Raw genomic sequence first — 47,382 nt, 5'->3', positions numbered from 1 at the left:
GGGTGATCCTGATGTTCCTGCTGCGCTCCGTCGTCGAACCCGAGAACGGGCGGCCCGAGGACGTCGACCCGTCCTGCGTCACCACCACCTCCAGACCCTCACCGGACACCACCGGCGACACCACCGCCGGAGGTGGGCGGGTTCCGGAAGTGTTGCTGTGCCCGATCGGGGGCTGAGTCGCCGTGGAAGACGACACCGTGGCGCCCCCGACGACGGCACCTGCCGCGAGCAGAGCGAGGCCGAATCGACTCAGCACGTTGGGGTGACGGTGCTGGTCAGGACGATCCAGGTCTGATCAGCGACCCGAGCAAGCGACAGTTCCTCGCGGGTCGTCTCGCCGTATCCGACCTCCGCCGCGGTGTACGAGCCGTTCGGGTCGGTGGCGGTCACATCCCGGTAGTCCACGCACACGACCGCCCGAGCGGTCTCGCCGTCCACGGCGACCTCCCGCACGTCCACGTGGAGCGCCCCTCCAGTCTTCAGCTGGATGGCCGCGTTGCCGTCCGCGATCTGCTGCATCAGGGACTGGATCTCGGGGGAGGCGATGGTGCTGAACTTCGGGCTGAGCGTGTTCGTGGTCATGGTCCGCCAGTACTCCGTCTCGTACACGGCGGCCCAGTGGTAGACCTCGGCCTCGTCGCCGGTCAGGTCCGTGTCGTCCTCGAACACGATTCCCAGCTCGGCGTCGGAGTAGTCGATGGTCGGAGACGGCGTCGGCGTCGGTGCCGCGGTCACCGTCGCTGAGGCGGTCAGCCCAGGCAGCGGCTCCTTCGGCGACGAGCACCCCACCAGCCCGACGACAGCCACCACCGACACCACGACACCCGCGACCGACCGCATCAACTGCCCCTTTGATCCGCACCCCAGCAGCCGCCAGGAGCGCCAAACCGTACCGAACCCGACATCGGCTCGGTGGGGCTTATCCACAATCGGCACCCTCAACCGACCGACCGGCCGAAGGAGGAGCGCGACCTTGCGATCCCTCGGGCGATGGGCAGCTCCGGATCAGCGAAGGGTGGCCGGTCTCACCGGACCACCTGGGGAAAGACAGGCCACCCGCCAGGGGCCTTCAAGGACGCAACCACGTCTCCCAGCGAATGTGGAAGCGCTCGTGCGAGCGCGGTGACGTGTCCCGTGTCGAGGTCCTCGGCGCGGCACCCCCGGCCGTCCTGCGACCAGAGCAGTGTGAAGCGGCGCGGGGAGCTCTGTCGCACCTCGTACCCGTCCGGGACCTGCGCCGGGTCACGCATTGTGTAGAGGAACGGAAGACCCGCTCGGTTCCGCCATGCGGGTCCGGACCAGAGGACGACGTACCGCGACACCGCCGCTCGCTCCTCGGTTCGTAGCAGGACCCTGCCGACGTGTCCGCGGCTGAAGTCCTCGACGACGAACGTCTCGGCGTCGCGTCGAATGATCAGCCCGTTCTCCGAGTCGTACACGAGCACACCGTCCCCGCTGGGCGCCGGCCCCACGTCCAGTCCGGCTTCCAGGAGGAAACTTGTTGCCGTAGCCGGGAGCTCGACCAGCGGGGTCACGCGTCCGCAGCCCGCTTGTCTGCCTCGGCCTGGGCCTCGGCGCGGTCGTGGGCCCGCAGGGCGTGGCTGAGCTCGTCCTGGATCGCCTGCTCGGCGCGCTGCAGGGAAGGGCTCAGGCCGGTCGACAGGGGCGCGAGCTCGTCACGGTGCAACCGGTCCGCGGCGGATCCTGTCCAGGTCCCGTGTGCGCCGACGGATCCCGTCGGCCGGGAGAGCGAGGGGACGTCGGCTCGTGCGGCTCGCACGTCGCGCAGCAGGGCGCGCAGCTCGTCGACCCGTTGCTGGGAACGCTCGACCGGGTCCACGCGATGCCTCCAGCTCGTGCCCCCACAGGGCTGTCGTCGTTGCTCCGGTGCACGCTACCGGTCGGAGCCCGGCGTGCGGGCGGCTTCTCCACAGACGACGACGGTCGCCCGCACGTGGGTGCGAGCGACCGTCGAGGTCATGGCGAGGAGGTCAGCCTCGGGTGACGATCGACTGGATCTCCGCGACGGGGAGCTGGGCGGTCGCGGTCACGGTCGGGGCATCCCCGTCGAAGGGTTGCGGGGTCGGGTCCTCGGTCGTGTTCCACGTCGCGGCCCAAGTCTGCGTTGCGGTCAGCGTCGCCGGAGGCAGCTTCGTGTCGGTTCCGTCCGCCGTCGAGCGGGTGAACGTCAGGCTGCAGGTGTCGGTCGCCCCCGCCGTCCACGGCGTTCCCGGGTTGGTGCAGGTCTCCGGTGCGGCGAACTTCCCCGCTTTCAGCGTCATGCTGGCAAAGTTCGCCGTCACCGTTGCTCCCAGGCCGCCTGGGATCTGTGCCGTCACGGTGATCGTGGGTGCTCCGCCCTCGAGCCAGACCCACGTGTCCGTGCCCACCACGGTCGCACCCGATCCGGCCAGCGACGGGTTCCACCGGAGCGTGCCCTCGGGGAGGTCCATCGCGTCCCGCGCGGCCTGGGCCAGCACCACGGGGTCGATCTCGACCTGCGCCACGGGCGCGGGCGTCCCGGCCGGCACGTAGATCGAGTCGCGCACCACGTACGGCCCGCGCGTCGCGGCGGGTGCGTCGTACTGGCACGTCGGGTCGTACCAGTACCCAGTCGTGTCGGTCGCGTACTTCTCGTACTCGGGGTTCAGCAGGCCCTGCGCGGCGTAGTCGTCCAGTGTGTCCGCCTCGCGCGCCGGGCCGCCCGGCTTCCAGTACTCGTAGTACTCGTAGCCCGTCATCCCGGCCTCGAACCAGCACATGGGCGCCACCGTCGTGGTGGTGGTTCCTGTCGTCGTTGCCGTGCTGCCGCCCCACGACGAGCTCTGCGTGATGACGACCGAGATCCCGCCGTTGCCGGCTCCGGGCGTGACCTCCGGCGTCGTCGTGCCTGGCGTGTCGCCGTCGATGGCGAACGCGGGCGCGCCCATGGTGAGCACGAGCGCGGCGGCGGTCGCCACCACGATGKGTAGGCGCTTCAGCATGTTCCCTCCACCTCGCTCTTCCCGACGATCCACCGGTCCTCCGCCTCACGGGTCAGTGTCAGAGTCTTGTGCGGAGTCCCGCCGAAGCCGGCCTCCTCAGGGGTGTACGTCCCGTTGACGTCAGCGAACGTGGCGTCACGGTAGTCGTCGCAGATCGTGCCTGTCGCGGTGTCGCCGTCGACGACGATGTTGCTGATCCGCGAGTGCAGGACCCCGCCGACGACGGCCTGGTCGGCGGCGTTGTTCTCCGCGATCTGCTGCAGGCGAGCCCGCACCTCCGCGGACGCGAGGATGGAGGCCGCCGGGCTGAGGCTGTTCGTCGTCAGGGTTCGCCAGTACTCCTTGTTGTACGTGGCGATCCAGTTGTAGACGTCGGCGGCGTCGCCCTCGAGGACGGGGACGTCCTCGAACACGATGCCGAGCTCGGGGTCGGACAGGTCTTTCACCCCGCCTGCAGTCGCGGTCGCGGTCGCGGTCGGCGTCGGGGCGGCCGTCTTGGCGGGCTTCGTCGGCGATGCGGTCAGCCCTGTGGGCTCGTTGCCTCCGGACGTGCACCCGGCCAGCAGCAGCGCGCAGAGCGCCGACACGGCGATCACGTGGACCCGACCCATCGACCCTCCTCGTCACTCTGCTCGTCACCTGCGCAGCAGGCCGGACGGCCCGGCCGACGCCCAGGGTATCTACTCCGTCCACATTGTCTCGACTTCAGAGGGGATGAACGGGACGGGGGCCGCTAGGGTCCCAGGCGTGACGAGCACCGCATCCGCCGCCGGGTCGTACCGACGTCAGCCGGGCGTACCGGCCCGGCCGCCGTTCGCGTTCACCATGACGGCACCGCCGGGCTGGGAGGCGTTCCGGGGCGACGCGCCGGGGTTGCGCGACGACCTGGTGGCGCTCGTCGCGCGGTCCGCGCTGTGGCCGACGCTGACCGAGCGGCAGCGGCTCGGCCTGGCGAACGTGCTCCGGTCCGTGGCCGGCGTGAGTGCGGCGACGGGTGCCGTCGCGACGATGCTGCGGATCGGTGGCGACGCGCCGGAGCCCGTCCGTGCGGACGCGTTGCCCGACGTCGCGTCGCTGTCGCTGACGTGGCTCCGGACGGCACCTGTCCTGGCCGACCTCGACCTCGCGGGCCTCGTCGTCCAGCAGGGTGAGCCGGTCGAGACAGGGCTCGGTCCGGGGGTCCTGGCGCGCCGCATCGAGACGACACCGACGGGTGCGGACCAGATCACGTCGCAGATCGCGGCGCCGCTGCCGKACAGCATCTGGCTCGCGGTGCTCACGGGCACGACGAGCTCGCTCGAGTACGCGCCGGGCATGGACGACGCCCTGCGCGCCGTCGCCTTGAGCCTCCAGGTGGACCGCCCCGAGCGCTGACGACCGGAGCTACGCTCGCTGAGTTCGTGGCTCTCGACGGTGAGGACGGTTCATGGCTCCCATCCGGTTCGGCGTGGTCGGCAGCGGGTGGCGGGCGGAGTTCTTCGTCCGCATGGCGCGCCTGATGCCCGAGCGGTTCCAGGTGACCGGCGTGGTGACGCGTTCCGCGGAGCGCGGCGCGCAGGTCGAGACGGCGTGGGGCGTGCCGACGGTGCGCACCATCGAGGAGCTCGTGACCGCCGTCGGGCCGACGACCGACCGGCCGGAGTTCGTGGTCGTCTCGGTGCCGTGGCCCGTGACCCCCGACGCGATCCGTGAGCTGGTCGAGCTCGGCATCCCGGTGTTGGCCGAGACGCCGCCGGCGCCCGACGCGGACGGGCTGCGGGAGCTGTGGGCGGACGTGGGCTCGTCGGGACTGGTCCAGGTGGCCGAGCACAGCCCGTCGATGCCRTCGCACGCGGCCCGGATCGCCGTCGTCGACTCCGGGCTCATCGGCGTTGCGACGAGCGTACAGATCAGCTCGACGCATCTGTACCACGCGGTCGGTCTCATCCGGCGGCTGCTCGGAGCGGGCCGCGGAGAGGTCGTCGTGCGGGCCACCACCGTCACCGCACCGCTGGTCAGCCCGCTCGCACGCGACGGCTGGACTGGCGCGACCGAGCCCGTGGACGCGTGGAACATCCTCGCCACGCTCGACTTCGGTGACGGCCGCAGCGCCCTGTACGACTTCACGGACAACCAGTGGCACAACCCGCTGCGCACCAACCGGATCGTCGTCCGCGGCTCGCACGGGGAGATCGTCGACGACACCGTCACGCGCTGGGTCGACGAGCGGACGGTGCTCAGCTCGTCGATCGTCCGGCGTGTGACCGGGCTCGAGCAGAACCTCGACGGGTTCGACCTGGAGCACCTGAGCCTGGACGGACGTGTCCTGTACCGGAACGGGTTCCAGGGTGCCCGGCTGGCCGATGACGACATCGCCGTCGCCGCGCTGCTCGGTGCGACGGGCGCGTGGGTGCGCGGTGACGGCCCGCCGCCATACCCCCTGGCCGACGGCTGCCAGGACCACCTGCTGGGGCTGGCGATCGAGGAGGCGGGTCGCACGGGTGAGCCGGTTCGCACGGCCCGGGAGGCGTGGGCCGACGCGTAGCGGATGCGGGCCGGCGGGCGCGGTGCGACCGTCGACCGGTGACACGCTTTGGCTACACGCTGATGACCGAGCAGTCCGGACCGAAGGACCTGGTCCGCTACTCCATCGCCGCTGAGCGCCTCGGATTCGACTTCGAGGTGTGCAGCGACCACTACTTCCCCTGGCTCGACGCGCAGGGTCACGCACCGCACGCCTGGACGCTGCTGGGCGCTGTCGCCCAGGCGACCGAGCGCGTGGAGCTCATGACCTACGTGACCTGCCCGACCCTCCGGTACCACCCAGCCGTCGTCGCGCAGAAGGCCGCGACGCTCGGGGTGCTCTCCGACGGTCGGTTCCAGCTCAACGTCGGCGCGGGGGAGAACCTCAACGAGCACGTGGTCGGTGAGCGCTGGCCCGCGGTGGGCGAGCGCCACGACATGCTCGAGGAGGCCGTCGAGATCATCCGGGAGCTGCTCACCGGCGACCGCGTGAACTACGCCGGTGACTTCTTCCAGGTGGACTCCGCCAAGGTCTGGGACCTTCCCGACGAGCCGATCCAGATCGGTGCGGCCGTCTCGGGGCCGGACTCGATCGCGCGGTTCGCGAACCTCGTCGACCACCTCGTCGCCGTCGAGCCGGACGCCGACGTGATCCATGCGTGGGACGACGCGCGCGGGCACTCCCTGCCGGAGTCGCGCAAGATCGGGCAGGTCCCGATCAGCTGGGACCCGGACCGGGAGAAGGCCGTCGCCCGCGCRCACGAGCAGTTCCGCTGGTTCGCCGGCGGCTGGAAGGTGAACGCCGACCTTCCGACGACGGAGGCGTTCGACGCGGCCAGCCAGTTCGTCCGACCGTCCGACGTCGCCGAGCAGATCCCGTGCGGCCCGGACCTGGATGCCGTCGTCGAGGCGGTCTCCGCGTACTGGGAGGCAGGCTTCACCGACGTCGCGATCGTGCAGGTTGGCGACGAGGCACAGGACGAGTTCCTGGCGACGGCCGCCGGGCCCCTGCTCGAGAAGCTCCGCACCGCAGCACCCACCGTGTGAGGACTGAGCCGGAGCGCAGGCTCGGGCCGACAGAGAGGACGAGGACTGAGCCGGGCGCGACGAAGGGTGGGTGCGCCGCGGCGCACCCACCCTCCTCGGTGTGCGGACGGGACCGTCAGACCACCGCGGCCGCCGTCGCGAGCCCGATCGCGAAGAGCGTCCAGTCGTTGAGGACGTGGGCACCGGTCGATGCCCAGATGTTCTTGGTCGTGAGGAACGGGATGAGCAGGACGACGCGCGCGACGCCGATCACCGCGAGGCACTGCAGGAAGTTCCCGCCGTAGGTGGGCAGGTGGATCGCGGCGAACACGAGGGTCGCGACGAGCACGGCGCCGACCACGGCGACCCGGCGCGGCAGCCGGACGACGCGCGAGAGCAGGGTCAGGGTCGCGAGGAGAACCAGGATGGTGAAGAGCTCCTCGCCGAACAGCTGCGGGACCATCGACAGGAACGTGGCCACCCGCTCCCCGCCGCTCAGGTCGGCGAGCGCCCCGACCATCGGGTTGGCCTGCATGTCCATCACCTGGGAGAGCGCGACGCCGACGACCGAGGTGATCACGACGTTGAGCGCGGCGAAGCCGAACCAGAGCTTCACGTCCCGACGGCCGACGCCGCGGAAGATCACGCGCCAGTCGGGGCGGGCGACCAGGACGAACGCCGCGAGGGGGATCGCGACGAAGAGCAGTCCGCGCACCAGCGTCGAGAACCAGGCGGGACCGCCGACGGGCAGGAACATGTCCACCGCGCCGCCGGCTGCCACGGCCGCGACGATCGTCGCCCAGCCCGCGCCGCTGATGCGTGACGGGAGGCCGTTGTAGAAGGGGAAGTCCGGGGTCCGGTTCGGTTCAGCCGACGTGCTCGGTGAGCTCGTCGCGGTGAGCACGGCGGTCATGGTGATGCTCCTGAAGAGGAAGGGCGGGCGCCGGGGGGCCTGCTGCTCGTCGTCACCCTGCTGGTTCCGACACCTCCAGGGTGCTCGTGGAGGCTGGTGGTCCACATCGTGCGGACGCAGTCATCTGCGCGTACTGCGTCYGTGGTACTCCGGTCAGTGCCGCACGACGCCGGCCTCGACCGCGACGAGCGCCGCCTGGAGGCGTGAGGTGCAGTCGAGCTTCGCCAGGACGCGCGTGACGTGGGTCTTCGTCGTGGCCTCGGTGATGTCGAGCGCCCGGCCGATCTCCGCGTTCGACATCCCCGCGCCGAGGCACGCGAGGACGTCGCGCTCGCGGGCGGTGAGGTCGTCGACTCCTCGCGCGGGTGCCGGGGGCGGCGTCTGGGCGGCGACGAGGTCGGCGAGCAGCCGCCGGGTCACCTCGGGGGCGAGCACACCGTCGCCGGCGGCGACCCGGCGGACGGCGTCGACGAGCTCGGCGGCACCGACGGTCTTGAGCAGGAAGCCGACGGCGCCGGCGGCGAGCACACCGCGGACGTAGTCGTCGAGGTCGAACGTGGTCAGGGCGAGGACGTCGGCGAGCCCCTCGGCGACGATCGCCCGGGTGGCCTCGATGCCGTCCATGCCGGGCATCCGGATGTCCATGAGGACCACGTCGGGCCGCAGGGCGCGGGCGTTCGTGACGGCGGCGGCCCCGTCGGCGGCCTCCCCGACGACGGTGATCCCGTCGGCACCGTCGAGCATGAGGCGCAGGCCGGCGCGGATGGCGCCGTGGTCGTCGGCCACGAGCACGCGGATGTCGTCGGTCATGACGCGACCCGTGGCAGCGAGGCGTGCACGACCCAGCGGCCGTCGGAGGGGCCGGCGACGAGCGTCCCGCCGAGCGCCTCGGCCCGCTCGCGCATGGTCAGCAGACCGGTGGCGGTGCTCAGCGGCGGTGCGGCGGCGTCCCCGAGCGGGTTCGACACGACGACCTCGACGTCGTCCCGGCCGCTCACGGCGACCTCGACGGCTGCTCCGGGGGCGTGCCGGGCGGCGTTGGTCAGCGACTCCTGCACGATCCGGAACGCGGCCTGGTCGGTCGCCGCGGGCAGGGGCGACGGAGCGGCGCCGACGAGGACGACGTCCTGCCCGGCGGACCGCGCGGCGGCGACGAGCGAGTCCAGCCGGGCGAKGCCCGCGGGGGCGGCGACGGGGTCGGGGCGTCCGCGCAGGACCAGGATCATCGACCGCATCTCCGCCAGGGCCTCCAGGGCCCCGGCGCGGACGGTGCGCAGGGTGTCCCGGTCCCGGGAGGTGTCCGTCGACGCCAGCGTGGCCTCGGTGTGGATGGCGACGGCGGACAGGTGGCCGGCGACGACGTCGTGGAGGTCCCGGGCCATGCGCGCACGTTCCTCGCGCACGGCCGACTCGCGGTCCAGCTCGGCGATCCGGACGGCGTCCGCGGCGACGGCATGGGCCAGGTCGGCACGTTCACGCTCCAGCTCCGCCAGCTCGGTGCGCTGCCGCACGTCGGACGCCCACCACAGGGGTGTCCCGTACAGGGCGACCGCCTGCAGGAACAGGACGACCGCGTCCCGCAGCTCGGCCCCGGCGACCAGGCTCGCGACGGGCCCGCCGACGGCGACGACGGCAACCGTCCAGGTGATCCGGCGGCGCACGACCGGGCGCGTGACCAGGGCCGCGGTATACAGGGCGTCGAACAGCACGACGAAGACCGCGATGCCGCCACCGAGGTAGCCGTCGACCACGGACAGCGCAGCGACGACGACGAGGGTCAGGACGGGGTGCCGGCGCTTGGCCAGCAGCATGGTCGCCGCGCACAGCAGGATCAGCAGGTGCCACCACACGGCGTACTGACCGACCACGGTGTCGGCGAGCGCGCGCGGGGGCCGACCGGCCAGGCCGAGCAGCGCCAGCACGACGCCGAACAGGACGAGCGACACCGCGACGACGCGGTCGTCCTGCACACCAGCGCGCAGGAGACGTCCCATCCGGTCATCCCAGCACACGGTTGCGAGAAGACCGTCGTCCGAAGGATGTACGAGGGCGTGCGCCCGATGCCTGACGCGGTGCCGTGGCCGCCGCGGAGAGAGTCGTCGCATGATCGACGCCCTCCGCGAGAACCCGGTCGCTGCCCTCGTCGTCGCGTGCGAGATCGCGTTCTGGGTCTTCCTGGCCGCGGCCGTCGTCGCCCGCTACGTCCTGCACCGGCGCCGGACGTCGACGGTCCTGCTGCTGTGCGAGCCGCTGCTGGAGGTGGTCCTGCTCGCCGCGACGGTCGGCGACCTGCTGCGCGGCGCGGAGCCCACGTGGACGCACGGGCTGGCGGCGCTGTACCTGGGCTTCACGGTCGGGTTCGGGAAGCTGACCGTGCACAAGGTGGACGCGTGGGTGGCCTTCCGGTTCGCCGGCGGACCCGCGCCCCAGCCGCGACCGCGCGAGGGCGCGCCGGCCCGCAGCTACGAGTGGCGGCTGTGGGGGCGGGTGGTCGTCGCGTGGCTGGTGTCGTGCGGCGTTCTGGGGGTGCTGATGCTCATCGCGACCGAGCCGCCGCAGCGGGAGGTGCTGGCGGGCTGGGCGGGCCGGGCGACGCTGGTGCTCGTCGGGTGGCTGGTGTTCGGACCGGTGTGGTCGGAGCTGTCGACGCGCGTCCGGCCGCAGAGGGTCAGTGCTCGGTAGAGAAGTGGCCGAGCTCGCTGACGTCGTCGTGCCGGAGCTCGAACCAGACGGCCTTGGCCGCCTCGCCTTCCTCCTCGGACGTGCCCCAGCTGCTGGCCAGCCGGTCCACGAACATCACGCCCCGACCACCCAGCGCGGTCGGCGGGGGGTCGCGCACCACCGGCACCTCGCGGACGCCGTCGGTCACCTCGACGCGGGTGCGCTCCTCGTCGACGTGCACCCGCAGGACGACCGGCGGGTCGGCGTGCGCGACGGCGTTGGTGACCAGCTCGCTGACGAGGAGGACGAGCAGGTCGAGGCGTCCGTCGTCGATCCCGCTCTCGGCGAGGCGTTCCCGTGCCCAGTGCCGGGCGGGCGCGATCGCGGAGAGCGCGGGCGTCACGGCCGTCTCGGCATACATCGGGAGCCTCCCGGAGAGTGGGACAGGAACGAAGACGGGCTTCCGTCGACCCCAGCCACGGTCATGCACATCTGATGATTCGGCAACCTGAACACCGGTCTGAAGTCAGTTTTCCCCCCAGCCTGCTGGGAACATGAGGCGTGCAGACCACACCGACCGCACGTCCGACCCCGTCCCGGAGCCAGGTCCGCCGGTGGCGGCAGTACCTCGCCGACGAGCGCGCGGAGGGGGCCGTCTACCGCGACATCGCGTCCCGGCGCACCGGTGAGGAGCGCGAGATCCTGCTGGCGCTGGCCGACGCGGAGCGCCGGCACGAGCAGCACTGGCTGGACCTGCTGGGCGACGACGTCGGCAGGCCGCGCCGCGGTGACCTGCGCACGCGCACGCTCGGGGTGCTGGCCCGTCGGTTCGGGTCGGTGTTCGTCCTCGCGCTCGCGCAGCGCGCCGAGGCGCGGTCGGGGTACGACGACGACGCCGACGCGACGCCGACGATGGCCGCAGACGAGGCGATCCACGAGGAGGTCGTGCGCGGTCTGGCCACCCGGGGCCGCAACCGGATCTCGGGAACGTTCCGCGCGGCGGTGTTCGGCGCGAACGACGGCCTGGTCAGCAACCTGGCGCTGGTGCTCGGCATCGGTGCCAGCGGCGCGGCGACGTCGACCGTCCTGCTCACGGGCCTGGCGGGCCTCCTCGCGGGGGCGCTGTCGATGGGCGCGGGGGAGTACGTGTCGGTGCGGTCCCAGCGTGAGCTGCTCGAGGCGTCCCGGCCGGGTCAGGCGGCCCGGGCGGCCCTGCCGCACCTCGACGTCGACGCGAACGAGCTGGCGCTGGTCTACCGGGCGCGCGGGATGGATCCGGGCGAGGCGCAGGCGCGGGCCGACGAGGTCCTGGGGTCGCTGGACACCATCGACGCCCTCCCGCAGGAGTCCGAGGCCGTCGACGAGCACGAGTCGGTCGGCACCGCCGTCGGCGCCGCGGCGGCGAGCTTCTGCTTCTTCGCGTCGGGTGCGGCGATCCCCGTGCTGCCGTACCTGCTGGGCGCCGAGGGTCTCACGGCGGTGGTGTGGGCGTCCGTGCTGGTGGGGCTCGCGCTGCTGGCCACGGGTGCGACCGTCGGGGTCTTGTCCGGGGCGTCGCCGGCCAAGCGCGCGCTGCGGCAGCTGGCGATCGGGTACGGCGCCGCCGGTGCGACGTACCTGCTCGGGCTGGCGTTCGGCGCGTCGGTGTGACGTTCACCATCTGAGCAAGGGTTGGCAAGCCTTACTTAGTTGAGGCTAACCTCAGCCCGTGACCTCCTCCGAGCGCGACGCCCTCCGCGGTGACGACCTCACGCTGGCCTACCACGGCACAGTCGTCGTGACGTCGGCCGACCTGCGCCTCCAGCCCGGCCAGGTCACCGCGCTCATCGGCCCCAACGGGTCCGGCAAGTCCACGCTCCTGCGTGCGCTCGCCCGCCTGCACAGCCCCGAGTCCGGCACGGTCAGCCTCCCCGACGTCCCCGACGCGCACGCCCTGTCCGCGAAGGACTTCGCCCGGCGCGTGACGTTGCTGTCCCAGTCGCGGCCGACGCCGTCGGGGGTCAGCGTCCGGGACGTCGTCGGCTACGGCCGCCACCCGTACCGCGGCCGCTGGCGCCAGAACGACGCCGACGGACCGCGCGCCATCGCCTGGGCCATGGAGGTCACGGGCGTCGGGTCGATGGCCGAGCGCGGCGTCGACGAGCTCTCGGGCGGCGAGCTGCAGCGCGTCTGGCTGGCCACCTGCCTCGCGCAGGACACCCACGTCCTGCTGCTCGACGAGCCCACCACGTACCTCGACCTGCGCTACCAGGTGGAGATCCTCGACCTGGTGCGCGACCTGGCCGACGACCACGGCGTCGCCGTCGGCGTCGTCCTGCACGACCTCGACCAGGCCGCCGCCGTCGCCGACCACGTGGTGCTGCTGCGCCGCGGCGAGGTCGTCGGCTCCGGCCGCCCGCACGAGGTGCTCACCGCCGACGCGCTCACCGAGACGTACGGCATCCGCATCGACGTCCACCGCGACGAGCACACCGGCCGCGTGCACACCCGCCCCGTCGGCAAGCACACGCACCGCTCCCACCTGACCGCCGTCTAGAGCCTGCCCGTCCAAGCCCCGCTCACCAACCTCCGAGGACACCCCTGTGCGCAAGACAGCCCTCCCCGCCCTGCTCGCCGGAGCCGCGCTCCTGCTGACCGCCTGCGGCACGACCGAGGACGCCGCCGACGCGCCGTCGTCGAGCGCCGCCGCCGGTGGCGAGACCATCACCATCGAGGACGACCGCGGCACCGTCGAGCTCGACGGCCCGGCCACCAACGTCGTCTCGCTCGAGTGGGGCCTCACCGAGAACCTGCTCACACTCGGTGTCACGCCGGTCGGTGCCGCCGACGTCAAGGGCTACAACACGTGGGACACGATCGTCCCGCTCGACGAGTCGACCCCCGACGTCGGCTTCCGCGGCGAGCCGTCGCTCGACGCGATCGCGGCCCTCGAGCCCGACCTGGTGGTCACCACGACCGACCTGCCCGCCGAGGTCATCGAGCAGATCGAGGCCGAGTACCCCGTCATCGCGCTGCGCGGCTCGGACGCGACCGACCCGATCGGCAAGATGCGTCGCACGCTCGAGATCCTCGGTGAGGCGACCGGCACGTCCGACGCCGCCGAGGCCGCGCTCGCGGACTTCGACGCCAAGGTCGCGGACGCCAAGGCCGAGCTCGACGAGGCCGGTCTGGCCGGTGCGGGCTTCACGATGGCCGACGGCTGGCTCGCCGACGGCGCCGTCTCCATCCGCATGTACACCCCCGGCTCCTACCTCGGCGCGCTCGCCGCGGAGATCGGCCTGGAGAACGCGTGGACCGGCGAGGGCGACCCGGACTACGGCCTCGCGCAGACCGACGTCGAGGGCCTCACCGAGCTGGGCGACATCCACTTCCTCTACGTCGGCAACGACACCGACGGCGGCGACGCGTTCCAGGACGGCCTGGCCGGCAACGCCATCTGGGAGCAGCTGCCCTTCGTCGTCGCGGGCGACACCACCCGCCTGCCCGACGGCATCTGGCTGTTCGGCGGCCCGGAGTCGGGCGCTGCGTTCATCGACGCGACGGTCGCAGCCCTGACCGCAGCCTGACACCGTGACCATGAGTGTCGACGCACCGACGGCGGGACCCGCAGCGCTGAGCGCGGCGGGTCCTGCCGCCGTCCGCCGCGCCCGGCCGGCGCTGATCGTCGGGGTGTTCGTCGCCGCGATCGTCACCGTGGCCGTCCTCGCGGCCGTCGACCTCACGCTCGGCACCTCGCACGTCCGGGTCGCTGACCTGCTCGGCCTGGTCACCGGGTCGGGCGACGACGAGGCGCTCGCGGTGCTCGTCGCGTCGCGGGCCCCGCGCGTGCTCGCGGCGCTGCTCGTCGGGACCGCCCTGGGCCTGTCCGGCAGCGCGCTGCAGTCCGTCGCCCGCAACCCGCTGGCCTCGCCCGACACCCTCGCGGTCAACGCCGGCGCCTACTTCACGGTGGTCCTCGCAGCGGTCACCGGGCTGACGCTCCCGTTCGCCGTCAACGGGGCGCTCGCGTTCGTCGGTGGTCTGGCGGCCGCTGCGCTGGTGCTGGCCATCGCGCGCGGTGGCGCCGAAGGGCCCACCCGGCTCGTGCTCGCGGGATCGGCGACGATGCTCGCGCTCTCGTCGCTGACCATCCTCCTCATGCTCCTGTTCGAGCAGGAGACGATGGGGATGTTCGCGTGGGGCGAGGGCTCCATCGTGCAGTCCGGCACCTCCAAGGTGGCCCAGGCGGCGCCCGTGGTGCTGCTCGCCGGGCTCGTCCTCGTGCTCTGGGCGCGCCGCCTCGACGTGCTGGCGCTCGGCGACGACACGGCGTCCGTCCTCGGCCTCGACGTCCGACGCACCCGCGTCGTCACCGTGCTGCTCGCCGTGCTCCTGGCGGCGCTCGCGGTCACCGTCGCCGGTCCCATCGGCTTCGTCGGGCTGACGGCGCCGGTCATCGCGCGCCTGGTGGCCGGACGCGTGCCCGGCATGGCGCGGCACCGGCTGCTCCTGCCGCTGGCCGCCCTGGCCGGGTGCGTCGTCGTGCTCGGTGCCGACGTGCTGCTCCGGCTGGTCGTGCCCGGGGTCGCCTCCGTCGCGATCCCGACGGGCATCGTCACCACGTTGTTCGGCGCATCGGTCATGGTCTGGCTGGCCCGCCGCCTGCGCGACTCCGGTCCGACCCGCAGCACCGCGTCGGTCGGCGCCCACCCCGCGTCCCGCGTCCGGGTGGCCGTCGTCATCACGGTCCTGGTCTCCGCCGTCGTCGCGGCGATCGTCGCCGGCTTCCTGCTCGGCGACCGCCTGCTCCTGATGGGCGACGTGGCCAACTGGTTCGCGGGCGTCAGCGGCCGGCAGGTCTCGTTCGTGCTCGACCAGCGCACCCCGCGCGTGCTCGCCGCGCTGCTGGCCGGCGCCGCGCTGGGCCTCGCCGGGACCACCGTGCAGGCGGTCGCGCGCAACCCGCTCGCCGAGCCGAGCCTGCTGGGCATCACCGGCGGTGCCGGCGTCGGCGCGGTGCTCGCGATCGTGCTCTTCCCCGGCGCCAGCTTCTGGGTGGTGTCCGCCGCCGCGGCCGTCGGGGCCCTGAGCACGTTCGCGCTGGTCTACGCGCTGGCCAACCGGCGCGGGCTCAGCTCCGACCGGCTCGTGCTCGTCGGCATCGGTGTCTCGGCGGCCGCGACGTCGCTGATCACCTTGATCGTCGTGCTGACCAGCCCGTGGAACACGACCATGGCGCTCACCTGGCTGTCGGGCTCGACCTACGGGCGGACCGCCACGCAGGTGTGGCCCGTGGCCGTCGCGCTGCTGGTGATGGTCCCGCTGATCGTCCGGTGGCGTCGGGACCTGGACGTGCTGGCGGTCGACGACGACGTGGCCCGGGTGCTCGGCGTCCAGCTGGAGCGGACCCGGCTCGGCGTGCTCGTCGTGACCGCGCTGCTCACCGCGGCGGCGGTCACCGCGATCGGCGTGGTCGGGTTCGTCGGCCTCATCGCCCCGCACCTGGCCCGCTCGCTCGTCGGGTCCTCGCACGCCCGCGTCATCCCGGTCGCCGCCCTGTTGGGCGCTCTGCTGGTCAGCGTCGCCGACACGCTCGGCCGGACCGTCATCGCCCCCGCGCAGATCCCCGCCGGTCTGCTCACGGCCATGATCGGCACCCCGTACTTCATCTACCTGCTGTGGCGGACCCGGAGGAGCGCACTGTGACCAACTCGGTAGTGAGGGAAGCCTCACCTTCCTCTACCCTGGGCGACGTGACTGTTTCGGTGGAGGCCCCGGCGCTGCCCTTCCGCATGTTCGCCGTGCAGGTGGCAGCGGTGCAGCCCATGTGCCCGAGTGTGGTCCGGGTGACGTTCACGGGCGAGGACCTGGACCGCTTCGCGGACAACGGGTTCGACCAGCGCATCAAGTTCTTCCTGCCGCTGGACACCGCGTCCTACGACGAGCTGCTCAGCCTGCAGGACAGCGCCGACTGGTACGGCCGCTGGCGCGCGATGCCCGACGAGAAGCGCCACCCGATCCGCACCTACACCGCACGTGGGGTCCGCCAGGAGCGCCGCGAGGTCGACGTCGACATCGTCCTGCACGGCGACCTCGGCCCCGCCTCCCGCTGGGCCCTCGGCGCCGCACCCGGCGACGACCTCGTGATCCTCGGCCCCAACGCCGACGCGACCGGCCCGCACGGCGGCGTCGACTTCGTGCCCCCGGCCCACACCGACCGACTGCTCATCGCCGGCGACGAGACCGCCCTGCCGGCCATCGCGGGGATCCTCGAGCGCCTGCCTCGTGATGCTCGCGGCGAAGCGCTCATCGAGATGCCGCTGTCCGGCGACCGTCTCCCGCTGGCCGCACCGTCCGGGGTCACCGTCCGCTGGTACGGCCGCGACGGGCGCGCGCACGGCGAGCTGCTCGTCCCCGCCGTGCAGGCCGCGTGCGCGCGGCTGCTGCCCGGTCAGGCGCCCGCACCCGACGTCGAGCTGGAGGACGTGGACGTCGACGAGGGCATGCTGTGGGAGGTGCCCGTCGATTCAGCTGGTGCGCCGCTGCGCGCCGACGCTGCGCTCTACGCCTGGCTCGCCGGCGAGGCCGCCGTCATCAAGACACTCCGTCGCCACCTCGTCGCCGAGTGCGGCGTGGACCGCAAGGCTGTGGCATTCATGGGGTACTGGCGCGCGGGGCGCTCCGAGGCCAACTGAGTCGTACCAAAAGTTGTACAACTTCTTGACCCAGTGGCTGCTGGAGAAGAGACTGGGTGCATGAGCGCTCTGCCTGTTCTCGACGTCAAACCCACCAGCGAGGCACGGATCGAGCTGTCCGCGACACTCGAGCGCTTCCGTCGCGAGGGAATCGCCGCTGAGCCGCTCGTCTTCGGCAGCCACCGCCGTGCCGAAGGCGTCGTCATCCCTTATGAGCTCTTCCGGGACGTGTACGACGCGATCGAGGACGCCCGTCTGGCCGCCGTCCTGCGTGACCGGATCGCCGACGGCACGCCTCGCATCAGCCTGGAGGACGTCGTCAATGAGCTCGGGGTGGACCGCGCCACCGTCGACCTCGACTGACCGGGCGTGGAACTCACCCTCCACCGGGACGTCGTCGGCGACATCCGAAGCCTGCCGGGCACCGAGGCGCAGCGGGCTGCGATCAACGCCGTCGCCGACGTGCGGACGGGTCGACGCGTGGGTGTCCCGCTCGACTTCCACGCAGCGACGGGGGACCTGCGCGACTGCCGCAAGCTGTACTTCGACGTTCCTGGCACTGGGGACAGACCGCGGTTCCGTCTCGTCTACCGAGTCATCGACGAGGGCTCCGTGGAGGTTCTCGCTGCGGAGGTCGTGGCCATCGGCGTGCGTGCCAACCTGGACGCCTATGTGGTCTCCGCGACTCGGCTCGGTCGCACGCTCCCCTAGCATCGGCGGGTGCCTCCCAGATCGCCGCTGCCGGCGCGGCACGGTCTCGACGCCGCCCGGCTGCGCACCCCGGACCGTGACCGTTCCCGTCCGGACGAGTGGGCGACGATGGGCGACTGGCTGCGGCACCGGCTGCCGGAGCACGTGGACGTGGCGGCGATGCTGGCGGGGGAGCGGTTCGTCGACGAGGACGGCCGTGCGGTGCGCGAGGACGACCCGTACGTCCCGCACCGGTTCGTGTGGTTCCACCGGGACCTGCGCGACGAGCCGGAGGTCACGGCGCCGATCCACGTGGTGCATCGCGACGAGCGCCTGGTGGTCGTCGACAAGCCGCCGTTCCTGTCCTCGATCCCGCGGGGCCGGCACGTGATGCAGAGCGTCGTCGTCCGGCTGCGCGCCGAGCTGGGGCTGCCGGACCTGTCGCCGTTGCACCGCCTGGACCGGGTCACGTCCGGTCTGCTGATGCTGGCGACGGAGCCTCGGTGGCGCGGGCCGTACCAGAGCCTGTTCGAGCACCGCGCGGTCGGGAAGACGTACTGGGCGCTGGCTCCGCTGCGCGACGACCTGACGCTGCCTGTCGTCGTCCGGAACCATCTCCGCAAGGAGCGGGGCTCGTGGCAGGCCGAGGTGGTGCCCGGCGCACCGGTCAACGCCGAGACGCTGGTGGAGCTCGAGTCCACGGTGGACGGTCGTGGCATCTACCGGCTGACGCCGCGGACGGGTCGCACGCACCAGCTGCGTGTGCACCTCGACGGGCTCGGCATCCCGATCGTCGACGACCCGCTCTACCCCGTGGTGCATGACGTGGACGTCGACGACTTCAGCCGGCCGCTGCAGCTGCTCGCCGGAGAGCTCGCGTTCACCGACCCCGTCGACGGCACGGCCCGACGGTTCCGCAGCGTCCGCCGCCTCCCGCTCACCGACTAGCGCCCCACCGCGCCGCCACGGCGGCGCAGAGGTCATGGTCGGCCGGGTGGGCCACGAGCACGAGCTGGTGGTCGTGGTCGCTGTACTGGACCCGCAGGTTGACCCCGGCGTCGGCCATGCGGCGGGCCACCTGGCCCAGCTGGCCGGGGGTGCCCTGGTCCAGCCGGAGCAGGACCACCTCGGCCACGGTGACCGGGCCGATGCCGGCGTCCTGCAGCGCGGCCTGCGCCCGGTCGGCGTCGGCCACCAGGAAGTGCGCCACGGCGACGCCGTCGCGACCGAACACCCCGCCGCCCTCGAGGCTCACACCCGCCGCACCGAGCACCTCGCCCAGGTCGGCCAGGGCGCCGGGCCGGTCGTCGAGCAGGACCTCGATGTCCCGCAGGGCGCTCATGCGTCGACGACCGTCGGGGAGACGACGACGTCGGCGGTGAGCGAGTGGGCGACGTAGCAGCGCTCGTGGGCCTGCTCGACGAGCGCCCGGACCAGGTCGTGGTCGGTGCCGGGGGAGACGCGGATGACGGGGGTCAGGGCGATCCGGGTGAGGCGGGTGGGCACCGACTCCGACGGCATGGTCCCCTCGGCGTTGTCCGCGTAGCCGACGACGTCGACCCCCGCGCGGGCCGCCTCGCCGAGGAACGACAGCAGCTGGCACGAGCTGGCCGCCATCACGAGCAGCTGCTCGGGGTTGAGCCGGTTCGGGTCGCCACGGAACTCAGGAGCGGCGCTGAGGGGGACGCTTTCGGCACGGTGGTCGCGGGAGTAGGCCCGATACCCGTCGCCCGTGGAGCCGGACCAGTCGAGGAGGGTCGTGTACGTGTGCGTGGTCATGCGCCGCACCGTAGGACCAGAACACTTCGGGAGGGGCCGAAGTGTCCCGGAGGTACCGTCGGGGCCATGGGCAGGGACTTCTCCGTGATCGGGCGTGCGCTCGCGGCGCCGGCCAGGTCGACGTTCGTCGACCTGCTGATGGACGGGTCGCGGCGGCCGGCCGGCGAGCTCGCGGCCGCAGCCGGGGTGTCGGCCGCCACCGCGAGCGAGCACCTGTCGGTCCTGGTCGACGCGGGGCTGGTCCGGTGCGACCCGCGCGGCCGGCAGAGGTTCTACTCGCTGGCCGACGACTCCGTCGCCGCTGCCCTCGAGAGGCTGGGGCACCTGTGCCCGCCGACGCCGGTGGCGTCCTACCGCCGGTCGCGCGACGCGCGTGACCTGGCCCGGGCCCGCCTCTGCTACGACCACCTGGCCGGTCGCCTCGGCGTCGAGCTGCTGGAGTCGATGCAGCGTTCCGCGTGGCTCACGCCCCAGCTCACACCGACGGGACGCGCCGCCCTGGCCGACCTGGGCATCCCCGTCGACGACCTCGAGGCGCGCACCCGACCGACCGTGCGGACGTGTCCCGACTGGACCGAGCGGCGGCCGCACCTGGCCGGGGGCCTCGGCGCCGCGGTCGCCACGCTCGTCACCGAGCGCGGCTGGGTTCGGCGCCGGCACCGGGGGCGTGGTCTGGACGTCACGCGGGAAGGGGCCGACGCTCTCCTGCGCGTCTGGGGTCTGTCGACGCCGTCCTGGACCTAGGGCGCTGCGACGCCAGGACGTCTGACGTGTCAGTGGTCGTGGCGGTGGTGAGCATCGGGGTAGTGCTCGTGGGTGTGGGTGACGGGCTCGTGGGCGTGCACGTGCCGGTGGCGGACGCCGGGCGCCACCAGCTCGGCGTGCTCGTGGTCGTGGTGGCCGTCGTCGTGGGTGTGCCAGTGGTCGTGCGTCACGGCGGTGTGCGTGTGCTCGTGGCCATGCTCCTCGCTCAGGTGCAGCCACGTCCCGACGGCCATGAGCCCACCGGCGACGAGCAGCTGCCAGGTCACCGCGTCCCCGAGGGCGACGGCCAGGACGGCGCCGAAGAACGGCGCCACCGAGAAGTACGCACCGGCGCGCGCGGTACCGACGTGCCGCAGCCCGACGATGAACAGGACGAGGCTCAGCCCGTAGGCGAGGAAGCCGAGCACCAGGGCGGCACCGGTGGCGCGCAGCGAGGGGAGCTGCGCGCCGAGCACCAGGGCGAGGACCAGGTTGGTCGGTCCGGCGACCGAGCCCTTGACCGCGACGAGCCAGGTCGCGTCCGTCAGCGAGACCTTGCGGGTCAGGTTGTTGTCGAGCGCCCAGCACGCGCACGCGCCGACGACGGCGAGCGCGGGCCACACGCTGGTGACCTGCGCCTGGGCGGTCGGGACGGCGATGACGACCGCACCGGCGACGATCGCGGCCATCCCCAGGACCACGCGCCGGCCCGCCGGCTCACGGAACACGACCCAGGCGATCACCGCCGTCAGGACGCCTTCGGCGTTGAGCAGCAGCGACGCCCCCGACGCCGGCATCGAGGCCAGCCCGAACATGAGCAGCACAGGGCCCGCGATCCCTCCGGCGGCGACCGCTCCGACGAGCCACGGGACCTCGTGGCGGGCGAGGCGGACGCGTGGCGCCCGTCGCGCCAGCCGCCAGACCCACATCCCCAGGCCCGCGCCGACGTACAGCAGCCCGGCCAGGAGCCACGGGCTGACCTCGCCGAGCAGGAGCTTCGCCAGGGGGGCGCTCGCACCGAACAGCACGGCGGCGAGCAGGGCTGCGCGGACACCGGCGTTCCGGAGGCCGCGCGAGGAGTCGCTCACGACCCCATGATCCCCCGCGCAAGGGCGAGGTCCGTGACCGAGAACACATGTAAACGCTCGTTGACATGGCCGTGCACCCCGACGTACCGTTGCGTGTAATCAATCGTTTACTTGTCGGGAGTCTGCTGTGAGTTCCACGATCGTGCAGGAGCCGGAGGCGCCCGCGCGCCCCGTCCGCTCCGGGCGGCACGCGAACACGACGGTCGTCGTGCTGTTCCTGTCCCTGGGCGGTCTCTCGTTCGCCCTGCTGCAGTCACTGGTGGCCCCGGCGCTGCCCGCGATCGCCGCGGACCTGCAGGCGTCGATGACCGACATCAGCTGGGTCATGACGGCCTACCTGCTCTCGGCGTCGGTCCTCACCCCGATCCTCGCGCGGCTCGGCGACATGGCCGGCAAGCGGAAGATCCTCCTCGTCGTGCTCGCGCTCCTCGCCGCCGGCACGGTGCTCGCAGGGCTGGCCACCACGCTGCCGATGCTCGTCGCCGGCCGGGTGCTCCAGGGCGCCGCGGGCGCGATCCTGCCCTTGTCGATCGGTATCGTCCGCGACGAGCTGCCCAAGGAGCGCGTCAGCGTCACGGTCGGCATGCTCTCGGCCATCTCCGGCATCGGGGCGGGCCTCGGGATCGTGCTCGCCGGACCGATCGTCGACAACCTGTCCTGGGAGTGGCTCTTCTGGCTCCCGCTCGTGCTGGTCGGTGCGGCGCTGCTGGGCGTCGCGTTCGGCGTGCCCGAGTCGCCCGTCCGGACGCCTGGGCGGCTGGACATCGTCGGCACGCTCATCCTGTCGGTGTCGCTGGTGTCGCTGCTGCTCGCCATCAGCAAGGGCCGCGAGTGGGGCTGGGACTCCGCCCAGACCCTGGGCATGTTCGCCCTCGGAGCCGTGGGCCTCGTCGCGTTCGTCCTCGTCGAGCTGCGTCTGAAGGAGCCGCTGATCGACATGCGGCTGCTGGCCAACCGCCGCGTCTGGCCCGCGAACGCCGTCGGTCTGACCTTCGGCTTCCTCATGTTCGGCACGTTCCTCGTGGTGCCCACCCTGCTCGAGATGCCGGAGGCGGCCGGAGGCTTCGGGCTGTCGATCACGCAGGCCGGGCTGTTCCTGCTCCCGACGACGCTCATGCTCATCGTGTTCGGCCCGGTCGCGGGCATCCTGGTCCGCCGGTACGGGGCGAAGCTGCCGCTCGTCGTCGGTGCGGTGCTCGGCACGGCGGCGTACGCGCTGCCCGCCGTGGGCCACGACCACCTGTGGCAGATCGTGGCGTCCGGGCTGCTCAGCGGCGCCGCGATCGGCATGGTCTTCGCGGCGATGTCCAACGCGATCATCGACGCCGTCCCGGCCACGCACACCGGTCAGGCGACGAGCGTCAACGCGATCGTGCGCACCATCGGCGGGAGTATCGGGACCGCCGTGGTCGCCGCCGTCATCGCCTCGGACACCTCGGCGCAGGGCATCCCGACGGACCACGCGTTCACGATGGGCTTCGCGGTCTGCGCCGCCGTCGGCGTCCTCGCGATCCTGGCCGCCCTGGCCATGCCCGGTCGACGTCGCAGAAACCCGGTGGACGCTGTCGACGCCGAGCTCGAGACCCTTGTCGCGGGGCACTGACCCGACGGGCGCGGGTGGCCGGGGAGCTCCGGTCGCCCGCGCTACGGTGACGACGGTCGAACGCGGGAGGACGACGTGACGGAGCCGGGCAGCACCGACGATGCCGAGGGCGTGCAGCCCGAGGTCACCCGTCGTCGCGACGCCACCGCGACCCGCCGCGCGCTGCTCCAGGCGGCCCGCCGCCGGTTTGCCGGCCAGGGCTACGCCAGCACGACGGTGCGCCAGGTGGCCGACGACGCCGGCGTGAACGTGTCGCTGATCAGCCGGTACTTCTCGTCGAAGGAGGGCCTCTTCGAGGCCTGCCTGCGCAGCGCCGCCGAGTCGTTCGCCGACGCGGGGTCGGACTCGGCAGGCCTCGACGACGTGGTCGCCATCATGAGCGGCCAGATCACCCGCTCCGCGTGGGGTCAGGAGCCCGGCGACGTGCTGCGGCTGCTGCTGCAGTCCTCCGGCGACCCGACGGCCGAGCGCACCAGGGTGGAGGCGCTGACCGAGATGGGCAGGCGCCTCGCCGACGTCGCCGCCCGGCGCGGCGGCGACCAGCACGCCGACCTGCTGCTGCGCTCGCAGCTCGTGCTCGCGACGGGCCTGGGCATCTCGATCCTGCGCTCGACGCCCGGCCTGCAGCCCCTGGCCGACGCGACTGCGGCCGAGCTGGAGGCACCCCTGCAGGACCTCGTCGCGGGACTCCTGGCACCGCCCGGGTCCGCCTAGCCCGTCAGCCGCGCCGGGTCCGCGTCGACCTTGCCGACGACCAGCCGGTTGATCACGTACAGCACCACGCCGATGGCGAGCAGCAGCCCGGCGCGCAGGTAGACGTCGGCGTCGCGGCCGGTGACCGGGGACGCGAGCACCAGCGACACCAGGGCGCCGACCACGGGCACCCATGTGGGGGCGCGGAACGAGGGGCCGTCGTCGCCCTCCGCCGGCTCGTCGTCGGGCACCTTGCGCAGCACCAGCACGGAGATGTTCACGACGACGAACACCAGCAGCAGAAGCAGCACCGTCGTGTCGGCGAGCCCGGCCAGGTCCCCGGTGCTCACCAGGGTCAGCGCGATCAGCAGGGTGAACGCGATGGCGACGTAGGGCGTCTGCCGGGTCTTGTGCACGCGGCCCAGCACCTTCGGCACGATGCCCTCGCTCGACATCCCGTAGACCAGCCGCGACGCCATGATCATGTTGATCAGCGCGGTGTTGGTGACCGCGAGCAGCGCGATCACGGCGAACAGCCCGGGCGGGAACGTCAGGCCGGCCACCTTGACCACCTCGAGCAGCGGACCGGTGGACTCGGCGAGCGTCTCGGTGTCCACCAGCATCGACGTCGTGAACGCGACCCCCAGGTAGATGACGCCCGCGACCGCGAGGCCGCCGAAGAGTGCCCGGGGGAAGTCGCGCCGGGGCTTCTGCGTCTCCTCCGCCAGGTTGACCGAGTCCTCGAACCCGAGCAGCGCGTAGAACGCGAGCGCGGTCGCGCCGAGGACGGCGATGAGCGGAGCCCCCTCGGTCTCCAGCTCGAGCGTGCGGGCCGGGTCGCCGTCGCCGCTGACCAGGGCCCACACCCCGATCGCGAGGATGACCAGCAGACCCGTCGCCTCCACGATGGTGAGGACCACGTTGACGCGCACGGACTCCGAGATGCCGAGGAGGTTCACCGCGGAGATGGCCAGCAGGAAGAACCAGGCAGCGGCCAGCGTCGGGACCGTGAAGAACTCCGCCAGGTAGTCGCCGCCGAACGCGCGGGCCGCCGCGGACGCGCTGGTGACGCCGGACATCATCACGGCGAACGCCACCATGAACGTGAGGAACGGCCGCTTGAACGCGCGGTTGGCGTACAGCGCGGCTCCGGCCGCCTGCGGGAACCGGCCGACGAGCTCCGCGTAGGACGCGGCCGTCAGCCCGGCCAGCACGAACGCGCAGAGGAACGGCAGCCAGATCGCACCGCCCACCTCCGCGGCGACCTTGCCGGTCAGCGCGTAGATCCCGGCGCCGAGGATGTCGCCGACGACGAACAGGATCAGCACCTTGCGGCCGATCGTGCGCTTCAACGGCGTGGTCATGATCGTCTGGTCGCTCATCGTCGCCCCCCGGCCTCGTCGATGCCAGTCTCTGGCCGGACGCCCTCCGCCGCGCGTCGAGGCGGAACCCTGCCTACGCTCGGACACTCAGCCGAGATCGGGAGGAATGCGCATGATCAAGCGAGTCGTGTTCGTGGCGGGCGTCACCGCGGGGTACCTGTTCGGCACTCCCTCCGGGCGTCGGCAGCTGGACAAGATGAAGGCCTGGGCGGTGGACGTCTGGCACGACCCGCGCGTGCAGGAGCACGTGCAGGAGTACGAGGCGCAGGCCGCCGCGTTCGCCAAGAAGCAGGGCGCTGCGGTGTGGGAGAAGGCCGTCGACTCGGCCAAGAGCGCCGTGTCGTCGTCGACGACGAAGTACCCGACGGACGACGCGTCGCCGACCGTCGTCGAGCCCCTCGTCGACGCGGACGACGCCAACCCCGGTCACCGGTGATCACCCCGCTGCCTGCAGCGCCGGGTCAGGAGTCCGTCTGGGACTACCCGCGGCCACCTCGGGTCGAGAACACGCCCGAGCTGGTCGTCGTGACGCTGGCGGACCAGCCCGTCGCGACGACCACCGACGCCGTCCGCGTGCTGGAGACCAGCCACCCTCCCGTCTACTACCTGCCGTTCGATGCGTTCGAGCCGGGGGTGCTGGAGGCCGCGGTCGGCTCGTCGGTGTGCGAGTTCAAGGGCGTGGCGACGTACGTCTCGGTGCGCGTCGGGGGCCGTCTGCTCTCGCGCGTCGGATGGACCTACCCGGCGCCCCTGCCCGGTTACGAGACCCTCGCCGACCGCGTCGCGCTCTACGCCGGTGACCTGCGCTGCACCGTGGACGGTGAGGTCGTCCAGCCGCAGGCAGGCGGGTTCTACGGGGGCTGGATCACGTCGAAGGTCGTCGGCCCGTTCAAGGGATCCCCGGGCACGCGCGGCTGGTGACCATTGACATGTGACCAATTGGTCACCTAACGTCGTCGGCATGGACGAGGACCTGGTGTTCAAGGCACTTGCGGACGCCACCCGTCGCCACCTGCTCGACCAGCTCTACACGCGTGACGGCCGCACGCTGACAGAGCTCGAGGAGGGCCTCGACATGACCCGGTTCGGGGTCATGAAGCACCTGCGGGTGCTCGAGGAGGCGGGCCTCGTCGTCACGCGACGATCCGGGCGGGAGAAGCTCCACTTCCTCAACGCCGTCCCGATCCAGCTGATCCACGAGCGGTGGATCGACAAGTACGACGTGCTCGGCGCCGARCGCCTGCACGCGCTGACCGACCTCAAATCAGCCCTGGAGAGCACCATGACCACGCAGACCGACCTGCAGACCGACACGGCCACCACGACCGTCCTCGTCAACCGCATCTGGATCAAGGCCGACACCGCCACCGTGTGGAAGGCCATCACCTCGCCCGAGTGGAACGCCCGGTACGGCTACAAGAGCCCCTCGACGTTCGACCTCACGCCCGGCGGCGCGGCCGCGACGCTCCCGTCGGCGGACATGGTCGCCTACGGCGCAGCGCCCGACCAGCCGATCCTGGACGGCGAGGTGGTCGACGTCGTCGAGGGCTCCCGACTGGTGCTCACCTGGCGCACTCTCTGGGACGACGAGGCCCGCGCCGAGGGGTTCACGCGGCTGACCTACGAGCTCGAGGAGCGCGGCGCGGGGATCACCCAGCTGACCGTGCTGCACGACGTCACCGGCGCACCGCGCACCGCGTCGCTCGTCTCCGGGGACCTGCCCGAGTTCGGCGGCGGCTGGCCGCAGATCCTGTCCGACCTCAAGACGCTCCTGGAGACGGGAGCGTCGCTGGAGGGCTGAGCGGGTCCACACGGGCCGGTCGCTGCGGCGACCGGCCCGTCGCCGTGCGCAGCAGGCGCAGGGCCTCGTCGACGATGGCGTCCGGCGGGCCTGCGACCGGGACGTCCACACCGTCCTCGTCGGGACCCAGCGGTTCCAGCGTGGCCAGCTGGCTGGCCAGGAGCGTCGCGGGCATGAAGTGGCCGGTCCGCGCCACGAGCCGGCGCTGCAGCTCCTCCGGCGGGACCACCAGGTGCACGAACCGCACGCGACCGTCCGCCGTGCGCAGGACGTCCCGGTAGGAGCGGCGCAGCGACGAGCACGTCACGACGGTCGGCCCGCCCGCCGCCGACATCGCGTCCCGGATCGCCCGCAGCCACGGACCGCGGTCGGCGTCGGTGAGCGCCCGGCCCGCGCGCATGGCCTCGACGTTCGCCGCCGGGTGCAGGTCGTCGCCCTCGATCATCGGCCGTCCGAGCCGCTGGGCCAGGAGCAGCGCGGTCGTCGACTTCCCGGTCCCAGACACCCCCATGACAACAAGGTGCTCGGGCGCGCTGCTCACATCCCCAGCCTCTCATCCCGCCGAGAACGTCAGTTCGCCGCGAGAACGTCACCTCGAACTGCCGTTCTCRCGGCGAACTGMCGTTCTCGGCGCCGGCAGGTAGGGGGCAGGGTGGGTGGGTGGGGCAACTAAACTCGTCCGATGCCCTCGTTCGTCGTCGACACCACGCCGCTGCGCGTCAGCCCGGCGTTCCGACGGCTGTGGTGGGGGCTGGCGGTCTCGAACCTCGGCGCGCAGCTGACGGTGGTCGCGGTCGGGCTGCAGGTGTACGGCATCACGCAGTCGACGGCATCGGTCGGTCTGCTCGGGCTGTGCGCACTGGTGCCGCTGGTGATCTTCGGGCTGTACGGCGGAGCGATCTCGGACCACTACGACCGGCGCGCGGTCGCGCTGGTGGCGTCGGTGGTGACCTGGGTGGTCACGCTCGGGCTCGCCGCGCAGGCATGGCTGGGCAACACGCAGGTGTGGGTGCTGTTCGCGCTGGTCGCGGTGCAGTCGGGTGCGTTCGCGGTGAGCTCGCCGGCGCGGTCGGCGATCATCCCTCGGCTGCTCGAGCCGCGGCTGATGCCGGCGGCGAACGCCCTGCAGACGCTCGGGTTCAGCGTCGCGTTCACGGTGGGCCCCCTGCTGGGCGCCGCGCTCGTCGCCGCGTTCGACTACGCGGTGGCGTACACGGTCGACGCCGTGCTGTTCACCGCTGCTCTGTTCGCGGTCTTCCGGCTCCCCGCACAACCGCCGCTGCCGTCCGAGACGCGGCGGGACCGGGCCGGGTTCGCGTCCGTCGTCGACGGGTTCCGCTACCTGGGCACGCAGCGCAACGTGCGGATGACGTTCGCGGTGGACCTGGTCGCCATGATCACCTCGTCGCCACGGGTGCTGTTCCCGGCCGTCGGCCTGGTGTACCTGGGCGGGGGCGCGACGACCACCGGCGTGATGGCCGCGTCGGCGGCGGTCGGTGTCGGCCTGGCAGGGCTGTTCTCCGGCGGTCTGGCCCGCATCCGCTGGCAGGGCCGGATCATCGCGGTCGCCATCACCGTCTGGGGGCTGGCCATCGCGGGGTTCGGGCTGACACTGGTGCTGGCCGGGCGGTCGCACCCCGACCAGGTGCTCTGGCTGGCGCTCGCGATCGCGGTGCTCATGCTGGTGGTCGCCGGGGCCAGCGACGCGATCAGCTCGGTGTTCCGGCAGACCATCCTGCAGACGGCGACGCCCGACGACATGCGCGGCCGGCTGCAGGGCGTGTTCATCGTCGTGGTCGCCGGCGGACCCCGCCTGGGCGAGGCGCTGCTCGGCGGGGCGGCGTCGAAGGTCGGCGAGGGCTGGGCCGCGGTGATCGGCGGCTGCCTGTGCGTGATCCTGCTGTGGGTCCTGGTCCGCTCCCAGCGCTCGTTCTGGCAGTACGACGCCCGCCACCCGGTGCCCTGACGCTGCGTGGCACCATGCCTCCGTGGCGATCAGCGTCGTGGTGCGGGAGCACACGGGTGAGGTGGTGGCGCGCGGGGTGTTCGCGCCGGGGCTCCGAGGAGACGTCGTCCTCGAGCTCGCCGAGGCCGCTCTCGACGACTACGCCCGGTTCCCGCTGCTCGCGGGCGTCGCGCCGTACCTCGACACGTCCTTCAACGAGTGGCAGTGCCTGCGGCTGATCGACGAGCTGACCGACCTGCGGCACGACCTCGACGACGCCGCCGCCGTCGACGAGCTCGTGCGCCTGGCGCGGCTGGTCGTCGTCGACGGGCCGGGGCAGGTCCACCACCGCCGGCTCGTCTTCGTCGGCGACTGAGGCGTCACGCCCCCTCAGTCGGTGGCGACCGTCGGATCGAGGCTGGTGACGAACTGCGTCGCGGTGCCGAGCGCCGTCGCGGCCGCCTGGCCAGGGGCGTCGCCGACGATCTGCACGCGGATGACGACGCCGTCGCGCACGGCCCAGAGGAACGCCGTGGCGTAGGGGTCCGCGGCGACGCTGCCGTCGTCCTGGAACGACGCCTCGTCGCGCGTGAGCATCCACGCCGTCCAGCCGGGCAGGTCCACCTCGTCCACGCCCGCCCCGGAGATGACGGCCCGCGGGATGTAGGAGCCGTCCGCGTTGTCCACCCGGGGCGTCTCCCCGTCGACGGCCCAGCCCTCGAGGTCGGCGGCCTCCGTCGCGACGGCGGTCTGCGCCGCCTCCGCGTCGGGCATCTCGTAGACCTCGATCACCCGGCTCGCGCCGCCGGCGACGGGCAGCTCGATCGGGTCACCCATGGCGAAGGCGTGGCCGGACAGGGACGCGGCCCGCAGGTCGCCGAGCCCGGGGTTGCCGCACTGGGGCAGGGTCGGGCTGGGCAGGGCGGCCCTCTCGTCCTCGGTCGCGGCGAGCTCCGCGGCGACCCGGTCKAGGTACTGCTGCGCCTCGGGAGAGCCCGGCTCGTACTCGTCGCAGCGCTCGACGGTCGCGCCGGGCACCAGCGTGCTGGTCAGCGCGGCGGTCGCCTGCTCGAACGTCAGCGGTGCGCGCGTCGGGGTCGGGGACGCCGACGGGGACGCCGACGGCTCGGCGCCGGTGTCCGGGGAGCAGGCGGCGAGGGCGGCGAGCACGACGACGGCGGTGACGCTGCGGGCGAGGCGGAGCGGAAGCATCCGCCCATCCTCACGCACGCGCAGATCCCCGCGGGTCTCCGTCCGCGGGTGGTCTTCACGACGAGCGCAGGGCCGCCAGCGCCGCGTGCAGGTTCGCCGTGACCGCCGTGCGGTGCGGCTCCACCCAGTCGCCCTCGAACCTCCGGGGTGTGATCTCGATCAGCATCACCAGGCACAGCCGCATCCGGTACAGGTCCAGCCGGACGCGCGCGGACGGGCTGTCGACGTCCAGCGGTCCGTACGCGGCCAGCAGCGCGGGGGTCCCGGGCTCGCGGCCCATGGGGTCGATGCCGACGAGGTCCGCCAGCGGGTCGCCCCAGAACGCTCGCTCGGGGTCGATGACGCCGACGACCGTGCCGGTGGACTCCTCGACGAACAGGTTGCCGGCCCAGAGGTCGGTGTGGACGAGGGCGGGGCGGGTGACGTCGTCGAGCACGTGCGCGTGCCGGGACATGACCACGCGGACCTCGTCGGCAGGGACCGCCACCGACCAGCGCACGGCGTCGTCGAGGAGCTCGTCGACCATGCCGGTGAACGCCTCGGTCCAGGTGGCCGCCTGTCGCCCGCACGGGTACCCGTAGGCCGGACCGGTGAGCCGGTGCAGCGCCGCGAGCACCGCACCGGTGCCGCGCTCGGCGACGGCCGTCCGCGGATCCGTCGGCCCGAACCCCGCGTCCACCAGCGGCACCCCGGGCAGGTGGCTGACCACGAGGGCGTCGCTGGGCAGCACCGTGCGCGTGAAGTCGGTGAGCAGCACCTGCGGCATCAGCAGGTCGGGCACCGACGCCGCGAGCCCGTACACCAGGGCCTCGGCGCGCAGCAGGTCGTGCTCGTAGCCGAGCAGCTGGTCGGTCCGCGTCGGGGCGGTCTTCACGACGACGCGCCTGCCGTCCGTCAGGGTCACCCGGTACGTCGTCGCGAACTGCCCGCCGGTGAGGAGCTCGGCGTCCTCGAGCACGCCGAGCGGCGCGACGAGCGCGGTGAGTGCGTCGATCACGACCGCTTCGGCTCCACGGCCTCGGCGACCTCGCACGCCGCCACCGCGGCACCGCCGGTCGCGGAGGGCGACTCGGCCTCCACGGAGTTGTGCACGTGCTCCGCGCCGTCCCCGCGCAGCGTCCGCAGCGCCAGGAGCGTGGCCAGGACGGCCGCCCCGGCGGAGATCACGACGACGAGGAACCCGGCGTGCGACCCGTTGATGTCGATCTGCGCCCCGGCCACCGACGACCCGACGGACACCCCGACGCCCAGCGACGTCCCCACCCACGTCAGTCCCTCGGTCAGGCRCTCCCGCGGGACGAGGTCCTGCACGAGGCCGTTGCCGTTGATGAGGGTGGGCGCGATGGCGAACCCGGCGACGAACATGACGGCGGCGAGCGCCACGAGCGACTGCACGAGGAAGAAGAAGCAGACGCCGACCGCGAGCGCGACCATCCCGGTGGCGAACCGCACGTACAGGGGCCGCTTCCAGGTGCGCGTGCCGTAGAGCAGCCCGGAGATGAGCGACCCGAGCGCGAAGATCGCCAGGATGACCCCGGCCGCGCCCTTGGACCCGGACTCCTCGGCGAACGCGACGGTCGCGACGTCGGTGGCACCGAAGATCGAGCCCATCGCGACGAACACGATGGCGAGGACCACCATGCCGGGCTTGCGCAGCACCGACCCCTTCGGGCGCGGGCTGCCGACGGGTGCGGGTGGCGGCTCGGTGCGGCGCAGGGACAGGAACCAGTACCCGCCGACGAGCATGGCGACCAGGGGCACGATCAGCCCGGCGGTCGGCGCGACGCCGGTGGCCAGGACGGTGGCGAGGACGGGTCCGACGATGAACACCAGCTCGTCGAGCGCCGACTCCAGGGAGTACGCGGTGTGCATGCGGTGCGGGTCGGCGCCGAGCACGCGAGCCCAGCGCGCCCGGACCAGGGACCCGAACGACCCGATGCCGGCACCGGTCACGACAGCGGCGACGTAGAGCCAGACCTCGTGCGCCTCCGTGGTCGCGGCGACGACGAGGCCGACGAGCCCGACCGCGGCGATCGCGACGGCGGGCCGCATGATCCGCGACTGCCCGTGCCGGTCGACCAGCCGTGCGAGCTGCGGGGAGCACAGCGCCTGCGCGATGACGTAGACCGCGGACACCCGTCCGGCCAGCCCGTAGGACCCGTACAGCGTGGAGACCATGAGCACGATGCCGATGCCGACCATCGACATGGGCAGCCGCGCGAGCACACCGGCACCCGAGAACGCGAGGGCTCCGGGGCGCGTGAGCACGTCGCGGTACGGCTGGAGCATGCAGCCAGTGTGTCATCCGCTCTTCCGCGCGGCCCTTCGGTGCTTCACCATTCAGGCATGACGGACGTGCAGGTCAGCGACGCTCCCGACGAGCACCGGTTCGAGGCGCGGAACCTCGACGGTGAGCTGCTGGGCTTCGCGGTGTACGACACGATCGGCACCACGGTCGTCTTCACGCACACCGAGGTGGATCCCCGGTTCGAGGGTCAGGGCATCGCGTCGACCCTGGTGCAGGGTGCGCTGGACGCGGTCCGGGCGAGCGGCCGGGACGTCGTCGCGTTCTGTCCCTACGTCAAGGCGTGGCTCGGCCGCCACCCCGACTACCAGGACCTGGTGCGCGCACCCCAGAAGTGAGAGAAGCCCCCAGGGGAGTCGTCACCCCGGGGGCCCCTGCTGGTGGCTGGGCCTAGGCACTGGCCCTTCTGCGCTAGGCGCCCAGTGCTGCCGAGACCACGTCCTTCGCCTCCGCCTGCACCTGGGCGAGGTGCTCCGCGGACACGAACGACTCGGCGTAGATCTTGTACACGTCCTCGGTGCCGGACGGCCGGGCGGCGAACCACGCGTTGTGCGTGGTGACCTTGAGCCCGCCGATCGACGCGTTGTTCCCGGGCGCGTTGGTCAGCTTCGCGGTGATCGTCTCGCCGGCCAGCGACGTCGCGGTCACCTGGTCCGGCGTCAGCTTGGACAGCGTCGCCTTCTCCTCGCGGGACGCGGCCGCGTCGACCCGGGCGTACCAGGACTGCCCGAACTCCCCGACGAGGTCCCGGTGGTGCTCCGACGGGGACTTGCCGGTGGTCGCCAGGATCTCCGAGGCCAGCAGCGCGGGCAGGATGCCGTCCTTGTCGGTGGTCCACACAGTCCCGTCCTTGCGCAGGAACGACGCCCCCGCGGACTCCTCGCCGCCGAACCCGACGGACCCGTCGACGAGCCCGGGCACGAACCACTTGAACCCGACGGGGACCTCGAGCAGGCGCCGGCCGAGCCTGTCGGCCACCCGGTCGATCAGGCTGGACGACACCAGCGTCTTGCCGATCGCCGTCCCCGCCGGCCAGCCCGGACGCGCCCCGCCGTACAGGTACGCGATGGCGACCGCGAGGTAGTGGTTCGGGTTCATCAGCCCGTCGGCGGTGACGATCCCGTGCCGGTCGGAGTCGGCGTCGTTCCCCGTCGCGATGTCGAAGGGCGCCGGGTCGCCCGCCATGCGGCTGACCAGCGACGCCATCGCGTACGGCGACGAGCAGTCCATCCGGATCTTGCCGTCCCAGTCGAGCGTCATGAACGCCCACCGCGGGTCCACCGTCGGGTTCACGACGGTCAGGTCGAGCCCGTAGTAGTCGCCGATCTCGCCCCAGTACTCCACGGACGCGCCACCCAGCGGGTCCGCGCCGATGCGGACGCCCGACGTCCGGATGGCCTCGACGTCGATGACGTTGGCCAGGTCGGCGACGTACGACGACAGGTAGTCGTGCTTGAGCGTGGTGTCCGCGGCGAGCGCCGTCTCGATGCTCACGCGGGGGACGGACCTCCAGCCGGACGCGAGGATCTCGTTGGCGCGGTCGGCGATCCACCCGGTGGCGTCCGAGCCCGCGGGGCCGCCGTCCGGCGGGTTGTACTTGAAGCCGCCGTCGCGCGGAGGGTTGTGCGACGGGGTCACGACGATGCCGTCGGCCAGGCCGGGCCCGTGCGTCCGGACGCCCTCGGAGCTGCCCGCGCCGTTGTGCCGCAGGATCGCGTGCGAGACGCCGGGCGTCGGCGTCCACGAGTCGCGGGCGTCGACGTGCACCTCGACGCCGGCCGCGGCCAGCACCTCGAGCGCGGACCGCCACGCCGGGTCGGACAGCGCGTGCGTGTCCCGGCCGATGAACAGGGGACCGTCGGTGCCCTGGTCGCGCCGGTACTCCACGATCGCGGACGTGATGGCCACGATGTGCGCCTCGTTGAACGCCGTGTCCAGCGCCGAGCCGCGGTGGCCGCTGGTGCCGAACGCCACGCGCTGCGCCGGGTCGTCGAGGTCGGGTTCGCGGTCGTAGTACGCGCCGGTCAGGGCGTCGAGATCGACGAGGTCGGACGGCTGGGCAGGTGTTCCGGCACGCGGGTCCATGTCGCGATCCTCCCTCACGCCCGGTGCGGGCGCACCCCCCGTTCCACCAGCGCCTGCCGCTCATCCAGCAGACGCCCCCACGCTGTCGTCCCGACCGCCGCGGATGGCTCGGGCGCACCGGACCGGTAGCCTTTCCCGCATGGCCAAGAACTCGTCCGACTTCGTGCTGCGCCCGTTCGAGGGGCTCCCCGGTGAGCCCGACTGGGTGGCGCTCAAGGAGCTCGTCCCCGCCGCGACCGCCACGGCCMGCACCACGAAGAAGTACGGCGCACGCGACGTCCTRGTGACGACGGTCCTGCCGACGTCCTGGCCGGCGCTGCACCGCGCCGACGGCCTGGTCCTGCTGGCCCTGCAGACGACGAGCAGCTCGAACGACGTCAGCCGCGACCTCGCGCACGCCCTGCTCGAGGCCATCGAGGTCGAGGCCGGCACGGCCGTCGAGACCATCGGCCTGCCCGAGCCCGGCCCGCGCCTGCAGGACGTGCTGGACCTGAGCGTGCCGTTCGAGGTCACCGTGCAGGAGTCGTTCGCCTACTGGCTGGCCCCGGACACCGAGCGCACGCCGGACCTGCAGGCCGCGATCGAGGAGGCCGACGCCGGCATCATCGACACCGTCAAGCTCGAGTCCGCCGACGCCGCGTACTGGTGCCGGATGGGCGCCCGCGAGTTCCTGCGCTGGGCGCAGCCGCACGAGGAGCAGGTCGTGCTCGACGCCCTGTCCCGCCTGCACGCCAAGCGCGAGTCCGGCTTCGAGGGCGCCAAGTTCGTCGGCTACTTCCGCTCGGCCGGCCTGGTCGTGCCGGTGTGGGAGCTGGCGAAGGGGTCGGAGGCCGAGGACATCGAGAAGCCCGTCGCCGACTTCCTGCCCCGGTTCGAGGCGGCGCTCGCGGACACGACGCCGCTGGACGCCAACGAGCGGCGTGCGCGGGCCGGTCTCGTGGCCCGGCAGGTCACCCTGCGCTGACCAGCAGGACCTGCGCGGAAAGATAGGGTGGCCGACGTGACGCGCAAGGGCGGCAAGGCCGCCGACGACCAGGCGGAGACAGCCGCTCCGACTCCTCCCGTCGAGTCGGTCGACACGGTCCCGACCCCGTCGGTGGCGGCGCGCAAGGCGGCCGTCGACGCGCGCAAGGCGGCAGCCCACAAGGCCCGCCAGCGGGTCGCCGTGATCATCCCCGCCAAGGACGAGTCGCGGCGCATCGCGGCGACCGTCCGCTCGGCCCGGGCGATCCCGCACGTCGACCTGGTGCTCGTGGTCGACGACGGCTCCGAGGACAACACGCAGCACGTCGCGCGCGAGGCCGGTGCGGTCGTCGTCCGCCACTCGCACAACCGGGGCAAGGCCGCCGCGATGGAGACCGGTGCGGCGGTGGTCGCCATGCGCGACGCCCCCGACCGTCAGCCGCGGATCCTGCTGTTCATCGACGGCGACCTGGGCGAGACCGCGGTCAACACCGCGCCGCTGGTGCCGCCGGTGTTCGAGGGGCACGCCGACCTCGCCATCGCACTGATCCCGCCGCAGCCGGGTGCCGGTGGCCGCGGGATCGTCGTGGGCGCCGCCCGCCGGGCCATCACGTCGATGACCGGCTGGACCCCGACGCAGCCCCTGTCGGGGATGCGCTGCCTGACCCGGGAGGCCTTCGAGGCCGCGACGCCGCTGGCGCACGGCTGGGGCGTCGAGACGGGCATGACGATCGACCTGCTGCGCCGCGGCTTCCGGGTGGTCGAGGTGCCGTGCGACCTGAAGCACCGGCCGTCGGGTTCCGACCTCAAGGGCCAGCTCCACCGGGCCGCGCAGTACCGGGACGTGCAGCTGGCGGTCAACGCCCGTCGCGTCCGCAGTGCGGCGGGCGCCGTGAAGCGCACCGTCACCCCCGCGCAGAAGCCTCCGCAGACGCACCGCTGACCGGCTCTTCCGGGGCGGGCCCGTCGAGCCCGCCGTCCGGCGCACCGAGCCGCCACTGCGCGGCCGCGGCGACGAGGCACGGGACCGCGAGCGCGATGCCCGTGGCCGGCACGACGATGCCGGAGTCGTTCATGAGGAACCCGACGGTCAGCGCCGCCGCGATCGAGGCGACCGCGGGCCGCAGCAGCGGGACCGCGCGGGTCAGCCCGGCCAGCGGCCCCTGACCCATGAGCTCGCCGCGCCGCGGGCGCCCGCCGACGACGACCAGCCACGTCAGCGCGATGCCACCGATCGCGGTGACCAGGTACCGCCACGACGTCAGCACGCGCAGGTTGACGGCGATCTTGCGGCCGACGACGTCCCACAGGCCGCCGTCGAGCACGGTGGCGAAGAACCGGCCGAGGTGGGTGCGGTCGGCCGGTGGGCGCATCCAGTCGAGGACCGCGAACCCGCCGACCACGACGACACCGACCAGCCCGATGAGCGCGACCGACTTCCAGCTGACCTTCCGGCCGCTGACGACGATGGTGAGCATCGCGAACGCGAGGATCAGCGCGGGCGGCCCGCCGAAGTCGCTGCCGAGCCCGGGGGCGCCGTCGACGACCACGATCAGCAGCCCGAGCCCGGCCACGACGGCGGTCGCGATCCCTCGTTTCCCGCGCCGCAGCAGGGGGTCGGCGATCGCGACGGCGAGCAGCAGGCCGGCGGCCGTCAGGAGCGCGAACGCCTGGTTGCTCATCCCGTAGAAGCGCGCGGCGAGCACGCGGTGGGCGCCCATGGGGGAGTCGATGACCAGCGTGGACCCGGTGCACGCGTCGACCACGAGCACGGCCACCGTCACCCCGGCGACCACCCCCGCGGGACCGAGCAGGTTCCGCCGCCAGGGACCGACCAGCGCCACGGTCGTGATGACGGCGACCCACCCGAGCAGCACCCACCAGAACGCGGCGACCGGCATGCCGGAGCGCCACCACGGGATCGTGTTGGTGAGGAAGGACGCCACCGGCGCGGCAGCGAGCGCGAGCGCGGAGACCTGCAGCACGCGCAGGGCGGGTCGCAGAGGCCCACGGTCGGAGCGACCCCGCCGGGTCAGGATGATTGCGGCGGCGATGAACAGCACCGCCTGGACCAGCACCAGCCGGGCCGAGTAGGCGCCGCTGACCCGGGTGACCATCGTGGCGTGCCGCTGGATGTCGAGCAGCTGCGCGACGCGGGCGCTCGCGGTGGCGAGCGGTGGGCCGGGGAGGATCACCGCGCCGCTCAGGGTGGCCGCGCTGTTGTCGAGCCCGATCCCGTCCAGCAGGGTCGGGGTCACGTCGACGGTCTGGATGAGCCCGGCCTGCCGGGTGGACCCCGAGGTCAGCAGGCTGTCGACGTAGTCCTCACCGTTCGGGGCGGTGCCGGACGCGGCGGCCAGCTGGAGCGCGGTGCGGCCGGAGTCGGCGAGCGAGACGACGAGGACGGTCGCCCCGGAGCGCTGGGCGCCGGCGATCGCGGCACCGATGCGGGCGTCGATGACCTGCGCCTGGATCGCGCGGGACGGCTCGATGATCGCGTCCGGGGTGGACACCTCGGGCGGCGACGGCTCGTCCAGCACGTCCCCCGGCGCGGTCGCGGTGGGCTGCGGGGTGCTCGGCCGCGGGGTCGTCGCGTAGCCGGGGTCGCGCAGGGAGCCCGCGTCGACGACCACGAGCCGCGACGCGTCGAGGGCCTCCCGCACCGCCCGGGTGAGGCCGGTGCTGGTGGCCGGGAGGATCTCGTGGGTGCCGACGGGGATGCCCGAGGCGTCGGCGAGCGCGATCGCGGCACCCGGACCGATGCCCGTCGCGGGTGTGCCGGAGTCGGCGAGCATGTCGCCGAGGAACCCCGGCTGCGCACCGTACGACTCGGCGTCGGCCGCGGCGACGTAGTCCTCCCAGCCCGGCACCTCACCGCTCTCGCCCGGGTCGCGCAGGGTGCGGCACGTGCCATCGTCGGCCCGCACGTCCGCCGCGCGCGTGCCGGTGGACACCGCGAGCCAGCCGTCGGCGGGGCACGACCGGGAGGCGACGCTCCGGGCGGCGACCAGGCCCACGGAGCCCTCGCGGGACAGGCTCCACAGCGCGGGGGTGGTCAGGGTGGTGACGTCGTCCCAGCGGACTCCGGTCATGCCCACGAGGAGGACCGGCGGTTCGTCGGCTGCCTGCGCGGGGGTCGCGAACAGGATCCCCGCGAGGCTCAGCACCAGGGCGAGCACCGCGCCGCGGAGCACGGACGCGCGCGGGCGGGCAGGGGTCAGCACCGTTCCAGCCTACGGGCGCACTACCCTCGACCCGGCGGCGCTGCGGGGTATCCGTGCAGCGTGCACATCATCTGCACGGGAGGGACGCCAATGTCCGAGGGGCTACCGCGGTACGCGTACCTGGGTCCGGCCGGCACGTTCACCGAGGCCGCGCTGCGTCAGGTCGCGGCCGTCGGCGACTGCGTCGACCTGCCGGTGGCGGACGTGTCGTCGGCGATCGAGGCCGTCCGGACGGGCGACGCGGACTTCGCCGTGGTGGCCATCGAGAGCACCGTCGAGGGTGGCGTCACCGCGACGCTCGACAGCCTCGCGGGCGGCGACCCCCTCGTGATCGTGCGCGAGATGCTGGTGCCCGTGCAGTTCACGCTCGCCGCGGCACCCGGGGTGCGGCTCGAGGACGTCCGTCGCATCTCCGCCCACCCGCACGCGTGGGTGCAGTGCCGGCGCTGGCTGGCGCACCACCTGCCGTCCGTCGTGCACGTGCCGGCGACGTCCAACACCGCCCCCGCGGCGCTCATCGCGGCCGGTGGCGCCGAGCTGGGGTTCGACGCCGCGCTCGTGCCGCCGGCTGCCGTCGAGTCGTACGGCCTGGTCCCGCTCGCCACGGACGTCGCGGACAACGTCTCCGCGCAGACGCGGTTCGTCGTCGTCGGCCACCCGGGTTCCGTGCCGCCGCCCACCGGTGCGGACAAGACGACCCTCGTCGTCCACCTGCCCGACAACGAGGCCGGTGCGCTGCTCGCGATGCTCGAGCAGTTCGCGGTCCGTGGCGTGAACCTGTCCCGGATCGAGTCGCGGCCCATCGGCGACGCCCTCGGCCGCTACTCGTTCTCGCTCGACGCGGAGGGGCACATCACCGACGAGCGCGTCGGCGAGGCCGTCATGGGCCTGCACCGCCGCTGCCCGTACGTCCGGTTCCTCGGCTCCTACCCGCGCGCCGACGCCGTCGCACCGACCGTGCACGTCGGCACCGCGGACACCGACTTCGTCGGCGCGCGCGCGTGGCTGCAGGCGCTCCGGGGCGGGTCGGCGACCTAGGACTGCGCGCCCTCGGGCTCGTATGCGAGCAGCCGCTCGAGGAGCCGCAGTGAGCTCTCCTTGTCGAGGGTCTCGCCCGTCCACGTCTCCTTGAGGGACACCGTGCGGCCGTCGTGCAGGGTCAGCTCGGCCTGCAGGGGTGTCCGCTTGGTGATGTGCGCGACGGCGATCTGCTCGTACGCGAGGAACCGGTGGTACGAGGCGAGCTGCACGACGGACCCCGACTGCAGCAGCGTGATCATGCGGTTCTTGCCGTACTCGTCCTTCTTCGGCGTCGGGACCAGGATCATGCCGATGTCGAGGACGAGCACGTCGTGCTTCGTGCCGTCGACCTTCACGCTCGCCAGCCCGCCGAGCACCTCGCCGCCGTGGGCCGTGGCGGCCTCCGCGACCTGACCGGTGGACGTGACGTCGACGCCGAGCTCGGCCAGTCGCGCGCGGGCGGAGCCCACCGTCTCCGGCTGCAGCGCGGCGGCCGCGACCGGGGCGAGGTCGAGGACCTGGTCGTCACGGCCCACCAGCTGTGCCGGGCCGCTCCACGAGTGCCGCCAGCGGGCGATCCCGGCCTGGACGGCGGCCTGCGAGACGAGCAGCTCCAGGAGATCGGCGAGGTCGTCGCCCTGGGTGCCGAGGTCCTTCTCCAGCGCGGCGCGGCTGCCACCCGCGACCGCGTCGAGCACCGTGCTCAGGTTGGCGCGCGGCTGCCCGGCCACCCGGGCCGCGGCGCGGTACACGATGTCGGCGGTCCGCTGGCGGGACAGCACCAGAGAGGTCGCGGTCAGCTCCTCCCAGTCGAGCTGCGTGCGGCCCTCGACCTGGACGACGCGGGCGGCGAGCGCGGTGGCGTGCGCCTCGAAGCCGGGGATCAGCGACCACGCCGGACGCGTGTCCCGGGCCACCGCCACGTCGGGCATACGGTCCATCGCGGCGACGCGGACGGCGATCGAGGGGTGGCTGTCCCAGCGCGACTGCTCGGCCGGGGGAGCGTCGTCGCGCATCTCGGCCAGCTCGGCGGTCCGGGCGGTGACCAGCTTGCCGAAGCCGCCGAAGAACCCGTTCGCGGTGGGCGCGTAGCCCGACTCCCACGCGTCGTCGAGGTAGTTGTGCAGGTAGAACGACCAGGCGGCGTCCGCGACGGGCAGCTCGCGCAGCGCGCTCTGGGCGGTCGCGCGCCCCGCGATCCGGACGGAGAGCTCGTCGGCCTCCAGCTCCTGGCGGCGGTTCACGGCGGCGGACACGACGAAGAACAACCGCGCGTACAGGTGCAGGAACCAGCCGACGACGTTGCCGGACAGCTGCTCGAGCGTCGCGACGATCGCCTGCTTGCCGCGGTACGTCAGCGGACCGAGGCGGGTGTGACTGTTGGAGTAGTGACCGAGCTCGTGCGCGAGCACCGACCGGAGCTGTCCCACGTCGAGCGTCTGCAGCAGCGGGACGCCGAGGTACAGGTGCCGGGTGCCGCCGACGAGCCCGAGCAGGCGCGTGTCCTCGGAGACGGCCGCGTTGACGTCCGGGAGCAGGCGGATGTCGTCGGGGGCGCGGGTGCCGGCCTCCGCGGCGAGCTCCCGGACGGCCTGCCACAGCGCAGGGGCGTCGGCGGGCGTCAGCGTCGGGCCTTCGTCGGGTTCCGGGCGCGCTCGTGCGACCTTCCAGAGTGCAACGACCACACCGACGGCGATGGCGGCGGTGAAGAAGCCGAGCTTCGCGGCGGCGACCTCGCTGTCGGACTGGAACGCCCACCAGCTCAGCGCCCCCATGCCGACGATGATCGCCAGCGCGACGACGTAGAAGCCGGCCAGCAGGACCGCCGACAGGGCAGCGCGCAGGGTGGTGGTCACAGGGGTCCTTCCGGTGCGGGCCGCGACGTCGCGGTCCTTGTTCGCGGGGGATCGTAGCGGCCCTTCCGCGCGCCCCGCGGGCCGTTGACCCGGATGCCGCGAAGGTCCGGGTCAGGCCACCGCGACGCGCACCACGAGCGCCGCGTGGTCCACCCGTGCGGACAGCTCCGTGACGCGTCCGACGATGTCGCCGTCCACCTGCACGTGCTCGCCGCCCTGCACCACCACGCGGACCTCCTGCGCCCGGGTGTGGTCGATGCGGCCGATCTTGGCGGGCAGGTCGTTGCGCATGCCCGCGCCCTGCAGCATCACCTCGCCGAACAGCTGTGCCCAGCCGGCGATCCCGCCGCGCGTGTCGATCGCGGCGATGTCCAGCCACCCGTCGTCGAGCACCGCGTCGGGCAGGAGCGTGATGCCGCCGGGCAGCTTCCCGCAGTTGCCGATGAGCAGGCTGCGCAGCCGGGTCGACGTCATGGGCTGGTCGTCGAGCCGGACGTGCACGCGGGTGCGGCGGCCGTGCAGGTGCCGCATGCCAGAGACGAAGTACGCGATCCAGCCGACTCGCGCCTTGAGCTGCTCGTCGGTGTCGGCCACCATCGCGGCGTCGAACCCGAGACCGGCGATGACGAGGAAGATGTGGTCCCTGGGGCGTTCTGGCTCGTCCAGGGCGTCCACCGCGTCCGTCACCGGGTCGTCGACGTCCGTCTGCCACCGGTGCACCCGCAGCCAGCCCACGTCGATCGTCCGGTCCCGCCCCTCCAGAGCGGTGCGCAGGGACGCCATCGGGTCGCTCAGCGGCAGGTCGAGGTTGCGGGCGAGCAGGTTCCCCGTGCCCAGCGGGATGAGCCCCATCGGGATCCCGGTCCCGACCAGCCCTTCGGCCACGGCCCGCACGGTCCCGTCCCCACCGATCGCGACGACGACGTCCGCCCCCTGCGCCACCGCGTCCCGGGTCTGCCCGACCCCGGGGTCCGCGATGGTCGTCTCGAACCAGAGCGGCTCGGGCAGCCCCTGCTCCGCGCAGGCCGCGTGCACTGCCGTCCGGAGCGCGGGGACGTCCTGCTTGGAGGGGTTGGCGACGAACGCGACGAGCTGCCCGGTCGCCTCCACGTCCCGCGCGAGGCGCAGCGCCCGCGCGTCGGCTCCGCTGCGCGGCGACTCGATCCGCCGCCGGAGCTCACGCTGCCGCAGCCACAGGATCGCGACGAGGAGGAGGGAGGCGACCGCCACGACGGCCGCGCACACGGCCACCCACGCCTCCMAGGTCATGGGGCGAATCTACGGCCCGCGCGACGGGACCCGGCGGAGCCGCCCCGGCCGTCCGGCCCGGACCGGTGGGGTCGGTAGGGTTCTCGGGTGATCGATCTGCGGCTCCTGCGGGAGGATCCCGACCTAGTCCGCGCCAGCCAGAAGGCTCGCGGGGACGACCCCCACCTGGTCGACCAGGTGCTCGACGCCGACGCGCGTCGACGCTCTGCGCTGACCGAGTTCGAGACGCTGCGGGCGGAGCAGAAGTCCCTGGGCAAGCAGGTCGCGCAGGCCAAGGGCGACGAGAAGCAGGCGCTGCTGACCCGCGGCAAGCACCTGGCCGAGCAGGTCAAGGCGCTGCAGGCCGACGCGGACGCTGCCGAGACGGTCGCCACGGAGCTGAGCCGGAAGATCTCGAACGTCGTCGAGGACGGCGTCCCCGCGGGCGGCGAGGACGACTACGTCGTGCTCAAGCACGTGGGGGAGCGCCCCGCGTTCGACTTCCCGGTGCGCGACCACCTCGAGCTGGGCGAGGGCCTCGCGGCCATCGACACCGAGCGCGGCGCCAAGGTGTCCGGTGCGCGGTTCTACTACCTGACGGGGATCGGCGCTCGCCTGGAGCTCGCGCTGCTGAACGCGGCCGTCGACAAGGCCATGAGCGCCGGCTTCACGCCCGTCATCACGCCGACGCTGGTCAAGCCCGAGATCATGGCCGGCACCGGCTTCCTCGGCGCGCACGCGGACGAGATCTACCACCTGCCCGCCGACGACCTGTATCTGGTCGGCACCAGCGAGGTCGCGCTCGCGGGGTACCACTCGGGGGAGATCCTCGACCTGTCGGCCGGCCCCAAGCGGTACGCGGGCTGGTCGGCGTGCTACCGGCGCGAGGCCGGCTCGTACGGCAAGGACACCCGCGGGATCATCCGCGTCCACCAGTTCCACAAGGTCGAGGCGTTCAGCTGGACGACCATCGAGGACGCCGCCGACGAGCACCGCCGCATCCTCGGCTGGGAGGAGGAGATGCTGGCGCTCGCCGAGCTGCCGTACCGCGTCATCGACACCGCCGCCGGGGACCTGGGCTCCAGCGCGGCCCGCAAGTTCGACTGCGAGGCGTGGCTGCCCAGCCAGGAGCGCTACCTCGAGCTGACGTCGACGTCGAACTGCACCACGTTCCAGGCCCGCCGCCTGGGCGTCCGCGAGCGCACGGCGGACGGCTCCACGCGTGCGGTGGCCACCCTGAACGGCACCCTGGCCACGACGCGGTGGATCGTCGCGCTCCTGGAGAACCACCAGCAGGCCGACGGGTCGGTCCGGGTCCCTGTGGGGCTGCGGCCGTACCTCGGCGGCCTCGAGGTGCTGGAGCCCGTGCGATGACCCGCTGCCGCCTCGTCGCCCTCGACGTCGACGGGACCCTCATGTCCTACGACGGCGTCATCTCCGACGAGGTGCGTGCGGCGGTCCTCGCCGTGCGGGACGCCGGTCTGCACGTGGTGCTGGCGACGGGCCGCGGCGTGCACTCGGCCGTGCCGGTGGCGAGGGAGCTCGGGCTGACGGAGGGCTGGGTCGTCTGCTCGAACGGCGCCGTGACCGCGCGTCTGGACCCGGCGGCGGAGAACGGCTACGAGATCGTCCGGGTGGTCACGTTCGACCCCGGTCCGGCGCTGCGCACGATCGCGCTGGAGCTGCCCGACGCCCTGTACGCGGTGGAGGACCTCGGTCTGGGCTTCCGGGTGTCCGCCGACTTCCCCGACGGCGAGCTGTCGGGTGACCTGGAGGTCGTGTCCTGGGAGGAGCTGACGTCGACGCCGGCCACCCGCGTCGTCATCCGCAGCCCCGACAGCACCCCGGAGCTCTTCCACGAGCTGGTCGAGCGCGTCGGGCTGCACGAGGTCGAGTACGCCGTCGGCTGGTCCGCGTGGCTCGACCTGACGCCAGGGGGCGTGTCGAAGGCCAGCGCGCTGGAGGAGGTCCGCCAGCACCTCGGCGTGCAGCCGCACGCGACGGTCGCGATCGGTGACGGCGGCAACGACGTGCAGATGCTGCGCTGGGCGGCCCGCGGGGTCGCGATGGGCCACGCGTCCGAGGCGGTCCGCGCGGCGGCCGACGAGGTGACCGGCACGATCGGCGACGACGGCGCTCTCGTGGTCCTGCGCAGCCTCCTGGTCTGAGCCGCGGCGGGGTGTTCCGCCACGGACGATCTTGACCGTTCCAGAAGCACTTCCGCACGAAATCCGTGGTCCGGCCTCGCTGTGGCTCGCCTGTGACTCAATCGTGACCGGATTGCCCGGTCTCTACGGTTGCGTCCGTGTTGCGTAACGGCTTGCATCGCTTGCAAGGGTGCTGGGAAAGCCGCCAGCACCATCCGGAGCATGACGACGTGGAGGTCTCATGAACGGCACACGCAGGCGCCGCAGCCACCTGGCAGCGGCAGCGGCGGTCGGAAGCCTGGCCCTGGTGCTCACCGCCTGTTCGGGCGGGGACGACGAAGGAGGCGGCGGCGACGCCACCTCGGACGTCGACTGCACCGCGTTCGAGCAGTACGGCGACCTCGACGGGAAGACGATCAGCGTCTACACCTCGATCGTGGAGCCCGAGTCGGTCCAGCAGACCGACTCCTACATCCCGTTCGAGGAGTGCACCGGCGCGGAGATCGAGTACGAGGGCTCGCGGGAGTTCGAGGCACAGCTGCCCGTCCGCCTGCAGGCCGGCAACCCGCCCGACATCGCATACATCCCGCAGCCCGGCTTCCTCGCCTCGATCGTCGCGGACTACCCCGACACCGTCGTCGCGGCCCCGCAGGCGGTCATCGACAACGCGAACGAGTACTACACCGAGGGCTGGGTCAACTACGGCACGGTCGACGGCACCCTCTACGCGACGCCGCTCGGCGCCAACGTGAAGTCGTTCGTCTGGTACTCCCCGCAGGCGTTCGAGGAGAACGGCTACGAGATCCCTACCACGTGGGACGACCTCATCGCCCTCACCGACCAGATCAAGTCGGACTACCCCGACGCCAAGCCGTGGTGCGCGGGCATCGAGTCCGGTGACGCCACCGGCTGGCCGGCCACCGACTGGCTGGAGGACGTGATGCTGCGGACCGCCGGTCCGGACGTCTACGACCAGTGGGTCAACCACGAGATCCCGTTCAACGACCCGCAGGTCCTCGAGGCACTCGAGACCGTCGGCGGCATCCTCAAGAACCCCGACTACGTCAACGGTGGCCTGGGCGACGTCCAGTCCATCGCGACCGTCGCCTGGAACGAGGCCGGCAACCCGATCCCMGACCAGATGTGCTTCCTGCACCGTGCGGCCAACTTCTACCAKGCCAACTGGGACCCGAGCCTGACGGTCGCGGAGGACGGCGACGTCTACGCGTTCTACCTGCCGGGCAAGACGGCCGACGACAAGCCGCTGCTCGGCGGTGGCGAGTTCGTGACCGCCTTCGCGGACCGTCCCGAGGTCCAGGCCTTCCAGGCGTACCTGTCCAGCCCGGAGTGGGCCAACGCCAAGGCCGCGGCCACCGGTCAGGGCTGGCTGAGCGCCAACAGCGGTCTCGACCCCGAGCTGCTGCAGTCGCCCATCGACAAGCTCTCGTTCGACCTGCTCACGGACGACAGCTACACCTTCCGGTTCGACGGCTCCGACCAGATGCCCGGTGCCGTGGGTGCCGACGCGTTCTGGAAGCAGATGACCGCGTGGATCGGTGAGGACCAGTCCGACCAGGAGACCCTCGACAACGTCGAGGCCGCCTGGCCCTCATCCTGACGCTCTGAGGTACCCCTGGGGTGGGAGTCGTCGCGATGACGGCTCCCACCCCAGGCGTGCCGGGGCGCTCGACGCACGAAGACAACCTCGACGACGAGGAGGGTGAGGAATGGACTGGTTCATCCACGCCGAGACCACGGGACACAAGTTCGCGCTGATGTTCGTCGCGATCCTGCTGTTCGTGGGCGTGATGGGAGGGATCCTCTTCGGGATCGACAAGCTCAAGAAGGTGCCGACCTGGGCGGTGGTCGCGGCGTTCCTCGGCCCGACGCTGATCTTCGTCGTCTTCGGCCTGGTCTACCCAGGGCTGAACACCATCAAGGCGTCGCTCTACGACGCCAAGGGCAACGAGTTCGTCGGGCTCGACAACTACGTCACCGCCTTCACGCAGGACCAGTTCCAGACGGTGCTGCGCAACACGCTGCTCTGGGTGGTGCTCGTCCCGCTGATCGCCACCCTGATCGGCCTGGTCTACGCGGTGCTCGTCGACCGGACCCGGTTCGAGTCCTTGGCCAAGACGCTGATCTTCCTGCCCATGGCGATCTCGCTGGTCGGCGCCAGCATCATCTGGAAGTTCGTCTACGAGTTCCGTCCCGACCAGGGCAACATCCAGCAGATCGGCCTCGCCAACCAGATCCTCGTGTGGCTGGGCCTGGAGCCGTACCAGTTCCTGCTCAACCAACCGTGGAACACGTTCTTCCTCATCGCCGTCATGATCTGGATCCAGGCGGGCTTCGCGATGACCGTCCTGTCGGCCGCCATCAAGGCCATCCCCGACGACATCGTCGAGGCCGCCCGGCTCGACGGCCTGCACGGGCTCGGCATGTTCCGGTTCATCACCGTGCCGAGCATCCGGCCCGCCCTCGTCGTCGTCCTCACGACGATCGCGATGGGCACGCTCAAGGTCTTCGACATCGTCCGCACCATGACCGGCGGCAACTTCAACACGTCCGTCGTGGCCTACGAGTTCTACACGCAGAGCTTCCGCGCCCAGAACGCCGGGCTCGGTGCCGCGCTCGCGGTCATCCTGTTCGTCCTGGTGATCCCGATCATCGTGTACAACGTCCGACAGCTGCGCCTCTCGGAGGAGATCCGATGACGAACGCCTCGGCCCCCCTCCCTCCGCAGACCCTCGTCGACCCGCTCGAGGTCGACACGACACGCAAGCCGTCCCGGTTCGCCCGGACGGACGCCCGCGCAGGTCGCGCCGTGAAGAAGC

49 protein-coding genes are annotated in these 47,382 nt (G+C 72.6%); 28 read left to right on the top strand and 21 right to left on the bottom strand.

Annotation, left to right across the window (positions count from 1 at the left end; all coding sequences use genetic code 11):
• Positions 1-249: 249 nt before the first annotated feature.
• From ACXJKF_RS18535 to ACXJKF_RS18515, 5 genes are all read right to left on the bottom strand, one after another.
• Entirely contained in the window at positions 250-942 is a 693-nt protein-coding gene (locus ACXJKF_RS18535) for a hypothetical protein (protein ID WP_456789193.1), read from the bottom strand.
• Positions 943-1,025: 83 nt separating this feature from the next.
• Positions 1,026-1,535 (bottom strand): hypothetical protein, encoded by a 510-nt coding sequence (locus ACXJKF_RS18530; RefSeq protein WP_456789192.1) that lies wholly within the window; start codon positions 1,533-1,535, stop codon positions 1,026-1,028.
• Positions 1,532-1,840: a hypothetical protein gene (locus tag ACXJKF_RS18525; RefSeq protein WP_456789191.1), complete on the bottom strand. Its 309-nt coding sequence runs from the start codon at positions 1,838-1,840 to the stop codon at positions 1,532-1,534. Before ACXJKF_RS18525 ends, ACXJKF_RS18530 begins: the two co-directional genes overlap by 4 nt.
• A 151-nt stretch (positions 1,841-1,991) precedes the next feature.
• Positions 1,992-2,984: a hypothetical protein gene (locus ACXJKF_RS18520; RefSeq protein WP_456789190.1), complete on the bottom strand. Its 993-nt coding sequence runs from the start codon at positions 2,982-2,984 to the stop codon at positions 1,992-1,994.
• Positions 2,978-3,595, bottom strand: a complete 618-nt coding sequence (locus tag ACXJKF_RS18515; protein ID WP_456789189.1) for a hypothetical protein — start codon at positions 3,593-3,595, stop codon at positions 2,978-2,980. Before ACXJKF_RS18515 ends, ACXJKF_RS18520 begins: the two co-directional genes overlap by 7 nt.
• Before the next feature lie 136 nt (positions 3,596-3,731).
• On the opposite strand from ACXJKF_RS18515, the gene ACXJKF_RS18510 reads away from it, so the two are divergent.
• The 3 genes from ACXJKF_RS18510 to ACXJKF_RS18500 are packed head-to-tail and all read left to right on the top strand — an operon-like array spanning position 3,732 to position 6,533.
• The gene (locus ACXJKF_RS18510; protein WP_456789188.1) at positions 3,732-4,358 is read left to right on the top strand and encodes a hypothetical protein; all 627 of its coding nucleotides are present in this window, start codon (positions 3,732-3,734) and stop codon (positions 4,356-4,358) included.
• A 52-nt stretch (positions 4,359-4,410) separates the two neighbouring features.
• Positions 4,411-5,508, top strand: a complete 1,098-nt coding sequence (locus ACXJKF_RS18505; RefSeq protein WP_456789187.1) for a Gfo/Idh/MocA family protein — start codon at positions 4,411-4,413, stop codon at positions 5,506-5,508.
• A gap of 38 nt (positions 5,509-5,546) precedes the next feature.
• Complete coding sequence (locus ACXJKF_RS18500; RefSeq protein WP_456789186.1) at positions 5,547-6,533, top strand: TIGR03557 family F420-dependent LLM class oxidoreductase; 987 nt, start codon at positions 5,547-5,549, stop codon at positions 6,531-6,533.
• A 115-nt stretch (positions 6,534-6,648) separates the two neighbouring features.
• On the opposite strand, the gene ACXJKF_RS18495 is transcribed toward ACXJKF_RS18500, so the two are convergent.
• The 3 genes from ACXJKF_RS18495 to ACXJKF_RS18485 form a co-directional block, all read right to left on the bottom strand.
• On the bottom strand, positions 6,649-7,425 hold the full coding sequence (locus tag ACXJKF_RS18495; protein ID WP_456789185.1) for a CPBP family glutamic-type intramembrane protease: 777 nt from the start codon (positions 7,423-7,425) through the stop codon (positions 6,649-6,651).
• A 153-nt stretch (positions 7,426-7,578) separates the two neighbouring features.
• Positions 7,579-8,235 carry a response regulator gene (locus tag ACXJKF_RS18490; RefSeq protein ID WP_456789184.1) on the bottom strand — a complete coding sequence of 219 codons (657 nt, stop codon included), beginning with the start codon at positions 8,233-8,235 and terminating at the stop codon, positions 7,579-7,581.
• The gene (locus ACXJKF_RS18485; RefSeq protein WP_456789183.1) at positions 8,232-9,419 is read right to left on the bottom strand and encodes a sensor histidine kinase; all 1,188 of its coding nucleotides are present in this window, start codon (positions 9,417-9,419) and stop codon (positions 8,232-8,234) included. The genes ACXJKF_RS18490 and ACXJKF_RS18485 overlap by 4 nt, the downstream gene beginning before the upstream one ends.
• A 109-nt stretch (positions 9,420-9,528) precedes the next feature.
• Between ACXJKF_RS18485 and ACXJKF_RS18480 the strand changes: the two genes are divergently transcribed.
• The gene (locus tag ACXJKF_RS18480) at positions 9,529-10,107 is read left to right on the top strand and encodes a hypothetical protein (RefSeq protein WP_456789182.1); all 579 of its coding nucleotides are present in this window, start codon (positions 9,529-9,531) and stop codon (positions 10,105-10,107) included.
• On the opposite strand, the gene ACXJKF_RS18475 is transcribed toward ACXJKF_RS18480, so the two are convergent.
• Positions 10,094-10,507: an ATP-binding protein gene (locus tag ACXJKF_RS18475; protein WP_456789181.1), complete on the bottom strand. Its 414-nt coding sequence runs from the start codon at positions 10,505-10,507 to the stop codon at positions 10,094-10,096. The genes ACXJKF_RS18480 and ACXJKF_RS18475 overlap by 14 nt on opposite strands.
• Positions 10,508-10,647: 140 nt before the next feature.
• Between ACXJKF_RS18475 and ACXJKF_RS18470 the strand changes: the two genes are divergently transcribed.
• The 8 genes from ACXJKF_RS18470 to ACXJKF_RS18435 all read left to right on the top strand — a co-directional run bounded on the left by ACXJKF_RS18470 (position 10,648) and on the right by ACXJKF_RS18435 (position 18,398).
• Entirely contained in the window at positions 10,648-11,736 is a 1,089-nt protein-coding gene (locus ACXJKF_RS18470) for a VIT1/CCC1 transporter family protein (RefSeq protein ID WP_456789180.1), read from the top strand.
• A 58-nt stretch (positions 11,737-11,794) separates the two neighbouring features.
• On the top strand, positions 11,795-12,622 hold the full coding sequence (locus ACXJKF_RS18465) for an ABC transporter ATP-binding protein (protein ID WP_456789179.1): 828 nt from the start codon (positions 11,795-11,797) through the stop codon (positions 12,620-12,622).
• A gap of 46 nt (positions 12,623-12,668) precedes the next feature.
• On the top strand, positions 12,669-13,652 hold the full coding sequence (locus ACXJKF_RS18460; RefSeq protein WP_456789178.1) for an ABC transporter substrate-binding protein: 984 nt from the start codon (positions 12,669-12,671) through the stop codon (positions 13,650-13,652).
• Positions 13,653-13,662: 10 nt separating this feature from the next.
• Positions 13,663-15,771 carry an iron ABC transporter permease gene (locus tag ACXJKF_RS18455; protein ID WP_456789196.1) on the top strand — a complete coding sequence of 703 codons (2,109 nt, stop codon included), beginning with the start codon at positions 13,663-13,665 and terminating at the stop codon, positions 15,769-15,771.
• 86 nt (positions 15,772-15,857) lie between these two features.
• Entirely contained in the window at positions 15,858-16,760 is a 903-nt protein-coding gene (locus ACXJKF_RS18450; protein WP_456789195.1) for a siderophore-interacting protein, read from the top strand.
• A 60-nt stretch (positions 16,761-16,820) separates the two neighbouring features.
• Entirely contained in the window at positions 16,821-17,123 is a 303-nt protein-coding gene (locus tag ACXJKF_RS18445) for a hypothetical protein (RefSeq protein WP_456789177.1), read from the top strand.
• A 6-nt stretch (positions 17,124-17,129) separates the two neighbouring features.
• On the top strand, positions 17,130-17,471 hold the full coding sequence (locus tag ACXJKF_RS18440; protein WP_456789176.1) for a hypothetical protein: 342 nt from the start codon (positions 17,130-17,132) through the stop codon (positions 17,469-17,471).
• Positions 17,472-17,480: 9 nt separating this feature from the next.
• A complete protein-coding gene (locus ACXJKF_RS18435; RefSeq protein ID WP_456789175.1) occupies positions 17,481-18,398 on the top strand; it encodes a pseudouridine synthase in 918 nt (305 codons plus the stop codon).
• On the opposite strand, the gene ACXJKF_RS18430 is transcribed toward ACXJKF_RS18435, so the two are convergent.
• Positions 18,388-18,792 (bottom strand): hypothetical protein, encoded by a 405-nt coding sequence (locus ACXJKF_RS18430; protein ID WP_456789174.1) that lies wholly within the window; start codon positions 18,790-18,792, stop codon positions 18,388-18,390. The genes ACXJKF_RS18435 and ACXJKF_RS18430 overlap by 11 nt on opposite strands.
• Positions 18,789-19,229 carry an OsmC family protein gene (locus tag ACXJKF_RS18425; RefSeq protein WP_456789173.1) on the bottom strand — a complete coding sequence of 147 codons (441 nt, stop codon included), beginning with the start codon at positions 19,227-19,229 and terminating at the stop codon, positions 18,789-18,791. The genes ACXJKF_RS18430 and ACXJKF_RS18425 overlap by 4 nt, the downstream gene beginning before the upstream one ends.
• 66 nt (positions 19,230-19,295) lie before the next feature.
• Between ACXJKF_RS18425 and ACXJKF_RS18420 the strand changes: the two genes are divergently transcribed.
• Entirely contained in the window at positions 19,296-19,973 is a 678-nt protein-coding gene (locus ACXJKF_RS18420) for an ArsR/SmtB family transcription factor (protein WP_456789172.1), read from the top strand.
• Between the two features lie 29 nt (positions 19,974-20,002).
• Here ACXJKF_RS18420 and ACXJKF_RS18415 read toward each other — a convergent pair whose 3' ends face one another.
• Entirely contained in the window at positions 20,003-21,061 is a 1,059-nt protein-coding gene (locus tag ACXJKF_RS18415) for a DMT family transporter (RefSeq protein WP_456789171.1), read from the bottom strand.
• A gap of 127 nt (positions 21,062-21,188) precedes the next feature.
• On the opposite strand from ACXJKF_RS18415, the gene ACXJKF_RS18410 reads away from it, so the two are divergent.
• Both ACXJKF_RS18410 and ACXJKF_RS18405 read left to right on the top strand, forming a co-directional pair.
• On the top strand, positions 21,189-22,664 hold the full coding sequence (locus tag ACXJKF_RS18410; RefSeq protein ID WP_456789170.1) for an MFS transporter: 1,476 nt from the start codon (positions 21,189-21,191) through the stop codon (positions 22,662-22,664).
• A 75-nt stretch (positions 22,665-22,739) separates the two neighbouring features.
• Positions 22,740-23,378, top strand: a complete 639-nt coding sequence (locus ACXJKF_RS18405; protein WP_456789169.1) for a TetR/AcrR family transcriptional regulator — start codon at positions 22,740-22,742, stop codon at positions 23,376-23,378.
• Here ACXJKF_RS18405 and ACXJKF_RS18400 read toward each other — a convergent pair.
• Entirely contained in the window at positions 23,375-24,739 is a 1,365-nt protein-coding gene (locus ACXJKF_RS18400; protein WP_456789168.1) for an APC family permease, read from the bottom strand. The two genes, ACXJKF_RS18405 and ACXJKF_RS18400, sit on opposite strands and share 4 nt — an antisense overlap.
• Positions 24,740-24,851: 112 nt before the next feature.
• On the opposite strand from ACXJKF_RS18400, the gene ACXJKF_RS18395 reads away from it, so the two are divergent.
• From ACXJKF_RS18395 to ACXJKF_RS18385, 3 genes are read left to right on the top strand one after another with little or no spacing between them, the layout of a single operon-like run.
• Positions 24,852-25,175 carry a YtxH domain-containing protein gene (locus tag ACXJKF_RS18395; RefSeq protein ID WP_456789167.1) on the top strand — a complete coding sequence of 108 codons (324 nt, stop codon included), beginning with the start codon at positions 24,852-24,854 and terminating at the stop codon, positions 25,173-25,175.
• Positions 25,172-25,660 carry a DUF427 domain-containing protein gene (locus tag ACXJKF_RS18390; protein WP_456789166.1) on the top strand — a complete coding sequence of 163 codons (489 nt, stop codon included), beginning with the start codon at positions 25,172-25,174 and terminating at the stop codon, positions 25,658-25,660. Before ACXJKF_RS18395 ends, ACXJKF_RS18390 begins: the two co-directional genes overlap by 4 nt.
• Positions 25,661-25,700: 40 nt before the next feature.
• A complete protein-coding gene (locus ACXJKF_RS18385) occupies positions 25,701-26,540 on the top strand; it encodes an ArsR/SmtB family transcription factor (protein ID WP_456789165.1) in 840 nt (279 codons plus the stop codon).
• Here the strand turns inward: ACXJKF_RS18385 and ACXJKF_RS18380 are convergent.
• The gene (locus ACXJKF_RS18380; protein ID WP_456789164.1) at positions 26,500-27,051 is read right to left on the bottom strand and encodes a gluconokinase; all 552 of its coding nucleotides are present in this window, start codon (positions 27,049-27,051) and stop codon (positions 26,500-26,502) included. The genes ACXJKF_RS18385 and ACXJKF_RS18380 overlap by 41 nt on opposite strands.
• Positions 27,052-27,222: 171 nt before the next feature.
• Between ACXJKF_RS18380 and ACXJKF_RS18375 the strand changes: the two genes are divergently transcribed.
• Together ACXJKF_RS18375 and ACXJKF_RS18370 are read left to right on the top strand one after the other, a co-directional pair.
• The gene (locus tag ACXJKF_RS18375) at positions 27,223-28,506 is read left to right on the top strand and encodes an MFS transporter (RefSeq protein WP_456789163.1); all 1,284 of its coding nucleotides are present in this window, start codon (positions 27,223-27,225) and stop codon (positions 28,504-28,506) included.
• Positions 28,507-28,528: 22 nt separating this feature from the next.
• Positions 28,529-28,861, top strand: coding sequence for a hypothetical protein (locus ACXJKF_RS18370; protein ID WP_456789162.1), 333 nt, complete (start codon positions 28,529-28,531; stop codon positions 28,859-28,861).
• A 14-nt stretch (positions 28,862-28,875) separates the two neighbouring features.
• Here the strand turns inward: ACXJKF_RS18370 and ACXJKF_RS18365 are convergent, their stop codons facing one another.
• Genes ACXJKF_RS18365 through ACXJKF_RS18355 form a run of 3 tightly spaced genes read right to left on the bottom strand, consistent with a single transcriptional unit; the run spans position 28,876 to position 31,986 of the window.
• Entirely contained in the window at positions 28,876-29,697 is an 822-nt protein-coding gene (locus tag ACXJKF_RS18365) for a hypothetical protein (protein ID WP_456789161.1), read from the bottom strand.
• Positions 29,698-29,752: 55 nt separating this feature from the next.
• Positions 29,753-30,694 (bottom strand): phosphotransferase family protein, encoded by a 942-nt coding sequence (locus ACXJKF_RS18360; protein ID WP_456789160.1) that lies wholly within the window; start codon positions 30,692-30,694, stop codon positions 29,753-29,755.
• On the bottom strand, positions 30,691-31,986 hold the full coding sequence (locus tag ACXJKF_RS18355; RefSeq protein ID WP_456789159.1) for an MFS transporter: 1,296 nt from the start codon (positions 31,984-31,986) through the stop codon (positions 30,691-30,693). Before ACXJKF_RS18355 ends, ACXJKF_RS18360 begins: the two co-directional genes overlap by 4 nt.
• 57 nt (positions 31,987-32,043) lie before the next feature.
• On the opposite strand from ACXJKF_RS18355, the gene ACXJKF_RS18350 reads away from it, so the two are divergent.
• A complete protein-coding gene (locus tag ACXJKF_RS18350) occupies positions 32,044-32,340 on the top strand; it encodes a GNAT family N-acetyltransferase (RefSeq protein ID WP_456789158.1) in 297 nt (98 codons plus the stop codon).
• A 73-nt stretch (positions 32,341-32,413) separates the two neighbouring features.
• Here ACXJKF_RS18350 and pgm read toward each other — a convergent pair whose 3' ends face one another.
• The gene (gene pgm / locus ACXJKF_RS18345) at positions 32,414-34,087 is read right to left on the bottom strand and encodes a phosphoglucomutase (alpha-D-glucose-1,6-bisphosphate-dependent) (RefSeq protein ID WP_456789157.1); all 1,674 of its coding nucleotides are present in this window, start codon (positions 34,085-34,087) and stop codon (positions 32,414-32,416) included.
• Between the two features lie 139 nt (positions 34,088-34,226).
• Here pgm and ACXJKF_RS18340 point away from each other — a divergent pair, with 139 nt between their 5' ends.
• Together ACXJKF_RS18340 and ACXJKF_RS18335 are read left to right on the top strand one after the other, a co-directional pair.
• The gene (locus tag ACXJKF_RS18340; RefSeq protein ID WP_456789156.1) at positions 34,227-35,051 is read left to right on the top strand and encodes a DUF5926 family protein; all 825 of its coding nucleotides are present in this window, start codon (positions 34,227-34,229) and stop codon (positions 35,049-35,051) included.
• A 132-nt stretch (positions 35,052-35,183) separates the two neighbouring features.
• Positions 35,184-35,993 (top strand): glycosyltransferase family 2 protein, encoded by an 810-nt coding sequence (locus tag ACXJKF_RS18335; protein ID WP_456789194.1) that lies wholly within the window; start codon positions 35,184-35,186, stop codon positions 35,991-35,993.
• Here ACXJKF_RS18335 and ACXJKF_RS18330 read toward each other — a convergent pair.
• Positions 35,956-38,274: a hypothetical protein gene (locus tag ACXJKF_RS18330; protein WP_456789155.1), complete on the bottom strand. Its 2,319-nt coding sequence runs from the start codon at positions 38,272-38,274 to the stop codon at positions 35,956-35,958. The two genes, ACXJKF_RS18335 and ACXJKF_RS18330, sit on opposite strands and share 38 nt — an antisense overlap.
• A 90-nt stretch (positions 38,275-38,364) precedes the next feature.
• On the opposite strand from ACXJKF_RS18330, the gene pheA reads away from it, so the two are divergent.
• Positions 38,365-39,312 carry a prephenate dehydratase gene (pheA, locus tag ACXJKF_RS18325; protein WP_456789154.1) on the top strand — a complete coding sequence of 316 codons (948 nt, stop codon included), beginning with the start codon at positions 38,365-38,367 and terminating at the stop codon, positions 39,310-39,312.
• On the opposite strand, the gene ACXJKF_RS18320 is transcribed toward pheA, so the two are convergent.
• Complete coding sequence (locus ACXJKF_RS18320) at positions 39,309-41,150, bottom strand: M48 family metallopeptidase (RefSeq protein WP_456789153.1); 1,842 nt, start codon at positions 41,148-41,150, stop codon at positions 39,309-39,311. The two genes, pheA and ACXJKF_RS18320, sit on opposite strands and share 4 nt — an antisense overlap.
• Before the next feature lie 111 nt (positions 41,151-41,261).
• Entirely contained in the window at positions 41,262-42,419 is a 1,158-nt protein-coding gene (locus ACXJKF_RS18315; RefSeq protein ID WP_456789152.1) for a diacylglycerol/lipid kinase family protein, read from the bottom strand.
• An 87-nt stretch (positions 42,420-42,506) separates the two neighbouring features.
• On the opposite strand from ACXJKF_RS18315, the gene serS reads away from it, so the two are divergent.
• From serS to ACXJKF_RS18295, 4 genes are all read left to right on the top strand, one after another.
• A complete protein-coding gene (gene serS, locus ACXJKF_RS18310) occupies positions 42,507-43,772 on the top strand; it encodes a serine--tRNA ligase (protein WP_456789151.1) in 1,266 nt (421 codons plus the stop codon).
• Positions 43,769-44,566, top strand: coding sequence for an HAD family hydrolase (locus ACXJKF_RS18305; RefSeq protein WP_456789150.1), 798 nt, complete (start codon positions 43,769-43,771; stop codon positions 44,564-44,566). Before serS ends, ACXJKF_RS18305 begins: the two co-directional genes overlap by 4 nt.
• Positions 44,567-44,786: 220 nt before the next feature.
• A complete protein-coding gene (locus tag ACXJKF_RS18300) occupies positions 44,787-46,163 on the top strand; it encodes an ABC transporter substrate-binding protein (RefSeq protein WP_456789149.1) in 1,377 nt (458 codons plus the stop codon).
• A gap of 109 nt (positions 46,164-46,272) precedes the next feature.
• Complete coding sequence (locus ACXJKF_RS18295; RefSeq protein WP_456789148.1) at positions 46,273-47,262, top strand: carbohydrate ABC transporter permease; 990 nt, start codon at positions 46,273-46,275, stop codon at positions 47,260-47,262.
• Positions 47,263-47,382: the final 120 nt, after the last annotated feature.

Source organism: Cellulomonas sp. P5_C5 (assembly GCF_054049655.1).
The sequence above is the reverse complement of the archived record's forward strand: the minus strand, read 5'-3'. Positions and strand labels throughout refer to the sequence as shown.

Coding starts and splice junctions, on each gene's coding strand:
- ACXJKF_RS18495 (WP_456789185.1), bottom strand. CDS start 7,425: ATGACCGCCGTGCTCACCGCGACGAGCTCACCGAGCACGTCGGCTGAA.
- ACXJKF_RS18480 (WP_456789182.1), top strand. CDS start 9,529: ATGATCGACGCCCTCCGCGAGAACCCGGTCGCTGCCCTCGTCGTCGCG.
- ACXJKF_RS18395 (WP_456789167.1), top strand. CDS start 24,852: ATGATCAAGCGAGTCGTGTTCGTGGCGGGCGTCACCGCGGGGTACCTG.
- ACXJKF_RS18445 (WP_456789177.1), top strand. CDS start 16,821: ATGAGCGCTCTGCCTGTTCTCGACGTCAAACCCACCAGCGAGGCACGG.
- ACXJKF_RS18430 (WP_456789174.1), bottom strand. CDS start 18,792: ATGAGCGCCCTGCGGGACATCGAGGTCCTGCTCGACGACCGGCCCGGC.
- ACXJKF_RS18420 (WP_456789172.1), top strand. CDS start 19,296: ATGGGCAGGGACTTCTCCGTGATCGGGCGTGCGCTCGCGGCGCCGGCC.
- ACXJKF_RS18380 (WP_456789164.1), bottom strand. CDS start 27,051: ATGGGGGTGTCTGGGACCGGGAAGTCGACGACCGCGCTGCTCCTGGCC.
- ACXJKF_RS18350 (WP_456789158.1), top strand. CDS start 32,044: ATGACGGACGTGCAGGTCAGCGACGCTCCCGACGAGCACCGGTTCGAG.
- ACXJKF_RS18475 (WP_456789181.1), bottom strand. CDS start 10,507: ATGTATGCCGAGACGGCCGTGACGCCCGCGCTCTCCGCGATCGCGCCC.
- pgm (WP_456789157.1), bottom strand. CDS start 34,087: ATGGACCCGCGTGCCGGAACACCTGCCCAGCCGTCCGACCTCGTCGAT.
- pheA (WP_456789154.1), top strand. CDS start 38,365: ATGTCCGAGGGGCTACCGCGGTACGCGTACCTGGGTCCGGCCGGCACG.
- ACXJKF_RS18515 (WP_456789189.1), bottom strand. CDS start 3,595: ATGGGTCGGGTCCACGTGATCGCCGTGTCGGCGCTCTGCGCGCTGCTG.
- ACXJKF_RS18455 (WP_456789196.1), top strand. CDS start 13,663: ATGAGTGTCGACGCACCGACGGCGGGACCCGCAGCGCTGAGCGCGGCG.
- ACXJKF_RS18450 (WP_456789195.1), top strand. CDS start 15,858: ATGTTCGCCGTGCAGGTGGCAGCGGTGCAGCCCATGTGCCCGAGTGTG.
- ACXJKF_RS18490 (WP_456789184.1), bottom strand. CDS start 8,235: ATGACCGACGACATCCGCGTGCTCGTGGCCGACGACCACGGCGCCATC.
- ACXJKF_RS18375 (WP_456789163.1), top strand. CDS start 27,223: ATGCCCTCGTTCGTCGTCGACACCACGCCGCTGCGCGTCAGCCCGGCG.
- ACXJKF_RS18425 (WP_456789173.1), bottom strand. CDS start 19,229: ATGACCACGCACACGTACACGACCCTCCTCGACTGGTCCGGCTCCACG.
- ACXJKF_RS18400 (WP_456789168.1), bottom strand. CDS start 24,739: ATGAGCGACCAGACGATCATGACCACGCCGTTGAAGCGCACGATCGGC.
- ACXJKF_RS18305 (WP_456789150.1), top strand. CDS start 43,769: ATGACCCGCTGCCGCCTCGTCGCCCTCGACGTCGACGGGACCCTCATG.
- ACXJKF_RS18295 (WP_456789148.1), top strand. CDS start 46,273: ATGGACTGGTTCATCCACGCCGAGACCACGGGACACAAGTTCGCGCTG.